The organism is Massilia frigida, assembly GCF_011682175.1.
Taxonomy (GTDB): Bacteria; Pseudomonadota; Gammaproteobacteria; order Burkholderiales; family Burkholderiaceae_D; genus Telluria_A; species Telluria_A frigida.
Window position 1 is genome coordinate 1 of the sequence record NZ_WHJG01000046.1, and the last position, 50,311, is coordinate 50,311.

General features: G+C 63.8%; 43 protein-coding genes, 1 rRNA gene and 1 pseudogene. 30 read left to right on the plus strand and 15 right to left on the minus strand.

The window, feature by feature from the left end; all coding sequences use genetic code 11:
• Positions 1-21 precede the first annotated feature (21 nt).
• Both rrf and F2P44_RS29155 read left to right on the plus strand, forming a co-directional pair.
• Positions 22-134: ribosomal RNA gene (rrf, locus tag F2P44_RS29145) — 5S ribosomal RNA — on the plus strand.
• 367 nt (positions 135-501) lie between these two features.
• The gene (locus F2P44_RS29155; RefSeq protein WP_167092579.1) at positions 502-747 is read left to right on the plus strand and encodes a hypothetical protein; all 246 of its coding nucleotides are present in this window, start codon (positions 502-504) and stop codon (positions 745-747) included.
• A 298-nt stretch (positions 748-1,045) separates the two neighbouring features.
• Here F2P44_RS29155 and F2P44_RS29160 read toward each other — a convergent pair whose 3' ends face one another.
• Positions 1,046-1,345, minus strand: a complete 300-nt coding sequence (locus F2P44_RS29160) for an antibiotic biosynthesis monooxygenase family protein (RefSeq protein ID WP_167092581.1) — start codon at positions 1,343-1,345, stop codon at positions 1,046-1,048.
• A gap of 99 nt (positions 1,346-1,444) precedes the next feature.
• Here F2P44_RS29160 and F2P44_RS29165 point away from each other — a divergent pair, with 99 nt between their 5' ends.
• The gene (locus F2P44_RS29165; protein ID WP_167092584.1) at positions 1,445-1,990 is read left to right on the plus strand and encodes an HD domain-containing protein; all 546 of its coding nucleotides are present in this window, start codon (positions 1,445-1,447) and stop codon (positions 1,988-1,990) included.
• Here F2P44_RS29165 and F2P44_RS29170 read toward each other — a convergent pair.
• The 4 genes from F2P44_RS29170 to tssK are packed head-to-tail and all read right to left on the minus strand — an operon-like array spanning position 1,978 to position 5,265.
• The gene (locus F2P44_RS29170) at positions 1,978-2,550 is read right to left on the minus strand and encodes a 3'-5' exonuclease family protein (protein WP_167092586.1); all 573 of its coding nucleotides are present in this window, start codon (positions 2,548-2,550) and stop codon (positions 1,978-1,980) included. The two genes, F2P44_RS29165 and F2P44_RS29170, sit on opposite strands and share 13 nt — an antisense overlap.
• 27 nt (positions 2,551-2,577) lie before the next feature.
• Positions 2,578-3,111, minus strand: coding sequence for a hypothetical protein (locus tag F2P44_RS29175; protein ID WP_229423815.1), 534 nt, complete (start codon positions 3,109-3,111; stop codon positions 2,578-2,580).
• A 28-nt stretch (positions 3,112-3,139) separates the two neighbouring features.
• On the minus strand, positions 3,140-3,907 hold the full coding sequence (gene icmH, locus F2P44_RS29180; RefSeq protein WP_167092589.1) for a type IVB secretion system protein IcmH/DotU: 768 nt from the start codon (positions 3,905-3,907) through the stop codon (positions 3,140-3,142).
• Positions 3,908-3,924: 17 nt separating this feature from the next.
• Entirely contained in the window at positions 3,925-5,265 is a 1,341-nt protein-coding gene (tssK, locus tag F2P44_RS29185; RefSeq protein ID WP_167092592.1) for a type VI secretion system baseplate subunit TssK, read from the minus strand.
• Positions 5,266-5,498: 233 nt separating this feature from the next.
• Here tssK and F2P44_RS35885 point away from each other — a divergent pair, with 233 nt between their 5' ends.
• The 9 genes from F2P44_RS35885 (at position 5,499) to F2P44_RS29230 (ending at position 15,412) form a co-directional block, all read left to right on the plus strand.
• Complete coding sequence (locus F2P44_RS35885; RefSeq protein ID WP_229423816.1) at positions 5,499-6,077, plus strand: tetratricopeptide repeat protein; 579 nt, start codon at positions 5,499-5,501, stop codon at positions 6,075-6,077.
• Positions 6,078-6,116: 39 nt separating this feature from the next.
• Positions 6,117-6,626, plus strand: coding sequence for a type VI secretion system contractile sheath small subunit (tssB, locus tag F2P44_RS29195; protein ID WP_099877643.1), 510 nt, complete (start codon positions 6,117-6,119; stop codon positions 6,624-6,626).
• 2 nt (positions 6,627-6,628) lie between these two features.
• Positions 6,629-8,116, plus strand: coding sequence for a type VI secretion system contractile sheath large subunit (tssC, locus tag F2P44_RS29200; protein ID WP_099877646.1), 1,488 nt, complete (start codon positions 6,629-6,631; stop codon positions 8,114-8,116).
• A gap of 37 nt (positions 8,117-8,153) precedes the next feature.
• The gene (locus F2P44_RS29205; protein ID WP_167092594.1) at positions 8,154-8,645 is read left to right on the plus strand and encodes an Hcp family type VI secretion system effector; all 492 of its coding nucleotides are present in this window, start codon (positions 8,154-8,156) and stop codon (positions 8,643-8,645) included.
• A gap of 24 nt (positions 8,646-8,669) precedes the next feature.
• On the plus strand, positions 8,670-9,161 hold the full coding sequence (gene tssE / locus F2P44_RS29210; RefSeq protein WP_167092597.1) for a type VI secretion system baseplate subunit TssE: 492 nt from the start codon (positions 8,670-8,672) through the stop codon (positions 9,159-9,161).
• A gap of 2 nt (positions 9,162-9,163) precedes the next feature.
• The gene (gene tssF / locus F2P44_RS29215) at positions 9,164-11,008 is read left to right on the plus strand and encodes a type VI secretion system baseplate subunit TssF (protein ID WP_167092600.1); all 1,845 of its coding nucleotides are present in this window, start codon (positions 9,164-9,166) and stop codon (positions 11,006-11,008) included.
• Entirely contained in the window at positions 10,972-12,057 is a 1,086-nt protein-coding gene (gene tssG, locus F2P44_RS29220) for a type VI secretion system baseplate subunit TssG (protein ID WP_167092602.1), read from the plus strand. The genes tssF and tssG overlap by 37 nt, the downstream gene beginning before the upstream one ends.
• A gap of 34 nt (positions 12,058-12,091) precedes the next feature.
• Positions 12,092-14,749 carry a type VI secretion system ATPase TssH gene (tssH, locus tag F2P44_RS29225; protein ID WP_167092605.1) on the plus strand — a complete coding sequence of 886 codons (2,658 nt, stop codon included), beginning with the start codon at positions 12,092-12,094 and terminating at the stop codon, positions 14,747-14,749.
• 141 nt (positions 14,750-14,890) lie between these two features.
• The gene (locus F2P44_RS29230) at positions 14,891-15,412 is read left to right on the plus strand and encodes a hypothetical protein (protein WP_167092608.1); all 522 of its coding nucleotides are present in this window, start codon (positions 14,891-14,893) and stop codon (positions 15,410-15,412) included.
• Between the two features lie 50 nt (positions 15,413-15,462).
• Here F2P44_RS29230 and tssA read toward each other — a convergent pair whose 3' ends face one another.
• The 5 genes from tssA to F2P44_RS29255 form a co-directional block, all read right to left on the minus strand.
• Positions 15,463-16,524: a type VI secretion system protein TssA gene (gene tssA / locus F2P44_RS29235; RefSeq protein ID WP_167092610.1), complete on the minus strand. Its 1,062-nt coding sequence runs from the start codon at positions 16,522-16,524 to the stop codon at positions 15,463-15,465.
• 24 nt (positions 16,525-16,548) lie between these two features.
• Positions 16,549-17,316 (minus strand): OmpA family protein, encoded by a 768-nt coding sequence (locus tag F2P44_RS29240; RefSeq protein WP_167092613.1) that lies wholly within the window; start codon positions 17,314-17,316, stop codon positions 16,549-16,551.
• A 2-nt stretch (positions 17,317-17,318) separates the two neighbouring features.
• Complete coding sequence (gene tagF, locus F2P44_RS29245) at positions 17,319-18,305, minus strand: type VI secretion system-associated protein TagF (RefSeq protein WP_167092616.1); 987 nt, start codon at positions 18,303-18,305, stop codon at positions 17,319-17,321.
• The gene (gene tssM, locus F2P44_RS29250; protein WP_167092675.1) at positions 18,302-22,162 is read right to left on the minus strand and encodes a type VI secretion system membrane subunit TssM; all 3,861 of its coding nucleotides are present in this window, start codon (positions 22,160-22,162) and stop codon (positions 18,302-18,304) included. Before tssM ends, tagF begins: the two co-directional genes overlap by 4 nt.
• A 146-nt stretch (positions 22,163-22,308) precedes the next feature.
• On the minus strand, positions 22,309-23,148 hold the full coding sequence (locus F2P44_RS29255; RefSeq protein ID WP_289310120.1) for a M15 family metallopeptidase: 840 nt from the start codon (positions 23,146-23,148) through the stop codon (positions 22,309-22,311).
• 201 nt (positions 23,149-23,349) lie between these two features.
• On the opposite strand from F2P44_RS29255, the gene F2P44_RS29260 reads away from it, so the two are divergent.
• The 6 genes from F2P44_RS29260 (at position 23,350) to F2P44_RS29285 (ending at position 32,105) form a co-directional block, all read left to right on the plus strand.
• Positions 23,350-24,249 (plus strand): hypothetical protein, encoded by a 900-nt coding sequence (locus F2P44_RS29260; protein WP_167092618.1) that lies wholly within the window; start codon positions 23,350-23,352, stop codon positions 24,247-24,249.
• A gap of 109 nt (positions 24,250-24,358) precedes the next feature.
• Positions 24,359-24,835, plus strand: a complete 477-nt coding sequence (locus F2P44_RS29265) for a hypothetical protein (RefSeq protein ID WP_167092621.1) — start codon at positions 24,359-24,361, stop codon at positions 24,833-24,835.
• A 2-nt stretch (positions 24,836-24,837) separates the two neighbouring features.
• Complete coding sequence (locus F2P44_RS29270) at positions 24,838-25,599, plus strand: SDR family oxidoreductase (RefSeq protein ID WP_187363470.1); 762 nt, start codon at positions 24,838-24,840, stop codon at positions 25,597-25,599.
• A gap of 408 nt (positions 25,600-26,007) precedes the next feature.
• Complete coding sequence (locus F2P44_RS29275) at positions 26,008-27,333, plus strand: cytochrome P460 family protein (RefSeq protein ID WP_167092626.1); 1,326 nt, start codon at positions 26,008-26,010, stop codon at positions 27,331-27,333.
• 443 nt (positions 27,334-27,776) lie between these two features.
• Complete coding sequence (locus tag F2P44_RS29280; RefSeq protein ID WP_167092629.1) at positions 27,777-30,422, plus strand: TonB-dependent receptor; 2,646 nt, start codon at positions 27,777-27,779, stop codon at positions 30,420-30,422.
• A 162-nt stretch (positions 30,423-30,584) separates the two neighbouring features.
• A complete protein-coding gene (locus F2P44_RS29285) occupies positions 30,585-32,105 on the plus strand; it encodes a tryptophan halogenase family protein (RefSeq protein WP_167092632.1) in 1,521 nt (506 codons plus the stop codon).
• 53 nt (positions 32,106-32,158) lie between these two features.
• Here the strand turns inward: F2P44_RS29285 and F2P44_RS29290 are convergent, their stop codons facing one another.
• Both F2P44_RS29290 and F2P44_RS29295 read right to left on the minus strand, forming a co-directional pair.
• Positions 32,159-32,740, minus strand: a complete 582-nt coding sequence (locus tag F2P44_RS29290) for an outer membrane beta-barrel protein (protein WP_167092635.1) — start codon at positions 32,738-32,740, stop codon at positions 32,159-32,161.
• A 144-nt stretch (positions 32,741-32,884) separates the two neighbouring features.
• Positions 32,885-33,577: a DUF6445 family protein gene (locus tag F2P44_RS29295; RefSeq protein WP_167092638.1), complete on the minus strand. Its 693-nt coding sequence runs from the start codon at positions 33,575-33,577 to the stop codon at positions 32,885-32,887.
• A gap of 169 nt (positions 33,578-33,746) precedes the next feature.
• Between F2P44_RS29295 and F2P44_RS29300 the strand changes: the two genes are divergently transcribed.
• The 5 genes from F2P44_RS29300 (at position 33,747) to F2P44_RS29320 (ending at position 38,824) form a co-directional block, all read left to right on the plus strand.
• Positions 33,747-34,982 (plus strand): ABC transporter substrate-binding protein, encoded by a 1,236-nt coding sequence (locus F2P44_RS29300; RefSeq protein WP_167092641.1) that lies wholly within the window; start codon positions 33,747-33,749, stop codon positions 34,980-34,982.
• A gap of 92 nt (positions 34,983-35,074) precedes the next feature.
• Entirely contained in the window at positions 35,075-36,088 is a 1,014-nt protein-coding gene (locus F2P44_RS29305; RefSeq protein WP_167092644.1) for a LacI family DNA-binding transcriptional regulator, read from the plus strand.
• A gap of 219 nt (positions 36,089-36,307) precedes the next feature.
• A complete protein-coding gene (locus F2P44_RS29310; protein ID WP_167092648.1) occupies positions 36,308-37,681 on the plus strand; it encodes a GH1 family beta-glucosidase in 1,374 nt (457 codons plus the stop codon).
• Between the two features lie 119 nt (positions 37,682-37,800).
• Positions 37,801-38,382, plus strand: a complete 582-nt coding sequence (locus F2P44_RS29315) for a hemerythrin domain-containing protein (protein WP_229423818.1) — start codon at positions 37,801-37,803, stop codon at positions 38,380-38,382.
• Between the two features lie 37 nt (positions 38,383-38,419).
• The gene (locus F2P44_RS29320; protein ID WP_167092651.1) at positions 38,420-38,824 is read left to right on the plus strand and encodes a DUF1801 domain-containing protein; all 405 of its coding nucleotides are present in this window, start codon (positions 38,420-38,422) and stop codon (positions 38,822-38,824) included.
• Between the two features lie 4 nt (positions 38,825-38,828).
• Here F2P44_RS29320 and F2P44_RS29325 read toward each other — a convergent pair whose 3' ends face one another.
• Positions 38,829-39,422, minus strand: a complete 594-nt coding sequence (locus F2P44_RS29325; protein WP_167092654.1) for a hypothetical protein — start codon at positions 39,420-39,422, stop codon at positions 38,829-38,831.
• A 488-nt stretch (positions 39,423-39,910) separates the two neighbouring features.
• Here F2P44_RS29325 and modA point away from each other — a divergent pair, with 488 nt between their 5' ends.
• The 6 genes from modA (at position 39,911) to F2P44_RS29355 (ending at position 46,104) form a co-directional block, all read left to right on the plus strand.
• On the plus strand, positions 39,911-40,654 hold the full coding sequence (modA, locus tag F2P44_RS29330) for a molybdate ABC transporter substrate-binding protein (protein ID WP_167092657.1): 744 nt from the start codon (positions 39,911-39,913) through the stop codon (positions 40,652-40,654).
• 6 nt (positions 40,655-40,660) lie between these two features.
• The gene (gene modB, locus F2P44_RS29335; RefSeq protein ID WP_167092660.1) at positions 40,661-41,335 is read left to right on the plus strand and encodes a molybdate ABC transporter permease subunit; all 675 of its coding nucleotides are present in this window, start codon (positions 40,661-40,663) and stop codon (positions 41,333-41,335) included.
• Between the two features lie 20 nt (positions 41,336-41,355).
• Positions 41,356-42,426 (plus strand): molybdenum ABC transporter ATP-binding protein, encoded by a 1,071-nt coding sequence (modC, locus tag F2P44_RS29340; RefSeq protein WP_167092684.1) that lies wholly within the window; start codon positions 41,356-41,358, stop codon positions 42,424-42,426.
• A gap of 3 nt (positions 42,427-42,429) precedes the next feature.
• Positions 42,430-42,831, plus strand: coding sequence for a winged helix-turn-helix domain-containing protein (locus F2P44_RS29345; protein WP_187363471.1), 402 nt, complete (start codon positions 42,430-42,432; stop codon positions 42,829-42,831).
• 344 nt (positions 42,832-43,175) lie between these two features.
• On the plus strand, positions 43,176-45,152 hold the full coding sequence (locus F2P44_RS29350; RefSeq protein ID WP_229423819.1) for a helicase-related protein: 1,977 nt from the start codon (positions 43,176-43,178) through the stop codon (positions 45,150-45,152).
• Positions 45,153-45,273: 121 nt separating this feature from the next.
• Positions 45,274-46,104, plus strand: a complete 831-nt coding sequence (locus tag F2P44_RS29355) for a PEP-CTERM/exosortase system-associated acyltransferase (protein ID WP_167092663.1) — start codon at positions 45,274-45,276, stop codon at positions 46,102-46,104.
• Between the two features lie 12 nt (positions 46,105-46,116).
• Here F2P44_RS29355 and F2P44_RS29360 read toward each other — a convergent pair whose 3' ends face one another.
• Complete coding sequence (locus tag F2P44_RS29360; RefSeq protein WP_167092666.1) at positions 46,117-46,947, minus strand: HesA/MoeB/ThiF family protein; 831 nt, start codon at positions 46,945-46,947, stop codon at positions 46,117-46,119.
• 458 nt (positions 46,948-47,405) lie between these two features.
• A pseudogene (locus tag F2P44_RS36690) lies at positions 47,406-47,513 on the minus strand (KGG domain-containing protein); the annotation flags it as partial.
• A gap of 595 nt (positions 47,514-48,108) precedes the next feature.
• On the opposite strand from F2P44_RS36690, the gene F2P44_RS29370 reads away from it, so the two are divergent.
• The gene (locus F2P44_RS29370; protein ID WP_229423820.1) at positions 48,109-50,175 is read left to right on the plus strand and encodes a carbohydrate-binding protein; all 2,067 of its coding nucleotides are present in this window, start codon (positions 48,109-48,111) and stop codon (positions 50,173-50,175) included.
• Positions 50,176-50,311 lie beyond the last annotated feature (136 nt).

The window sequence follows — 50,311 nt, forward strand, 5'->3', positions numbered from 1 at the left end:
CACCAAGCTGTACAAGTTATGCCTGATGACCATAGTAAATCGGTACCACCCCTTCCCATCCCGAACAGGACCGTGAAACGATTTTACGCCGATGATAGTGCTGCAACCAGTGTGAAAGTAGGTTATCATCAGGCTAGTTATAAGAGAAAGACCCCGGTAAGCCTAAGCGCGCTCAAGATCGCGCTTAGTGCAAACCGGGGTTTTTTTTCGTCCGCAAACACGCATTTGCGCGAAACCGGGTATTCACCTTCCTCCTTAACAGCTCGCATCAGGCCGTATCCGCTCGCTTCTGGCGCGTCAATCACTTCAACATGTGCTACGAACGTTAAACTTTTGATGAAAGTGAAATTTTCAGCGCGCATGTTTCGGCTTCCGCGCAAATGGATAAAACAGAAGGAAAAAAATGAGCGTTACACTTTCAATCGGAAATCCGATAAGTGAGTACGAAAAATGTTACGACCTTGCCGTTTCAACGGAGTCGGGGTTTCACTCCGTGATTGCGTGATTGAGCCTATCGCGGAAAAATACGGGTTAACGCTTATAGATTGGGGAACTTTTTCTGAGGTCACGAAAGAGAATTTGACCCTGTTTCTTGAAGAGGTAAATCTCATCCGTGATGCTATTTTGGTGTTGAGGGATGAGTCAATGGAGACCAAAATTCACTATCTGGGCCGGCTTGGCGAGTTGGCAAGTGAGTCGGAGCGTCTAATAAAAGAACGACCGGATATGAGGCTTATGATTGGGTGAATAAATACAGGCTAATTTGAGGCTGTATCTCGTTGTTAGTGGAAATGGACGTCCAGCGCAGTAAGAGGGGATTCCACTGCCGCAGCGGGTTGTATGAGATTTGGCGGCGGATTTTGCATGTATTTAGCCTGATCACTCTTCTGGAAACGATGTCAGGACTGACTTTCAGACACGGCATTTTCCGCAGAACGGTTACACGACCGGCGCTTCCACCGGCAGTGTTCATGCATTCGCAATCCGCGCGAGTGTTTCCGCAGAGGATACGGCAACCCAGCATCATGCGCGCCGGCGGGTCGGGTTAGAAGCCCTCGACCGCGCTGGTGGTATGGAAAACGCGCGGCGGTGCGCTGAAAAAGCCACCCACCAGCCGGCGCCATTCCAGGAAATCCTCGCTCTCCCGAAAATGCACCATGTGATCCTCGATGGTTTCCCATTCGACGAACAGCATGTAGCTGCCCGGTTCTTCGACCGAACGCTCCATGCGCATGCCATGACATCCTTTGGCGCGCTTGAACAGCGGTATGGCCTGCTGCACGCCTGCTTCAAACAGCTGCTCCGTTCCCGCAGCGACCTTCAGTTCCGCGACTTCCCTGAACATGTTTTCTCCTGTTGATACCGACGCTTGCCGGCGTGCCGATATTGTAGCCAGTCGCACGCATTTCTGCCGGCTGCGTTAAGATCGACCATCGGAGGAACAATGACACAGCAGATCGATTACGCAGACCAGGAAGCATGGCTCAAGGCCTGGCGCTTTGCCGCCGAAGCCCACGCCCAGCAAAAATTCCCGGGCACCGACATGCCCTATCTGGTCCATCTGGGAATGGTGGGCATGGAGCTTCTCGGCGCCCATGCGCAGGACCCGATCGACGGCATCGGCATTGCCATGCAATGCGCCATCCTGCACGACGCGATGGAGGATCAGGATGTCTCGCACGGCACGCTGGTCGCTGAATTCGGGCTGGCCGTGGCCGACGGCGTGGCCGCCTTGTCGAAGTCGCCCAGCCTCCCGAAGGCGGAAGCCATGGCCGACAGCTTGAAAAGAATCCTGCTGCAGCCAAAGGCCATATGGTGCGTCAAGCTGGCCGACCGTATCAGCAACCTGGAAGCGCCACCGCATTACTGGTCGCAGGAAAAAATCACTGCCTACGGCGAGGAGGGCAACGTCATCCTCGCCGCGCTAGGCGCGGCCAATGGCTACCTGGCGCGCCGCCTCGCCGCCAAGATCGCCGCCTATCCTTCCTGAGCGCCGCGTTTCAGGTTTTCGGCCAGCATATTGCAGAACAGCGCACCCTGTTCGATGGCGTCATCGAGCGCCACATGCGAATGGGGCAGGGGATCGAACCAGTGCTTGGGCATATTGCGCTTGGTGCTGTCGCGGTAACCGCGCTTCATCACGGCCATCGCGTACGATTTGATATCGAGCGCGGAATGGCTGAACGGGCTCTCCCCGGTAAAGCGGATCAGGTACCAGTACACGAACAGGAAATCGAAGCCGGCCGGGTAAGCCACGAACACCGGCTTGCCCGGCAGCGCCTTGACCCATGCCAGATAGCGCTGCATGGCCGCCAGTGGCGTTTCCAGGTCCGCGCGGCAGGCTGCCCACGCCTCGGGCTGGGTCAGCCACCACGCGGCGGTGGCAGGATGCGCGGCGGCGTCGGGCAGGCATTCCAGGTTCGCGCTGAAGGTCGCGACGCATGTCTTGTCGGCCAAGTAGGCTGCCGATCCGATGCTGAGCATCGAATGCGGTCCGGGAATCGGGCCGTCGGTTTCGACGTCGGTACTGATGTAGATTTCTTGCTTCATGTTTCCTCAAACCGGGTTACGGGTCACTCATGGCGGCGGCGCTTTCGCGGGATCGAACGCGATCGACGACAGGCAGTCCGGATTGCGCTCGGCGAAACCAAACGACAGCGTACCCCATGAGCGCTGGCTTGTGTGCGAGGTCGTCTCGTGGAAGGAGCGGCCGCGCGGATAGCCGGTAAGGCGCAGCGTGCCGTACTGGCGGCGCACGTCGGCAAGGGAGACGCAGCTGCCGCCGATGTCGAGCACCATGAACCCCGGATGGCTGCCTTCGCGCGCGATGCGCAGGTCGACATTGGCGATCACCACGCCGCCGGCGAGCGGCACGGGGGTGCTTTCGTAGAGATAAAACAGCTCGTTGCCGCCCCTGCCGGTCGCGCGCAGGGTGGCACCGAGTACGCGCTCCACGTGCGCCCTGGCGAATGGCACGCGTACGGCCAGCGCCACGACGGCTTCCCATAAGGTCAACTGCGGTGCTGCGATAACGGCCGCCCTGGCTGCTGCCGGCGCTGCCGGCGCGGCGGCCGCGAACAACGCGATCAGGCCGGCGCGGATGCGCCGCATGCCGATGCCGGCGCGGCGCGCATGCGGGTCAAGGCAGCGTGATGGTCAGGTTGGCGGCGCGCGGCGCCAGCTTGACCACATCGTTATAGCCGGCCATGCGTTCCTCGGTGGTCTTGCCGAGCGAAGCGCGCAGGCCGATATAGCCGAGGATGCAGATCAATCCGAACACCGAGCACAGAACCCACAGCGGAAGGTCGCTGCGCAGCTTGTGCACGATCTGGTCGGGCCGGTCGGCGTGCGGCGCGAAGCCCCCGCGCTTGCCCTTCATGTTGGCGATTTCATCGCCCAGGCGCGCGGTCAGGTAGTTCAGCTTTTCCGAACCTTCCAGGATATAGCGGCCCTGGAAGCCCAGCAGCAGGCACATATGGAACACTTCCAGCGCCTGCAAGTGCGTGCTGCCGCGCGTGCGCAGCGATTCGAGGCGGTGATAGAAATTCTCGCCGGCCAGCTGGTCGCCGAACAGCACCAGTTGCAGCGGGCGCCGTTCCCACTCGTCGCGGATCGAGAAGGTCGAGCGCAGGATGATTTCATCGACGGCCGCGCAGAAGGCATACTTGGCGGCGTCGATATCGTCGGCCGAGGCGCCCTGTTTCTTGGCGCCGCGCGTGAACTCTTCGAGAAACTGCGTGGTCTTGTGCTGGAAGTCGGCATTGTCTTGCGGGCCGTTGCCGTTCTTGAGCATGAACAGCGCGTAAAAACCGTCGTACATCAGGTCCAGCAGCGTTTGCGGGGTGGCTCCCGCAGCGGCGGCGGCAACCGGGCCGCCGGCCATCAGCGAGGGTGCAGTGGTAGTCATGTGGGTAAGTCCTTGGGTCAGGAGGTGACGGCGATCAGTTCCAGGGTCAGCTCGCGCAAGCCTTCAGGAACATAGATGGAAATCGATTGCGCCTGCATCATCCGTTCGTACATCTGGCCCTTGGCCTCGATCGTGAAGTAGATGGTGTCGGGGCGTACCGGCACGGCTGGCGGCACCTGCGGCGCGTGCTGCAGGCGCACGCCCGGCATGGCCGAGAGCACGAATTTTTCAACGTCGTCCGGCGCGCCGATCTTGAAGCGCAGCGGCACCACGTCCACCAGTTCGATGGCCGGCAAATTGGCCGACACGGCCAGGTAAAACGCGGTCTTGTCGTCGATCTTGCCCGACTCCAGCGAGCCCAGATAGTAGGAGGGCTTGATTAGATCGAGCGCAATGGCGAAGTACTTTGACGAGATTACAGTGTCCAGCAGGTCGCGGATGATCGTGTTCAATTTCGCGAACGCGGGCCCCGGATCGGCGTGCTGGTAGGGCGGCAGGTCGGCCAGGGTCCAGCTCCTGGAAAACGTCATCAGCGCCCCCGCCACGCCCAGCAGCGCTTCGTACAGGCGCTCCGGATGCAGGCCCGGATGGTGGAAGTAGTGCGTCAGCGAGGCATACGCGGTGCTGGCCGTGTGCAGCAGCCAGAACGAGGACATGTCGCCGGAACGGAATTCGATCACGTTCTTGCTCGGCTCGCGGTGGTGGCCGTACAGCGCGCTCACTTTCGCTTGCAGCGCATCGATCAGGCGGCGCAATTGCAGGAACAGGATCGGGGCGCTGCGCACCGACATGCTCGGCGGCACGAACGCCGGGTCCATCTCGAAGCCGCCGGTGGCCACGCGGCGCAGGCGCAGCAGCGGGAAGTGGGTGTAAGAATCGCGCGGCTCGAATTCGGAAATCAGGCGCACGCTCTTTTTCAGGTAGGTCAGCTGGGCTTGCGCGGCTTGGGTGTACAGGTCGGGCGTGTCCGCATTGGCCTGCACGAAGCGGGCCGCGTTGGCGGTCTGGCCGAGCGGCGCGAAGTTGCCGCCGAACGGCTTAAAGGCGGGCAGGGCGGCGTAAAAGGTGACGGTCTGCTGCGACTGCAGCAGCTGGCTCAGGTCCACCGTCTCGGGCAGGGCGTCGGCGCCTGGCGCGTCGACCAGTTCGCCGTCCTGGAAGCGCAGCGACAGTTCCAGCACGCGCAGCGCATTGTTGGCCAGCGCGTCGCGGTCGACCTGCAACTGGTTCACTCCCCACGCGTAGGGATGGACTGCCTTCACGCTTTCGTGCAGGCGGTGCTCGTGGTACTGATCCTGCTGCTGGAAGTGCTGGGGCCGGAGGAATAATCCTTCGCCCCAGAGGACTTTGCTAGACATGCTGTGGGCACCTTTGAAAAATTTTGTATTTATTTAAAAAACTAATTAGCGGAACAATAACATTTATGAGAAGATTTGTCTTCGACCTGATGAAACGTGCGCGCCTACTACAAAGTGAGAATGTGTGATTTTCAATTGAGCGATGTAAAATTTCAATCTCTGCTAACGTTGCCCGTGTAATAAGTGTTACAATATACACATTATTTTTTCGACAATGCTTTCAAGGATACCGCATGACCTCTTTTTCCGATCTGAAGCACCTGTTCGGCGTCATTGCCTGTGCCGCGGCCCTCTCTGCCTGTGGTACCACGGCGGTGGCGCCGAAGGGCCCGGCGCCGCTGGCCGATCTGCTCAACCAGGCGACCCAGGCCGCCGGTTCCGGCCAGAAGGAACAGGCCGTCTCCATGTGGAAGCAGGCCGCTGCCGCCTATCCGGCCGACAAGGCGCCGTGGGCCAGCATCGCCCAGACCCGCTACGACGCCGGCCAGTACGGCGAAGCGATCGTCAGCGCCCAGGAGGTGTTGTTGCGTGATCCCAACGACAAGGCGGCCAACAGCATCATCGCCATCGCCGGCCTGCGCCTGTCGACCCGCGCCCTGGGCGACCTGAACCGCCAGAACGGCATGACCCCGGCACTGCGCACCGAGTCCCAGGACCTGGCCAAGCTGTTGCGCGAAAACCTGGGTGAGAACCCGGTGGCGAGCACGGCGCGCCGCACCGAACCGGTCAAGCGCCGTGACAAGGCCGAGAAGACGTCCAAGACCGACAAGGACGATGGCAACAAATCCGACCCATTCGACTTGCTCAAGTAAGCCGGCGATTTACGCTCCAACCATGTAGAAGGAACTACCATGTCCAAGAAAGAAAGTGTCCAAAAGCGTCTGCAAAAAGTGCGTCCACCGCGCGTGCAGATGACCTATGACGTCGAAATCGGCGATGCGATCGAAAGCAAGGAGCTGCCGTTCGTGATGGGCGTCGTGGGCGATTTCGGCGGCAGTTCCGAAGTCGAGAAGAAGCGCCTGAAAGACCGCAATTTCGTCGGCATCGACCGCGACAATTTCGATGAAGTCATGAAGGGCGTCGAGCCGCGCGCCGCTTACCGCGTCAACAATACCCTGACCGGCGAGGGCGGCAAGTTCGCCGTCGACCTCAAGTTCAAGTCGATGGAAGATTTCCGTCCCGAGGCGGTGGTCCAGCAAGTCGAGCCGCTGCGCAAGCTGCTCGAAGCGCGTACCAAGCTGGCCGACCTGCGCAACAAGCTGGCCGGCAACGACAAACTCGAAGACATCCTCAACGATGTGCTCAGCAACACCGAGAAATTGGCCGAACTCGGCCAGCAAGCCAACGCCAAGAAAGACTGATCATGTCCGCTCAACTGACCCCTGCCTCCGGCGCCGCCGCGACGACCCATGAAACGGCCTTGCTCGACCAGATCGTCGAACAGAGCAAGGTGGCCAAATCGAGCGTCGAGCACGCCCGCGCCAAGGACTTGATTTCGGAACTGGTGCACCAGGTGATGGATGGCACGGTGATCGTGTCGGACAACCTGTCGGCCACCATCGATGCCCGCGTCGCCGAACTGGACCGCATGATTTCGGACCAGCTCTCGGCCGTGATGCACGCGCCCGAATTCCAGAAGCTCGAAAGCAGCTGGACCGGCCTGAACTACCTGGTGAAAAACACCTCGACCGGCACCAACCTCAAGATCAAGATGCTCAACGCCACCAAGCGCGAGCTGGTCAAGGACTTCCAGAGCGCGCTCGAGTTCGACCAGAGCACGATGTTCAAGAAGGTCTACGAGGAAGAATTCGGTACCTTCGGGGGCGCTCCGTTCGGTTCGCTCCTGGGCGACTTCGAAATCACCCGCCAGCCGGAAGACATGTATTTCGTCGAGCAGATGTCGCACATCGCCGCCGCCGCCCACGCGCCCTTCATCACCTCGGCCTCGCCCGAGCTGTTCGGCCTGGAAAGCTACAGCGAACTGGGCAAACCGCGCGACCTGGCCAAGATCTTCGACACGGTCGAATACGCCAAATGGAAATCGTTCCGCGAATCCGAAGATTCGCGCTACGTCGGCATCACCCTGCCGCGCTTCCTGGGGCGCCTGCCATTCCACCCGGCCGATGGCGCCACCACCGAAGGCTTTAACTTCGTGGAAGACGTGGACGGCACCGACCACCACAAATACCTGTGGTGCAACGCGGCCTACGCCTTCGCGACCAAGCTGACCGGCGCCTTCGACGACTTCGGCTGGTGCGCGGCGATCCGCGGCGTGGAAGGCGGCGGCCTGGTCGAAGACTTGCCGACCCACACCTTCAAGACCGATGAAGGCGAAGTCGCGCTCAAGTGCCCTGCCGAAATCGCGATCACCGACCGCCGCGAGAAAGAGCTGTCCGACCTGGGCTTCATCTCGCTGGTGCACTGCAAGAATACCGACTACGCGGCCTTCTTCGGCGCCCAGTCGGCCCAGAAAGCCAAGAAGTACAACACCGATTCGGCCAACGCCAACGCGGTCCTGTCGGCCCAGCTGCAATACATCTTCGCCGTCTCGCGGATTGCCCACTACATGAAGGCCATGATGCGCGACAAGATCGGCAGCTTTGCCGCCGCGTCGAACGTCGAAGACCACCTGAACCGCTGGCTGACCCAATATGTGCTGCTCGACGATAACGCAAGCCAGGAACAGAAAGCCCAGTTCCCGCTGCGCGAAGCGTCGGTGCAAGTATCGGAAGTGCCGGGCCGTCCGGGCGTGTACCGCGCCGTGTCGTTCCTGCGTCCGCACTTCCAGCTCGACGAGCTTTCCGTTTCACTCCGTCTGGTCGCGGAGCTACCACCATCGACCAAATCGTAGCACCCCGTAGTACCTATAAACCACTGAAAGGAACACAATGGCAATCGACGTCTACCTCCAAATCGACGGCATCAAAGGCGAGTCGACCGACTCCGCCCACAAAGACTGGATCGAATGCCAGTCCGTCAGCTGGGAAGTGCTGCAGCCTAAATCGGCTACCGCATCGACCGGCGGCGGCCATACCGCCGAGCGTACCGAGCACCGCGATATCGTTATCGCCAAACTGGCCGACCTGGCAACCCCTCTGCTGCTGCAGAACTGCTCGTCGGGCAAAACCCTGGCCAAGGCAAAGCTGGAATTCCTGCGCGCCGACGGTCAGGGCGAGCGTATCAAGTACTTCGAAATCGAACTGGAAAACGTGCTGATCTCCAGCGTGGCTCCAGCCGTTTCGGCAGGCGACATCCTGACCGAAAACCTGTCGCTCAAGTACTCGAAAGTCAAATGGAAATACACGCAGCAGAAAGTCGGCGGCGGTTCGGGCGGTAACACTTCCGGCGGCTGGGATCTGGCGACCAACAAAACCGCGTAACAGCAGTAACGCATCGGGGTACCAATGAAGGGTTTTACGCCAGGTTTGTTTGACCGGTTGATGGATGTGCCGGTCAATGGCTCCTCCAGCGGCACAGTCACCCGGATGTCGGTCGAGGATTTGAAGGACTCGGTCGCACGCGATCTCGAGGCGCTGCTCAACACGCGCACCGTGATACCGGAAGACTTGCTGAAACGGTACCCCGAATGCGGTCGCTCGATCGTGACGTTCGGCCTGAATGATTTTGCAGGCCGGTCGCTGTCGAGCACCGACGACCGGGCCTTTATCTGCCTGTGTCTCGAAAAAGCCATCGCACGCCACGAGCCGCGCCTGCGCAACGTCAAGGCGTCGCTGGAAATCCGCGAAGATTCGGTCAACCGTCTCAATTTCGCCATCACGGCGCTACTGGTCGTGAGCAGTTCCCAGGAGCCCGTCAATTTCGACGCCGTCTTGCAGCCATCGAGCCTGCATTACACCATCAGCAAAGCGCGCCGCCTTGCATCCGGGGGAGCCTGAGTTTGGAAGATCTGTTACCGTATTACGAACGCGAACTGGGATTCTTGCGCCGCTATTCGCGCGAATTTTCAGAGCGCTATCCCAAGATCGCCGGGCGTCTGCTGATCGCCGGCGAGGTGTGCGAAGACCCGCACATCGAACGCATGATCGAATCGTTTGCGCTGCTCAATTCGCGCATCGCCAAGCGGCTCGACGACGACTATCCCGAATTTACCGAAGCACTGTTCGAAGTGCTGTACCCGCACTACCTGCGCCCGTTTCCTTCGTGTTCGATCGCGCACATGGACTTTGCGGGCGTGGCGGCGCAGCTGACGGCCGCCACCGCGATCCCGCGCGGCACCCAGCTGACCACGCGCCCGGTGCGCGGCGCTTCCTGCACCTTCCGCACCGCCTATCCGGTGACGGTGGCGCCGCTGGCGCTCTCCGCCGCCTCGTTCGCGCCGATCATCGACACGCCCGAAGCGATCCGGCCCCCGGTCGGCGCCACCTCCAGCGTGAGCCTGACCATCAGCAGCCTGTCGGACCAGGTGTCGCTGGCCCAACTCGGCCTGGCCAAACTGCGCGTGTTCATCGACGGCGAGCCCTCGTTCTGCGCGGCGCTGCGCGATGCGCTGTTCATGCGCACCGTGGCCGCCTACGCCGAAGGCGATAGCAGCGGGCGCTGGATGGCGCTGCCGGCCATCCCGGTGCACGCGGCCGGCTTCGACGAAGACGAATCGCTGATCGACTTCGCGGCGCGCTCGCACACGGCGTACCGCCTGCTGACCGAGTATTTCTGCTTCCCCGAAAAATTCAATTTCTTCGATATCGACCTGGCCGCGCTGACGGCGGTGCTGCCGATGGGCTGCCGCACGATCACCCTGCACCTGGCGCTGTCGGGCATGCGCACCGACTCGAACGCGGCGCGCATGCTCGGCACGCTCTCCACCAACAACGTGCTGCTCGGCTGCACCCCGGTGGTGAACCTTTTCCGCCAGCGCGGCGAGCCGATTCGCCTGACCCACACCACCGCCAGCTACCCGGTGCTGGCCGATGCGCGCCGCGCCTTCGCCTACGAAGTGCAGTCGATCGATTCGGTGAAACTGGTGCGCCAGACGCCGCAGGGCGAATCGATCGTCGACTTCCGCCCGTTCTACTCGCTCAAGCACGGGCAGATGCCGGAAAAGAAGGGCCATTACTGGGTCATGCGGCGCGACGAAACCATCGCCGACAAGAGCCCCGGCTTCGAGACCGAGATTTCGATCGTCGACATCGACTTCGACCCGGCCGAAGTCGAAACCGACACCCTCAGCCTGGAGCTGACCTGTACCAACCGCGACTTGCCGGCCTCCTTGACCTATGGTTTGCGCGGCGGCGACCTGTTCCTGGAAGGCGGCTCCACCGTGCGCCAGATCAGCTTCCTGCGCAAGCCGACGGCCTCGCAGCGCTTCGAGCGTGGCCGCGGCGCCCACTGGCGCCTGATCTCGCACCTGTCGCTGAACCACCTGTCGCTGGCCGAAGGCGGCCTCGATGCCTTCCGCGAAATGCTCACCTTGTACGACTTGCCGCGCTCGCCGTCGACCCAGCGCCAGATCGGCGGCATCGCGGAGGTGGCCTACAAGGCGGCCAACACCTGGCTGCCGGGGAACCCGTTTGCCTGCCTGGTGCGCGGCATGGAAGTGCGCCTGACGATCGACGAGGAAGCCTTCGTCGGCAGCGGCATCCACGCCTTCGCCCACATCATCGACCGCTTCCTCGGCCTGTACGTGCACGCCAACAGCTTCACCCAACTGGTGATCGTATCGAATAAAAATGGAGAAGAGCTATTGAGATGCTTGCCACGAAGCGGCGATTTGAGCCTGCTGTAATCGAACGTCTGTTCGAGGAACCGTACCGCTTCCAGTTCTTCCAGGCGGTGCGGATGCTCGAGCTATGGCTCAAGCGCCACGGTTCGCCGCAGCAGGGCGCGATCGCCAACTTCCTGCGCTTCCAGAATTCGACCTCGCTCGCTTTTCCGCCCAGCCAGCTCGAAAACATCGAGACGGTGCCGCGCGACGTGCCGCGCCAGGCCAGGTCGCTGGGCGAGGCCCTGCAATCGAATACGCTCAAGTACATCCGCATCACGCCGGCCTTCATGGGCCTCTTGGGCGGGAACGGCGCGCTGCCGGCCCATTACACCGACCGCATCTCGGCCCACATCATCTACAACAAGGATGAAGGCCCGCGTGCGTTTCTCGACACCTTCTCGAACCGTTCGCTGGCGCTGTTCTTCGAAGCCTGGCGCAAGTACCGGCTCGAACTCAAATATGCGATCGACGGCAAGGACAGCTTCCTGCCGCTGCTGCTGTCGCTGGCCGGGGTGGGCAACGAGTCGCTGCGCCACCGCCTCAAGGACGAAGTCGGCGGCGGCGTGCTCGATGAATCGATCGGCTACTTCGCCTCGGCCATGCGCCACCGGCCGCCGTCGGCGGTGCAGATGTCGCGCGTGCTGTCGGAGTATTTCAACCAGCGTATCCGCGCCGAGCAGTTCATCGGCTGCTGGTACGCGGTGCCGGCCAGCCAGCAGACCATGCTGGGCGCGGCCAATTCGATGCTGGGCGGCGGCGCCATGGCCGGCGAGCGCGTATGGCAGCGCGACCTGCGCCTGCGCCTAGTGGTCGGCCCGCTCGACCACGACAGCTTCAACTCCTTCCTGCCGGGCGGGCTGGCGGCGCGCGCGCTCAAGAGCATGATCACCATGTTTACCGGCGTGACGCTCGAATACGAAGTGCAGCTGGTGCTGCGCGGATCCGACGTGCATGGCATGTGCATGGACGAACCGCGCACCGGCGGGCGCCTGGGCTGGGACAGTTTTCTGGTGACCGGCTCGCGTCAGGAAGACCGAAGCGACGTCCGGTACGATATCCACGCGCTGTGATTGACAACACGACACAACAAAAAAAGGAACCTGCATGAGCATCAACCTGAAAACGCTGATCGGCAAACTCAATGAGACCAGCCGCACCGCCGCCACCCGCGCGGCCAGCATTTGCGTGTCACTGGGCCAGTACGAAGTCGACATCGAGCACCTGTTCCTGGCCCTGCTGGAGCAGCCCAAGAGCGACTTTGCGCTGATCGCGCGCCAGTGCGGCATCAGTGCCGGCATGCTCGAAGCGGACTTGCAGGCCGAAGTGGGCCGCCTCAAGACCGGCAATTCGCGCACGCCGGTGTTTTCGGTGCGCTTGCCCAAGCTGTTCGAAAACGCCTGGCTGATCGCCTCGCTCGACATTCAAGCCGGACGCACGGCCGAAATCCGCAGCGGCCATTTGCTGCAAGCCTTGCTGACCGATCCGGAACTGGCGCAGCTGGCCTTCCGCGGCTCCAAATTGTTCGGCAAGTTCGACGTCGAGCAGATCAAGCATAACCTCGACAAACTTGCTGCCGGTTCGCAGGAAGCCGTAGCGACGCAAGCGGTCGGCAGCGCCGACGATGGCGAGGGCAATGATCCGGTCGGCGACATGGCCGCCAAGGCCGCGTCCAGGACGCCGTCGCTCGACCAGTTCACCACCAACCTGACCGAGCGCGCGCGCGCCGGCAAGGTCGACCCGGTGATCGGGCGCGATACTGAAATCCGCCAGGCCATCGACATCCTGATGCGGCGCCGCCAGAACAACCCGATCCTGACCGGCGAAGCGGGCGTCGGCAAGACCGCCGTGGTCGAAGGCCTAGCGCTGCGCATCGCCAGCAACGACGTGCCCGACGTGCTCAAGGGCGTCGAGATCCACACGCTCGACATTGGCCTGCTGCAAGCCGGCGCCAGCGTCAAGGGCGAGTTCGAGAACCGCCTGAAAAACGTGATCGACGAAGTCAAAAAAAGCCCGCACGCGATCATCCTCTTCATCGACGAAGCGCACACCATGATCGGCGCGGGCGGCACCGCCGGCCAGAACGACGCGGCCAACTTGCTCAAGCCGGCGCTGGCGCGCGGCGAACTGCGCACCATCGCCGCCACCACCTGGAGCGAGTACAAGAAGTACTTCGAGAAGGATGCCGCCCTGGCGCGCCGCTTCCAGGTGATCAAGGTCGAGGAGCCGAGCGAAGAACTGGCCTGCGCCATGTTGCGCGGCATGGCGCCGCTGATGGAAAAGCACTTCGGCGTGCGTGTCTACGACGAAGCGATCACCGAGGCGGTGCGCCTGTCGCACCGCTACATCATGGGCCGCCAGCTGCCGGACAAGGCCATCAGCGTGCTCGATACGGCGTGCGCCAAGGTCGCCCTGGGCCAGAACGCCACCCCGGCGCTGATCGAAAACCTGGCGCGCAAGCTGGAACGGATCGACATCGAAGCCGGTGCGCTGACGCGCGAACAGAGTTCGGGCGGCTCGCACGCGGCGCGCCTGAAGGAACTGGGCGAGCAGCGCAAGGCGGCCGCCGAGCAGCACGCGCTGCTGGCGGCGCGCTGGGAGCAGGAAAAGCAGCTGTCCGAAAAAATCATGGATGGCCGCCGCAGCCTGGAAGACGCCGAACAGAAAGACGCCAGCAAGGGCAAGGATATCCAGGCCATGGTGGCCGAACTGCGCACCCTGCAGGGCGAAACGCCGATGGTGCCGGTGCAGGTGGACGGCCACGTGGTGGCGGAGATTGTCGCCGGCTGGACCGGCATCCCGCTCGGCAAAATGGTCAAGGATGAAATCAAGACGGTCCTGAAACTGAAGGACTTGCTGGAAGAGCGCGTGCTGGGCCAGTCGTATGCGATCGAAGCGGTGGCGCAGCGCGTGCGCACCTCGCGCGCCAACCTGGACGACCCGAACAAGCCGAAAGGGGTGTTCCTGTTCGTCGGCCCGTCCGGCATCGGCAAGACCGAAACCGCACTGGCGCTGGCCGATGTGCTGTACGGCGGCGAGCGCAAGATGATCACGATTAACATGAGCGAATACCAGGAAGCGCACAGCGTCTCGGGCCTGAAAGGCTCGCCGCCCGGCTACGTGGGTTACGGCGAAGGCGGGGTGCTGACCGAAGCGGTACGCCGCAATCCGTACAGTGTGGTGCTGCTCGATGAAGTCGAGAAGGCCCACCCGGACGTGATGGAGCTGTTCTTCCAGGTCTTCGACAAGGGCGTGATGGACGACGCCGAAGGGCGCGAGATCGACTTCAAGAACACCATCATCATCCTGACCTCGAACGTGGCGTCGAGCGCGATGATGCAGGCGTGCCTGAACAAGACGCCGGAAGAGATGCCGACCCCGGACATGCTGGAAGAGATGATCCGTCCGCACCTGATGAAGCAGTTCAAGCCCGCCTTTCTGGGCCGCCTGAAGGTGATTCCCTACTACCCGCTGGGCGACGACGCGCTGGTCAAGATCATCGAACTGAAGATGCGCAAGATCGCCCAGCGCATCGCCACCAACCACAAGGCCGAGTTTTCGTACGACGAAGCGCTGGTCGAAGCGGTGCTGGCACGCTGCACCGAAGTCGATTCGGGCGCGCGCAATGTCGACAATATCCTCAACGGCACGGTGCTGCCCGAAATCGCCGAATCGGTGCTGGCCAAGATGGCCGAAGGCGCCGCCATCGCCAAGATCAAGGTCAGCGCCGACAAGAAGGGGCAGTTCAAGTACACCATCAAGTAAGCGCCGTGTGCGGCACGCAAACCTTTATTTTTTGATATTGCAATATAATTAAGTGCGGCAGGCCCCGATGGGCCTGTCGCGTCCCGTCACGCGGTGCTGCGAGCACCGCGTTCATCGAGAATACCTGAGGAGGAAGTGGGAATGGCAACGAGAACATGGACGTGTGGCAAGGACGGACCGAAGACGGTAGCGGAATTGCGCAAGAAAATGGTGGCGCTGGTGAAGAACAAGACCAGTTCGCAACTGATCGACTCCAAATTTACACGCGATCACATCTACGCCGGGCACAGCGGCGACGTCCTGAAGCTGGCGCAGATGCTGGCAAAGCAGCGCGACCTGCCCTTGAGCACCTTGCTGATCACGTCGATGCAAGCCACGGCCAAGGCTGAAGTACTGAACTGGATCGCGCACATTCCCGATGCGATGCTGACCTATCAGCGTGGTGTGTGGACGGTCAATACCCAAGGCAGCACCGTTCCGGCGGTCTGCAGCTACAAGTGGGTGACGGTCAATCTGGACGAGTTGAAGAGGATGATGATCAAGCAACCCGGCGACATCGTCAAGAAGAGCCGCGAGTGGATGAAGGAGTCGCAAAAGTCGCCGGCCATCGCTTGCCAGTTCTCCGGCGACGGCACCCCGGTCATCTATCACCTCGACTATTAAGCTGCGGCGTGCGCGCCCCGGCCCTTATCCGGGCCGGGGCGGCGCGCGCATCAATCGTCCTGCGGCGGTTTCACGCCCAGCAGTTCTTCGATGTGGGCCATGGCGCCCGAATCCTTGACCACGGAACGCAGCCAGACATGCAGGTCGGTGTTGGCGGCGTCGGCCGCCTTGTCGGCGAAATACGAGGCCGGGCTGTGCGGTTCGGTGCGGCGGAAGAATTCAGCCACGTTGCGCAACTGGGTCACGGCTTGCTCGCGGGTGCGGATCACGCCCGGCGGGCCGGCCGGCTGGGGTGCGCTTGGCGGACCCTGGTCGTTTTCCGGCTCGGCGTAATAAAAATCCCCTGGCGCGGCCACCGCCTCGGCCGGCGCGGCGCTCGGCGCCGGCATCAGGGTCACCATGTCCTGCACCGCTTCGCGCGCGTTCGAGAAGCCCGGGCTGTCGTGCCCCAGGCGCGCATCGGCCGCCTGTTCGAACTGGCGCAGCGCATCCAGGCAGTATTGGGCGTCGGCGGTGAAGGTTTCGCGGAACTTGGCCGAGTTGGCGCTGCGCGCCTTTTCCAGGTCGGGCAGCTTCAGCCCGGCCGGCGCGCCCGCATTGTTGTAGCTGCCGCCGCCGCTGGCGTTGGCCAGCTTGCGCGCCACTTCAAAATCGACCAGCGTATAGCCGCGCGTGCCTTCGGTGATGCGCATTTCGCGCAGCAGGGCAGGGGTGCGGCCCAGGATCCAGGACAGGTTGCCGATGCGCTGATCGTGGTCGTCGTCTTCGGCTTCCGGAAACAGGCCGCGGTCCCAATACTGCTCGATCAGGCCGGCCAGCACGCGGAAGCTCTCGCCCAGGCCGCGCAGCTGGTGCTTCTTGGCGGCCGCCTCGGCCAGCCACACGCCCAGGCGCAAGTCCTTGCTCTTTTTTTCGAGCAGGATGGCGCAGCGGGTCACCACGAAATCCCAGTCGGCTTCCTTGATGTCGGTGACCCACTCGCCCTGGTCGAGCGAGGGGTCGTCGAATTTGCGCGCCAGCGTGATGGCGTCGAGTTCAGGCGAAAAGGCCAGGTCCTCGCCGGCCGGCTGGTCGTCGCTGATCGGGGTTAAGAGCGGTTCTGCTGCAAACATGGTGTCCTCGTAGTGGGGAGGCGCTTATTGCGCCATCCGGAATTCGATGCGGCGGTTGCGCGCGCGTCCGTCCGCGCTGTCGTTGCTGGCGACCGGGCGGTCGGCGCCCTGGCCGGAAGCGCTGAGCAGTTCAGCCTTGATGCCGGAGCTGGTCAGGTACGTCTTGACCGCTTCGGCGCGCGCCTGGCTCAGGTTCTGGTTGGTGGCCTTGTTGCCCTGGCTATCGGTGTGGCCGATGATGTCGACCTTGCGGTCCTTGAGCTTCATCATGGCCGCCGCCATTTCGTCGAGAATCGCGCGTCCGGTGGGGGTCAGGGTGGCTTTGCCGCTTTCGAATTCGACGATGCGGTTGGCCAGGGTGGTATCGAGCACGCTCTGGTCGGCGGCCGAGACGCGCAGGCTGTTGTTGACCGTGTAGGTCGGGTTCAGGCTGGCCGTGACGTTGCCGGCGATTTTCTGGCGCGTCGCTTCGCTGGCCACTTCGCCCTTGATGCTGACGGTGCTGCCATCGATTTTCAGCTGCCCGCGCGAGATCGACTTGAGGTCCGGCGTGATCAGTTTTTGCACGTAGCCGTTCCAGTTGGCCGGCGTGGCGACCTGGCCGACGGTGATCTGGTCGACTACCAGGTCGGCGCCGTACACCTCGCGCAGGCGCGCCAGCACGGCGGCCTTGCTCGCTTCATCGGGCACGGTGCCGGAGACCAGCACCTGGCCCGGCTGGGGGGCGGCGGTTTGTGCGCCGGCATTGACTGCGCCGGCAAGCAGGATTAACAGGGCGACAAGGTGGCGCATGATCAGCTTCCGATAAACGCCGCGCGCAACGATTCCAGCGCGGATTTGAGTGACAAATTGGCTTGCGCCAGATAGGTGGACAGTTTCTGGACCGCGTAGTCCGTGTCGGTCTGGGCGTCGACCCAGTCGAGCTGGTCGAACGTGATGTGGCGCTCCTGCGCCGCACCGGGGTCCATGATCGCCTGCAGCGTTTGCGGGGAGGCGCCGGAAAAACCCACCACCAGCGCCGGACGGGCGTTGATGCGGGCCACGAACAGGGCCAGCTCGAAATCGGCACGCGCCAGGAACGGGGTAATCAGGTGCATCCAGAACGCCGCCACCAGGTTGCGGTAGATCGGGTCGACCGGCAGCGGCAGCACCAGGCTCTTTTCGAGACGGCTGGAACTGCTGGCCATCACCGGCTGCATCAGCATGCCGAGCGCCAGCAGCACCTGGCGCGCCGAGCAGGCGTAGCCGGCCTGGCTCAAGAGGCCATCGAGCGCGCCCACGGTCTGCATGTCGAGGAAGTCCTCGAACGCCGCTTCATAGGCCGCCACGCGCAGGTCGACGTCGATGGTGTGGCTGGCGGCCGCCTGCAGCGGGGCGGCGGCATCGGCCGCGCCGATCACGCCGGCGCTGAGCGTCTCGAGCCGGTTCCACAGGCGCGAGAGCACCAGCGGCGCGTCCGCCACGAAGGTGGCCGGGTCGGCCACTTCCATCGCGCTCATCATCAGGAACGGGAAGCGCCGGTTCGACTGGTCGCTGCTGGCCACGATATGGCCGGCGATGGCATTCCTGCGGCGCGGGCCGATGAAGGCGAAGTGCAGCGGCGTGACCGCGTCATAGTTCAGTTTCCAGCGCGCGTCGGCACTCATCAGGTCCATGGCCTGGGCCAGCCAGTCGTCCAGCACCTTGATCAGGGCCGGGTTGTCGCTGCCCTTGACGAAGTCGCCCCGGCTGGGGATCTTGCCGAAATAGCCGACCGGGATCGGCGTGACGGCGCGGTTCATGGACGTGCTCCCGCGCCTGGCGCCGGTGCGGCCGCTGCCGCAGGCGCAGGTGCCGCCGCAGGGGCGGGCGCCGGCACGGCCGCTGGCACGGTCGAACTGATGATCGTGTCGGGCAGGCGCATGCGCTTGAAGCCGCTGCCCGCTTGCGGGGCCGACGCCGCCGCCGGCTTGGCGCCGGCTGGAATGATCTTCAGGTTGGAGGTGACCTTGACGCCGGCATTTTCCCAGCTCAGCTCGAATACGCCGCCATCCTTGCGCTTGCGCTGGGCCGATTCGACCATCTTGCGCAGGCCGAAGTGGCCCGGTTCGTTGAGCAGCACCACCGTCTGGCCTTGCGGCGTGATGGCGGTGATGCGCGAGCCCGGCGTACCCTGCGGGTTCGGCCAGACCATGTGCACCCACGGCTGCGGCTGGCCTTTCCAGCGCAGCGACTGGCCATCGATCTCGATGGTGAACTCGGTGGCGCCGGTCGCGCCCAGCGCTTGCAGGTCGAACTGGGTCTGGGCTTCGCCGCTCGGGCTGCTGGCTGCGGCGGCGGCTACGCCGCCGGCCGACAGCGGCGCGATCCAGCCGGGGAAGCTCGACACCGCCGACGGCGACAGGCCGATGCCCATATTGGCCCAGGTGCGGGCCGCCACCACGTCACCGCGGCGCACCACCAGCGGGCCGATGGTGGTGTCGAAGAACTTGGCGATCGCGCCCGACGGCCCGAACACCTGGGCGATTTCATCGTTGGTCGCTTCCGAGCGCGAGTCGGCCGCGAACGGATACTTGGTGGCCAGGTTCTGGCGGAACGGTTGCAGCACCTGCGCCGCCCAGACCTTGTCGATTTCGGCCTCGGTCGGACGCACGATCACCGAGAAGGTCTGCATCAGCGGACGCACCAGGATCGGACGGATGGCTTGCTTCTGGATGTCGCTCATCCCGGTCAGCATCTGTTCATCGACATACTTGAGCGCTTCGGCCAGTTCGGAACCGCTGCCATCCAAGGTTTGCTGCATCAGCTGCTTGGCGCCCGGACCCGGGTCGCCCTGGTTCTTGATGGTGTTGAAGCGGCTGCGCAGTTTCGACAGGTGCTCCATGTAGCCGCGCATGAGCGAGGCATCCTTGTCCTTGGCGACCACCAGGCGCGCCACGCCGGAAAATTCGCGGCCGACCGGGCCCAGCGGCAGCGGCGCGACACTGCTGCCGGTCTGGGTTGGCGGCAGGTCGACGGTGACGTGCGACGGTTTGCGGCGCAGGATCACTTCGCGGAACCAGCCCATCATGTCGCGCTTGGCGCTGGCCATGCCCTTGTCCACCAGGGACGGGTTGTCCCACGAGGTTTGTTCGTAGACGGTGGTGATCAGCTTCTGGATGGGCGAGGTTTGCGGGTCGCCCAGGCGGTTCATGGCCGCCGCCGCCGCTTCGAAGCCATTCAGGTCGCGGATGGTCACGCCCTGCACGAACTTTTGCCATTCCCTGGCGTAGTCGTTCTTGTACATCTCGACCAGCGCCTTCTGGATCTGTTCCGGGCTGCCTTCGAGCGTCAGGTCGTCCTTGGAGGCGGTCTTGAGCACCCAGTCGGCGCTTTGCAGTTCCTTGTTGGCGGCATCCTTGAAGGCGCCCTGCACGAAGCCTTCCCAGGCTTCGCGCGTGAAGCTGCCCGGCACGGCGTAGCTGCCCAGCACCAGTTCCTTGTCCTGGTCGCCGACGATGCGGCCCACCGTCATCGACGGGAAGCGGGTGGCGGCGCGCGCCTTGACGTCGGCGTACACGCGTTCGCGCGCCGGCATGCCGCGCACCACCAGGCGCAGGGTGTCGCGGGTCTGGTCGACCAGGGCCAGCTTGCTGTCGATCTGCGGCCAGGACACGTCTTCCACCTGCGCCAGGTAGAACGAGATGGTGCGCTCGGCGCTGCGGATCATTTGTTCGCGCGGCATGGCGCCCCGGTTGGCGTCGAGCCAGACGCGCCAGAAGCGGGTCAGCTGGTCGTTCAGGTGGCCGCCCTCGAAGCGCGCCTTGTCGCCCAGCATCAGGTAGGTTTTCAGGGCGTTGTAGGCGTCTTCGGTGCTCGTTGGCGAGGCATCCTTGAACTGGGTGGCGGCCGGCGCGGCGGGTGCGGCTGCGGCTGCCACGGCGGGCGCGGCGGTGCCGGCCGGTGCGTCGGCGGCGGCCGGCTTGACGCCGCCCTGCAGCGCGCTGGCATTGCTGTTGACTTCGGTAAGGAAGGTTTCCAGCGAACCGGCCACCGGTTTCAACATGATTTCGCGCACGCCGTTGAAGTATTCCTCGCGCAGCTTGCGTTCGAGCAGTTCGCCCTGGTACAGGCCCAGCGAGAGCGAGAGCGGGCGGCTGTCGCGGTATTTTTCCAGCTGTTCGATGCGGTCCTGCAAGATTTGCAGCGCTTCAAAGCGCGATTGCAGGTCGATCTTGTTGGTCTGGATCTTCACCACCTGGTCGAGGTCGGCCTGGACGTTTTCGACCAGCTTGCGGTTGCTCATGTACGACCAGCTCCAGCCGCCCAGGGTCAGGCCGACCATGGCGGTGGCCAGGAAGAAGGCGGCGTAGCGCATGCGCGTCTTGCTCGGGCTGGCGTACTGCGCGACCAGGTCCTTGTCGGCGAAAATCACGTTGCGGAACAGGTTGAGCAGGAAGAAACCGCTCTGGTTCTGGGTTTCGGCGTGGTGCTGCGGCTGCAGCTTGATGTCGAAGCGCTGCGCCACTTTCTGCGACGAGGCCGAGATCGATTCGCCTTCCTGCAGCGCGCTGGTGAAGTAAAAGCCGCGGAACACCGGCTTGAACTGGAACGGGTTTTCCTCGAACAGGGTGGCGATGAAGGTGCGCAGCGGCGCCTTGATGGTCGAAAATTCGAGCGGGAAGGTGAAAATGCCCGGCGGCATGCGCTCGCGCCATTGCAGCGCCATATTGGCCGCGCTCATGTCTTTCAGGCCGTCGTACAGCTCGTCGAAGCGGGCGTCGAACTGGGTCAGCACCTGTTCGCTGCCGGCCGCATGGCTGTAGGGCAGGGTGGCGCCCCAGACACGGTCGCGTTCGGCGCGTTCGGTGTCCTGGAAGAATTCGTTAAAGCCGGCGATCAGGTCGGCCTTGGTAAACACCACGTACACCGGCGCATGCACTTCCAGGCGCTCGGTCAGTTCCTGCACGCGCTGGCGCAGGTTTTTGGCCAGGTTGATGGCGAACTCGGGACGGTTGCCGGTCAGTTCGGCCACGCTGACGGCGATGATGATGCCGTTGATCGGCGCCTTCTTGCGGTATTTTTTCAGCAGCGACAGGAAACCGAACCACTCGGTGCGGTCTTCGTCGACCACCGAATAGCGCCCGGCGGTGTCGAGCAGGATGCCGTCGGTGGTGAAGAACCAGTCGCAATTGCGGGTGCCGCCCACGCCCTGGACGATCTTGCTGTCGGCAAAAGGAAACTGCAGGCCGGAGCTGGCGATCGCCGTGCTCTTGCCGGCCGCCGGATTGCCGATGATCATGTACCACGGCAATTCGTACAGGGCCGCGTCACCGGACAACTGGCCCAGCTTGGAGCCCTTGATGGTGGCGATCGCATCGAGCATGCGTTTCTTGATGGTTTCGTGTTCCTGGCGCTGGGCGGGGTCGGCACGCACCGGCGTGTGGTTGACCTGCTGTTCCAGCATCTCGCCGAGATTGCTGGCGGCGCGCTGGCGCTTGTGGCGGCGCCATAGCCAGACCAGCAAGCCGAAGAACAGCGCCACCCCGAGCACGGCGAACGCGTACTCGGCCGGGAGGTCCAGCACTGCCGCCCCGATCAGCAAGACGGCGGCAAACGCCAGCCACCCGACGACGATCAGGGTGCGACGGCTTGTCAGAAACTGCCAGATTGATTGCATCATTATCAGAAACTCAGTTTATAAAAACATTTACAACAGGACCGTCGCTGGCCGGATCAGGGCGCAGCGACGGAAGGGGTCTTCCTTGTTCAGGCAAAGCACGGGGGACATGCAGGTTCGCTGCCGCTGACCGCGCCTGGTGCCGCTTAGCGGCGCTTCATCACACCGGCCAGGCGCAGCTCGGTATGTCCGAAGTCCATCATTTTCCAGCGTCCGCCCCAGGTCAGCCCCAGCGATTCGGCAACTTCACCGTACAGCTCGTAACCGCGCATGGCCCAGGGATCTTTTTCCGAAATTACAATTTTACCGTTACGTATGAAAGCGCAGTCGGCCGCCAGTCCGTACTGGTGCCAGCTCTGGAACGCCGCCGCATTGGTCACCGACGAGCCCATCGCGGCCAGCTTGTTCTGGCGTTCCGGACTGCGATAGCCTTCCAGGATAGCCATATCGTAACCATGCCGTTCTTTCATTATTTTAAACGCTTGCAGCAAGCGCTGGGTGTACGCCGGATTCATCAGTGACCAATCGCGGCTGGCCGAGACGATCATCGGGCGTTCCTGCTCGACTTCGACGGTGGCGAACAGCATCGGCGGCAGGGGCGCGGGCGGCACCAGGTTCTCGCCTTCGAGCAGGCCGGCGACCTGGGTATCCATTTCGCGGGTCGACTCCTCGAAGCCGCCAAGCACCGTGCCGCCGCTGAACAGGGCCACCAGCGGCGGCACCGACACCAGCACCAGCCCGCCGATCACGAGCAGGTAATGGCGGCGAAAAAACTGGCTGGCGTCGCGTGCCGATGTGCTGCCGGTTTGTCGTATCGCCGCAACACTTTGTCCCCTGACGCGTGCCGCCTGTCCGAACCAGCCTCGCAGGCGCAGGCCGGCGCGCGCCAGCATGCTCAGCACAAACGCGCGGCCGGCCGGAAACAGCACCAGAAAACTGATTACGCACGCCAGCAAAAAGTACAGGGCTACTGCAAGAAACAGCACGGAGACCTCATCAAGACATTCAAAACGAAAAGTGCGATACTGACATAAAGGATTGCTTGGAAGTATATCTTACTGTTATAGCAATCCGACAGGTGATTCCACACTCTTTTGTGAGGGGTTCCTGACGGTTGACATGGTAAAAAAGCTTCACGTTTTTTTTGAATAGCGTAAAGTTATGTAGAAATCAACAAGGAGCACCCTTTGCAACATGACGATCAGTCGCCGCCAGCCTACAGGCGGCCCAGTTTACTTTCTACCGAGCAACAACAAGAGGCGGCGCGCGCGAGCGCCGACGCACGCCAGTCGACCCAAGCGGCCGACAAGTCCCCCCTCGATGCGGGCAAGGCCAAACGCGGCAAGGCCGCCTGGCTGGCCGGCGGCGCCGTGCTGGTGGCCGCGTGCGCCGGCGCCGCGGTGTGGCTGGCGCTGGACGCCGACACCATGCCTGCCGTGGTCGCGTCCGGCCCGGCCGCACCGGTGCTGGCCGATCCGGTGACGCCGGCGCCGGTGGCCAAGCCGGCCGAGGCCGACGTAGCGGCCGCCACCACCAAGCCGGCCGGGGCCGACGCATCGGCAGCCAGCACCAAGCCGGCCGAGGCGGACGTATCGGCGGCCGCCATCCTGGAGCAGGGCGCCCCCGCGCCGGCCGCCGCCGCGAACGATCCCTCGCTCAAGGACATGCTCAACGCGCCGGCCGCGCCCAAGCCCAAATCACCCGGGGAAGAATTGAGCAAGCTGCTTGCCAGCTCGCCGGCCGCACCTAAAAAGGCTGCCGCGAAGGCGGCCGACACACCGGCCAAAGCGGCGCAGCTGGCCAAAGCGGGCGACAAAAAGCCGGCGCCGCCGCTCAAGGGCGCGCCCAAGGCGGCCGCCAAGCCGACCGACGACGCCAGCCTGCTGGCGGCCCTGGAGGCCCACTCGAAGGAGCAGCAGGGCGAGCAGCGCCCGGCCGCGAATGCCGCCGCGCCCACCTCGCTCAAGCAATGCAAGCAGCTCAATGCGGCCCAGGCCGAGCAATGCCTGTTGCGCCTGTGCGCAGGCAGCGCCAAGGACGATCCGCAGTGCAAGTCGCGGCGCGTTCCCAACCCGGCCGCCGACTGAGCGTGCGCTGCGCCCTGGACGGTAGCCAAACGGGACTGGGTGCAACAAACCTCGTCGGCGGCATGATTTTCCTTCACAATAACGGCTTCACCTTTTGCAGGAGCATCACATGCTGAACAAGATCGTTTCCCGCCGCACGCTGCTGGCAGGCGCCGCCCTGTGGCTGCTGGGAACATCCGCCGCGATGGCACAGACCGACAAGGTGCTCGATGTCGTGGTCTTCAATTATTCCAGCCGCGCCCTGCTCGACGTGACCGTCGGCGGGGTGCGCGTGGGCGGCGCCGGACCCTATCCGTTCAGCGGGCGCCGCGGCAAGATCGGCGCGCGCTTTTCCAACGGCCCGCAAACCGTCACCTGGCGTGTCGGCGTGGCCGAGGGCGAGGAAAAGGGCGAGGTCGTGCGTTCGTCCAACACCCCCACCATGGGCGAGATTCCATCGGATGCGCGCTATGTGTCGGTGCACATCTATCCGGACGCCGCGGTCGAGTTCATGTTCTCGCGCCGGGTGCCGGTGCTGAGCAAGCGCGGCGAAGCGATCGACGCCGATTACCGCCGCCGCAAGGCTGCCCAGCAATCGGAATCATGAGCATGAGCGCCATCGTCAGCGGCCACACCCAGGGCCTGGGTGCGGCGCTGGCGGCCGAACTGATGATGCGCGGGATTGCCGTGCTGGGACTGGCGCGCGGCACGGCGCCGCAGCTGGCGGCGCGCTTCGGTCCGCTGCTGCGCGAGCACCAGGCCGACCTGTCCGACAGCGCGGCGCTGGCCGCCTGGCTGGCCACGCCCGCCTTGCGCGACTTTGTCGGCGCCAGCACCCAGGTTTTGTTGATCAATAACGCCGGCACGGTAGAGCCGGTCGGCGCGCTGCATGACCAGGACCCGCTGGCGGTGGCGCAAGCGGTGGCGCTGAACGTGGCCGCGCCGATGATGCTGGCCGCCGCCGTGGCGACAGCCGCCCGCCAGGCTGACTGCCGCATCCTGCACGTGTCGAGCGGCGCCGCGTGCAATGCCTACACCGGCTGGAGCGTGTACGGAGGCACCAAGGCCGCGCTCGACCAGCATGCGCGCGCCGTGGCGCTCGACTATCCGCTGGCGCCGCAGGCAGGCGATGGCGCCGCCGGCGTGCGCATCTGCAGCCTGGCGCCCGGCGTCATCGATACCGCCATGCAGGCGCGCATCCGGGCCACGCCCGAGAGCCGCTTTCCCCAACGCGAGCGCTTCCTGGCCTTGCAGCGCGATGGCGCCCTCAGCTCGCCCGAGCAGTGTGCGGCCGGCGTGGTCGATTACTTGCTGGCGACAGGGTTCGGCCGCGACGCGGTGGACGACCTGCGCGCCACCGGCCGCCGGTAGACCAGGCGCAAACCGGCCTTCCGGCGACGAGCCGGACTGAAACACGGTCGCCTGTGGTGTCCTTTATCGCCTATCGCGATGGTGGCGTAACGCGCTGGCATATCTCATCCAGAACCTGCACCCGACCCAAACCTCGTTCCCGCGCGGCACCGCAGCCGCCGCATGAATTGCCTGCTCGCTATCAAGTAAATGTTTCTGTACCAGATTAACGGGTAGAAAAAATATACTGACACGGGCATTTAATCAATATGTGAAACCCGAACCATCGATGATGTGTGCGGGTGAGCGCATGTATCAATCCTCGCCTGCACGTGCGGAGATACAGTATTGCTGATCGCCGAGGACGCTCATTGGCGTATCCGAAATAGGTGACGCTGTGCACTTTAACTCGCTGCGGAGGGATGAATCATGTGTGCTTGCAATAATAGGGAATGCAACAGTCCGCTGATCTCGGGATCAATAAAGAAAATCGCTACAAGATATGCCGGCATACTGGCCGCGCTAGTTGCCGGTATTTATCAACAAAATGTTATGGCGCAAAATTTCCCATCATCCAACGATAAAATTCCCGCCGGCTGGACAGGTCCCGTATTTAAGCTCAGCCAGGATTATCCAGCGACGCTCCCGCAAGACCCGCTTCCCTGGCAAGCTATCGATCCCACGCGGGAGCCGGAGCGGTACGCCCGGACGGTGTACAACTACGTTTTAGAAGGCAATATTCAGGCGGACTGGGATGTGCGGAACAACAAGGTCCGCAGGTGGTATCACGCGCCCTGGATGCACTATGGAGATACCGGCCGGGAATTTATTCGCGGACTGACAAGGGAAAGGACCAGCCCGGCCCCTGGCTCAGCCGGAAAGGGTGAGCTGGGTCCGGCCCAGACCAGGTGTTTTCAGAATTGGGCCGTCGGATTCTATAATCCCCCCGGCGGATATCAGGTCGGCAAAGTCTGGGCAAAACCTGACAATCCGGATGCGGTATTGTCTCAATTCCCCAATGGTACTGTGATTGCCAAGTTACTATTTACAACAGCGCCGGATGACGAGCTTCCCTATCTCAAGAATGCTGTCGAATGGCAGGCAAACGTGCACGTATTTTCTGGTGTCACCTGTCCCAGCGGCGCGCTGGTGCGCCGGCCGCAAACCGTGCGGCTGCTGCAAGTCGATATCGCCATCAAGGATGCGCGCGCAGCCGAGACAGGATGGGTATTTGCCACCCTCTCGTACAACGGCAATGCTGCCGGTGCCACGCCATGGGAAAGAATGCAATTGGTGGGCGTAATGTGGGGTAACGATATTGCCAAAAACCAGCAATGGATCAACAAGATGAATGGCACGCCGCAGCATCTGGGCGCCGGCGGAAGGCTCAACGGCCCGGTGGACAATCCGCGCTCTTCCTGCATTTCTTGCCATGCGACGGCGCAAACCCCATCGCGTTCGCCCATGATCGCCCCCTCGCAAGCCGACGCGCCGCGCTGGTTTGCCAATTATCCGGGGAACCGGGCATTCGATGCGGGGGCCACCGCCACCGACTATTCCCTGCAAATCGCCATGGGAATCCAAAACCTGAACCGCTCGAAAACGCCGGTGCGCAGCACCAGCAGCAAGGACCCCGGGCCAGCCCTGATCCCGGCGGAAGACATCAAGCTCATGAACCGTGCATTCGATTCCGGCAGGGATATACCGCTGCCGATCATCATTAACAAGGCCCTGGAATATCCCGTCGGCCGTTGATCGATGGCGTGCATGCGCCAGCGGGCGGCCTGCGCGGGTCGAGCACGTCGCCGACCTTGCGCTTGAGCAGGGGATGGCGCAGGCCGGCGGGAGAGGGCGGGAGAGGGCGGCGTCGGGAGAGCGCAGCGTCGGGAGAGCGCAGCGTCGGGAGAGCGCAGCTCGGGTGCTGCCCGCTCCCCGCCTTGGCAGCCTGTTTCCGGGCGCGCCGCGCTTCCCCGGCTGTTGCTTTTTTAACTCCGTACAAAGTATCGTTGACATTGAAAAACATTGAGTGATATATTTTGCTCATCGATTGGGAGCGTTTCCAATTAGCGCGGAAGTGCCGGAACAGCCGATCATGCAGGTGTTGCCGAGGCGGCAGCAGGGTGTTGTGGAGTGAAGACGCGGCGCCGTCCCGGCTGCGGGCTAGCAACGATAATCATAAAAATCAATGAGGAGACGCAATGTTGTATCCGAAGACAAGAAGGACCCTGGTCAGCCTGGCCGTCGCCAGCGCGTGCGGGCTGATCGGCATGTCCGCCCATGCCCAGGCACCCGCACCGGCCAGCGAAAGCGATAAAGAAGTCATTCCCGAAGTCAGGGTCACCGCCACCCGCTACTCGACCTCGCTGCTGAAAACCCCGCTGGCGGTCACCGCCTACAGCCAGGATAACCTGAACCGCATGGGCATCACCAGCGCCAAGGACCTGGCCAACGAAATTCCCAACGTCACCTTCCAGGCCACCGGCGACTCGGCGGTGCAGATCACCATCCGCGGCATCACTTCCTCGAACACCACTGAAATCGGCGACCCCGCCGTCGGCTTTCACATCGACGGCCTGTACTCGCCGCGTCCGCAGGGCGCCCAGGCGCTCATGTTCGACGTCGACCAGGTCGAAGTGCTGCGCGGCCCGCAGGGTACCCTGTTCGGGCGCAACTCGACCGGCGGCAGCGTCAACGTCATTTCCGCCAAGCCCGACTTCTCCGGCACCTACGGCAAGGCCGAAGTCGATATCGGCAACTACCGCAAGAAACAGGTCAACCTGATCCAGAACATCGCCGTCAACGACAAGCTGGCGCTGCGCGGCTCGTTTACCAAGGTCACCCGCAACGGCTGGGCCAACCAGATGTCGGACACGCGCGAAGCGAACGTGCCATCCAAGGGCTGGATTCCGGATGGCATTGCCGACGTCGACCAGCGCTACAACCACCCAGTCGGCGCCAAGGATTTCTACACCAACCAGGACGAGTACGCGGCGCGCCTGGCGGCCAAGTTCAAGATCACCCCCGACCTGACCCTGAACGCCGCCTACGAGCTGTTCCAGGACAATGGCGCCGGCAACACCAGCTTTCGCGACTGCGACCAGGCTGCGGGCACGCGCTACGCCTGCAGCGGCGGCCAGTGGGACCTCTTGATCAACGTGCCCGGCAAGACCGACATGACGATCAAGTCCCTGCGCGCCGGCCTGAGCTGGAACGTCAACCAGAACACCAGCATCGACTACAGCTTCATGCTGGCCAACCAGCAGCGTTCCCAGCTGTACGATGCGGACAAGGGCTTGACGGCCGCGCTGCCGTTCCAGGTGACGGCCGACTACCCGAACCGTCCGGACGCGGCCAACTGGAGCACCTGGCCGCTGGACGACCGCTACCAGGCCACCTGGGACTCGACATACAAGTCCTCGGTGCAGGAACTCCAGCTCAAGCAGCAGTTCGACACCCTGCAATACGTGGCCGGCCTGTTCTGGATGCACGAGAAAAACCAGATCAACTACGAAGTCGTCGATTTCTTCCGCAAGCCGCACGGCATCGCGTCCGGCGCGTTTTACTCGCAGCCGGACCGCCAGGTCGACGCCAAGGCCGTGTTCGCGCAAGCCGACTGGAAATTCATCCCGACCTGGACCGCCACCGCCGGCGCGCGCTATAGCGTCGACTCCAAGGAAGACAAGAATGGCTTGAACCTGGGCGGCTGGGCCGGCGAGACGGCGTTCTACCGCGGCCAGTACAACGGTGGCACCCCGAACACGCCCGGCTACCGCTTCCCGCAGTCGACCGACCTGAAACCGGGCATGGGCGGCAGCGTCGAGGCGTATTCCGGCTATGGCCGGCCATCGCCGAACGACCACAAGGATGAATGGAAGAAAGTCACCTGGCGCCTCGGCCTGCAAAAACAGGTCACCGACAACCAGATGGCGTACACCGCGCTGTCGACCGGCTACAAGGCGGGCGGCTTCGGCGACAAGGTTGACAGTTGCGGCGGCCACACCTGCGTCGATGGCAAGAAGGGCGTGGAAACCTTCCTGCCGTACCGGCCGGAACTGGTCACCAATCTGGAATTGGGCTACAAGGGCAAGTTCCTGGAAAACCGCCTGAGCGTGTCGGCCGTCGCCTTCATGATGCGCTACAAGGACCAGCAGCTGACCAACACCTATTTCGTCTCGAAATACCGGCCCGACGATGGCAAGCCGTGCGCCAGCGACCAGCCCAAGTGCGACGTGTACGAAACCTGGCGCACCATTAACGTCGGCAACACCCGCATCTCGGGGATCGAAGTCGAGTGGGATTACAAGCCCTGGAAGGGCGCCAAGGTCGGCGGCGCGTTCTCGAACCTGAACACCTCGATCCGCGATTACGGCGCCTACAGCGACGACTATCTGTGCGACGAGCGCGCCGAGTTCAAGCAGGAACGCTGCCCGCTGCCCTACGCCGGTGCCGGTGCCGACAACGGCAAGCGCCTGTACGACGTGACCAACAACCGCCTGCCGAACGCGCCGAAGTACACCTTCATGCTGCACGCTTCGCAAGCGTTCGTGCTCGACGGCGGCTACAAGCTGACCCCGTACTTCAAGGTCAACTGGCGCGACAAGGTCTACTTCGACGTGCGCAACGACGAGTTCGAGCACATCGGCCGCTTCCAGAAAGCCAACCTGACCGGCGACGCCTCGTTCCGGGTCGACGCGCCGAACGGCAACTGGCATGCGGAACTGTATGTGCGCAATGTGTCGGACAAGCGCGTGAAAACATCCGGCAACAGCGGTATGGGCGGGCAGATGATCGCCAGCTATATCGAGCCGCGCATGTTCGGCGTGCGCGCCGGATTTAATTACTGATGAGCGACTGACATCCACCGTTTGGCGAGCCCCGCGTGCCGTAAGGCGCGCGGTGGACCGGTGTGACCTGTTCCCCAGGCCACGCCGGTTTTTTTTGCTTGTGTAGGCACGTCGTCGCACCTTTAGTCACACCTTTAGTTACAGCATCGACCGGAGAACCAGATGACAGACCAGCGCATCAAGCAGATCGTGATCGTCGGTGGCGGCACCGCCGGCTGGATGAGCGCCGCCGCGCTCTCGCAGCTGCTGCCCGTGGGCCACCACTACCGCCTGATCGAATCCGACCAGATTTCCACCATCGGGGTGGGCGAGGCGACCATCCCCAGCATCCGCAATTTCAACCTGCACCTGGGCATCGATGAGAACGATTTCATCCGCGCCACCCAGGGTAGCTTCAAGCTCGGCATCGAATTTATCGACTGGGGCCAGAAAGGCAGCAATTACATCCACGGTTTCGGCTCGGTCGGACGCGACCTGCCGACCGCCAATTTCTTCCACTACTGGCTGAAAATGCACCAGGCCGGGCAGGCCGACAGCCTGGAACCGTACTCGATCAACACCATGGCCGCGCGCCTGGGCAAGTTCAGCCGGGGCCGTCCGGACTTGCCCAATTCGCCGCTGGCGGACCTGTCCTACGCCTTCCATTTCGACGCCGGCCTGTACGCGCGCTACCTGCGCAGCTACAGCGAGGCGCGCGGCGTGCAGCGCACCGAGGGGCGCATCGTCGAGACCGTGCTGCATCCGGACGGATCGATCGCCGCACTGCTGATGGAAAACGGCGAACGCATCGGCGGCGACTTTTTCATCGATTGCTCCGGCATGGTGGGCTTGCTGATCGAGCAAGCCTTGCATACCGGCTACGAGGACTGGAGCCACTGGCTGCCGTGCGACCGCGCCATTGCCGTGCCCTGCGAGTCGCACGGTCCGATGGCGGCGCTGACGCGCTCGACCGCGCACACGGCAGGCTGGCAGTGGCGCATCCCCTTGCAGCACCGCACCGGCAACGGCCACGTCTTTTCGAGCAAGTTCATGAGCGCCGACGAAGCCCAGGCCATCCTCATGAACAATCTCGACGGCCAGCCGCTGGCCGAACCGCGCCTGCTCAAGTTCACCACCGGCAAGCGCAAGCGCGCCTGGAACAAGAACTGCGTGGCGATCGGCTTGTCGGGTGGGTTCATGGAACCGCTGGAGTCGACCAGCATCCACATGGTCAAGACGGCGCTGATGCGCCTGATCAGCTTTTTCCCCGACCGTGGCTTCGACCAGGTCGACATCGATACCTTCAACCGCCTGTGCGACAAGGAATACGAGCAGATCCGCGACTTCCTGATCCTGCACTATAAAGTGAGCACGCGCGACGATTCGGCCTTCTGGCGCTATTGCCGCGACATGGAGGTGCCGGCCGGCCTGCGGCGCAAGCTCGACCTGTACGCCAGCCACGGGCGCATCCTGCGCGAGAACGAGGAGCTGTTTCCCGAGGATAGCTGGCTACAGGTGATGCACGGGCAGGGCTTGCGCGCGCGCGGCTACAACCCGGTGGTCGACCAGCGTGCCCCGCAGGAGATCGCCGACTTCCTGCAGGGCACCCAGGCGGTGATCCGCAAGTGCGTCGATGCCATGGGCAGCCACGAGCAATTCATCAAGGCCAACTGCCAGGCGGCGCCGTTGCGGCGCGCGGCCTGACGAGGGACGAAAAAAAACCGGCACGCAGCCGGTTTTTTTGTGGAACCGACTGCTTAGAACGAGAAACGCATGCCAGTCGACAGAACCGTGGCTTTCAGCGAACCATTATTGCCTTTTGCGACGGTGCCGTAGTTTTCGTATTCGACAAACGCGGCGATGGTCTTGGTCACAGCGAAGGTTGCGCCAACGCCCAGCAGCGCATCGGTCTTTTTCTGCTTGTCGTCACCATCGCCAACCACCAGCTGCATGGTGCGGTTCTTGGCGATACCGAGTTTGCCGGTCAGCGCCCACTTCTCGCCCAGCGGCAGGGTGACGGTGCCGGCGGCGTAGAACGAACGCGCACGCGAACCGCTGAGCTTGCCGCCGGTTTCGGCCTTGCCGAAGTGGGTGAAGCCGGCTTCGACGCCGAAGTTCTTGTCGAAATTGAAACCGGTGAACAGTTTGACGCCAGCGGCGGTATCCTTGTAGGTACCTGTTTTGATGCTAAGAACTTGCTCTGCAGCACCGACGCCGGCACCGACGTAGGTGCTTTCGGCATGCGCTGCCATAGGAGCGGCGGCAGCGGCCAACATAGCAATAGCGAGTGTGTTTTTCACGTGAAATCCTGTAAATGGTTTGTAAAAATATGTCGCCAAATGTCGTCATTCGGCAAAATCTGCCGAAATTATATATCGACCAACCTTACGCTGATGCTTTTGAGTATCGGTTTGGCGGCAAATTTGGCTGGGATTTGCTGTAAAACAACGCCGCACCTGAACCGTAAGCACACGCAAGTGGGCTCAGGCGCTGCGCTTGCGGAAGCGAAAGAAGCCATTCATGGTCAGCCTGCCGCGCTCGGGGTCGGGGTGGAGCAGGGCGGGCGCCTCGATCTGGGCGGCGTGGAAAATCTCGCCATCGTAGAAAATTGCCCGGTTGAAACGCGCGGGAATGGTGCAGATTTGCTCGAAGTGGGCGTTCGAGGCGGTCAGGTAAGCGGAACCGTCCGTGTCCCGTGGCTTGCCGGCGTGGGCCTCGCGCAGCAGGCGCGCGGTGTGTTCGGGCCCCTGGGTGGAGCGATAAAAGCTGGTGCCGCCCATGCGCGCATCCTCGAACAGGTACACCACGGCCGCCGCCGCGCCCACGCCCGGCGCCAGGTCGGCGCAGTCGCGGTGGCACAGGCGCTGCAAGGGATGGAGGGCGGCCGCGGGCAGGGTGGCCAGCGCCAGGCGCGCGGCCACGCTGATGGTGCGCTGGGCGCCCAGCGCGCGCCGCACGTGCTGGATGAAGAAGTCGTCGAGCCGAAACGCCATCTCCTGGCCCAGGTCCAGTTCCGGACCGGGATAGTAATTGGCCGGATCGACGGCAAAGCGCTCCTGCGCGGCGACGGCGTGCGCGACCATGGCGCGCGGATCGAGCAGGACATCGTCGATGACGACGCACGGCGCCTGCCCGGCGATGGCAATATAGCGGACTTGCGGACGCGGATTGAACACGGCGGCTCCATGCGACGAGGAATGAAAATAAGAGGATGAAAACGATATCACGGGACGCCGCGATCGCCTTGCGCGTTGACACTGAAATTCGTTGAATGATATAGTCAATCGACAAGATTGGAAAGCCTTCCAATCCAAGGCGGACGCAGACCCGCTTTCACAGGAGACCATGTTGAAACAACGAATTCTGGCCGCCGCGCTGGCGCTGGCAAGCGCCGGCGCCGCCTTTGGCGCCGACCCCAAACCGGAAGTGATCCACTGGTGGACTTCCAGCAGCGAAGCGGCCGCGGTGCGCACCATCGCCGACGCCTACCGCGCCGCCGGCGGCGTCTGGACCGATACCGCGATCGCCGGCGCCGACCAGGCGCGCGCGGTGGCGATCAACCGCATCGTGGGCGGCAATGCGCCGATGGCGGCCCAGTTCAACACAACCAAGCAGTTCACCGACCTGGTGGAGCAGGGCATGCTCAATAACGTCGACGACGTCGCCCTCAAGGAAGGCTGGGACAAATTCCTGCCCGAGCCGGTCTTGAGCGTCATCCGCGTCAAGGGCCATTACTACGCGGTCCCGGTCAACATCCACATGCAGGCATGGATCTGGTATTCCAAGGCGGCCTTCCAGAAGGCTGGCATTGCGAAAGAGCCGGCCAGCGTCGACGAACTGTTCGCCGCGCTCGACAAGCTCAAGGCGGCCGGACTGATTCCGCTCGCCCACGGCGGCCAGCCATGGCAGGAAAACATCCTGTTCCTGTCGATGCTGGCCCACATGGGCGGTACCGACCTGTATCTGAAGGTGCTGCGCGAGCGCGACCCGGCGGCCATCAATTCCGAGGCCTTCCGCCGCGTCCTGCTCAATTTCAAGCGCCTGCAATCGTACGTGGACGCCGGCGCGCCGGGGCGCAACTGGAACGACGCCACCGCGCTGGTCATCTCCGGCAAGGCCGGCATCCAGGTGATGGGCGACTGGGCCAAGGGCGAATTCGGCGCGGCGCGCCAGAGCGCCGGCAAGGAATACGGCTGCATCGCCGGCTTCGGCCCGCGCTCGCCCTATCTGATCCAGGGCGACGCCTTCGTCTTCCCCAAGACCGCCAATGCGCAGCAAGTCAAGTACCAGAAGCTGCTGGCCAGCGTGATCGTCGCGCCGCGCACCCAGGTCGACTTCAACAAGCTCAAAGGCTCGATTCCGATCCGGGGCGACGTCGATGCGTCGGCCATGGACCCGTGCGCGAAGGCCGGCATGGCGATCATGAAGGACCGCACGCGCCACGTCGGCATCGGCGAGGTGTATCTCACGCCCGACCAGAATGGCGCGATGCAGGATGTACTGACATCGTTCTGGAATACCAAGATGCCGGCCGAGAAGGCGCAAAAACTGATCGCCGCCGCCCTCAGGAACGAGCAGTGACCGGCTTGGGGCGGCGCGCGCTTGTGAGAGGGCGCCAGAATGCAGTATGCTGCGATTTTTGCAGTCCCCCTTTTTGAACGGAAGATGCGCGCGTGGCAACTCTCAAAGACGTAGCACTGCGGGCCGGCGTCGGCCTCGGAACGGCATCGCGTGTGGTCAGCGGCAAGGGCGCGGTGTCGCCCAAGACGCTGGCGCGGGTACAGAAGGCGATCGAGGAACTCGAATTCCATCCCTCGTACGCGGCCCGCTCGCTGATGCTGGGCAGCTCGCAGATGATCGGCGTGTACATTCCCTACCTGAGCGGCACCTTCTACACGCCGATTCTCAAGCTGATTTACTCGGAATTGCGGGCGGCGGGGCTGAACATGGTGGTCGGTTTCGGCATCGGCAGCGATGACGAGCGCACCCAGGCCGTGCAGGGGATCGATTTTCTCAAGGAGCGCGGCTGCGACGGCGTGCTGGTGATGAGTAACGTGCTGCGCGACGAAGACATCGAGGCGCTCGGGCCGCGCAAGTCGCGCCTGGTGCTGCTCAATCACAGCCTGCCCTCGATCGCCGCCCAGAGCTTCACCATCGACCATCTGTACGGCGGGCGCCTGGCGGCGCAGGCGCTGCTGCGCGAGGGGCACCGCGATATCGCCGTCATCGCCGGGCCGCGCGGCGCGCCCGACAACGTCGAGCGCATCGATGGCTTTTTGAGCGAGCTGGCGCAGGCCGGCATCGATATCGGCGGCATGTGGGTGGCCGAAAGCGATTTCGCGCCGCAGGGCGGCTGGGAAGCGGCAAAGGAACTGGCTGAATCGGGCTATCCGTTTACCGCCGTGTTTTGTGCCAATGACGATATGGCGGTGGGGGCGCTGTCGTATTTCCAGCAGGCCGGCGTGGCGGTGCCGGAGCAGGTGTCGGTGCTCGGCTACGACGACACCAACAGCGCCGAATACACGGCGCCGCGCCTGACCACGGTGCACATGCCGTGGACCGAGATGACCTTGAATGGCTTGAACTGCCTGCTCAATCGCTGCTATGGGATGGAGCGGCCGGTCACGCACGCGTATCCGGTGACGATCGCGATGCGGGCGTCGCTGGGGAAGGCGAAGGACATTTAGCGCTGTAGGCCGGGAGCGCCGCGGGTAGCCTTGCACCCGCTGAACCGTCGTTCCCGCGCAGGCGGCAACGACGGCTCAGCGGTCAGTGCCCACTGCTCGAAACAGCTTGTTTCAACCATCAAATAAAACCCCATCGCCCTTGCCGGCGCTTTTTTTTGTGGTAAAGTGGAAGCGATTCCAATTTTTCATCGAGCAACTTTAACACTGACCGATCTCCCTATGACCAACCAGAAAAACGACCCGCACCAGCCCCTCGCACGCGCCAGTTTCGGCGACGACTTCCTGTGGGGCTGTTCGACCTCGGCCTTCCAGATCGAAGGGGCGGGCAGCGCCGACGCTCGGGTGGCGTCGATCTGGGATACCTTCTGCGCCACCCCCGGCAAGATCCGCGACGGTTCCAACGGCGCCGTGGCCTGCGACCATTACCACCGCTGGCCGGAAGACTTCGACATCGGCCAGTCGCTCGGCCTGAACGCCTACCGCTTCTCGATCGCGTGGCCGCGCATCGCCGGCGGTCCCGGGGCCGCCCCCAATGGCGCGGGTCTCGACTTCTACGAGCGCCTGGTCGACGGCATGCTCGAACGCGGCCTGCAACCGTGGGCCACCCTGTACCACTGGGACTTGCCGCAATACCTGCAGGACCAGGGCGGCTGGGCCAGGCGCGACACCGTGGCCGCCTTTGTCGACTATGCGGACGTGGTCACGCGCCGCCTGGGCGACCGCGTGCGCCACTGGATCACCCACAACGAACCATGGTGCACCGCCATGCACGGCAATCTCGATGGCATGCACGCACCCGGCCTGCGCGACGCGCCGACCGCGCTGCAGGTATGCCACCACGTACTGCTCTCGCACGGCCTGGCCACCCCGGTGATCCGTGCCAATGTGCCGGATGCGCAGGTCGGCATCGCGCTCAGCCTGCACCCGATCCGCGCCGCCTCCGCCAGCGCAGCGGACCAGCAAGCCTTGCTGCGCCACGACGGTTTCCGCAACCGCTGGTTCCTCGACCCGCTGTACGGGCGCGGCTACCCGCAAGAGACGCTGGCGCTGCTGGGCGAGGCGGCGCCGCTGGTGCTGGAGGGCGACATGCAAGCCATCGCGGCGCCGACCGATTTCGTCGGCCTGAACTACTATTTCCCCGAGATCGTGCGCGACGCGCCCGCCGCCGGCTTCCTGCGCACCGAGGTGGTCTTGCCGCAAGACCGCGAGCGCACCGATTTCGGCTGGGAAGTCGCGCCCGATGGCCTGACCGAGCTGTTGCTGCGCATCGCCCGCGAATACCGGCCGGCCGAGGTGTACGTCACCGAAAACGGTTCCTCCTACGACGACCTGGTGCAGGCGGACGGCAGCGTCGACGACGAGGCGCGCCGCCACTACCTGGTGCGCCACCTGGCCGCCCTGCGCGCCGCCCAGGAGCAGGGCGTGCCGGTGAAGGGCTATTTCGCCTGGAGCTTGCTGGATAACTTCGAATGGTCGGAAGGCTACCTGCGCCGCTTCGGCATTGTCCACGTCGACTTCGGGACCCAGGCGCGCACCCTGAAAAGCAGCGGACGCTGGTACCGCGAGTTCCTGCACGGACGCAACGAACGCTGAGCATGCCTGAGTGCATGGTTTTTCGTGCAGTAGGCCGACACGAAAATGCGGCGGCGTCCTACGCGCGCGGGCGGCGGGCATCGTTAAGATAAGGGCACGACTTGTCAGGAGAAACCGTCATGTTTTCTTTGAATAAATTGAGCCCTTCCGTGACCGACATGATCCGCTTCGATCACTCGCACGTGCTGGTCAGCTTCCACCAGTACACTAGCGCCGCGCGCGCGGGCGTCAAGAAGGCGCTGGCCGAAACCATTTGCGACGCGCTGGAAATTCATGCGACACTGGAAGAGGAAGTGTTCTATCCGGTGCTGCGCCGCCTGGATGGGGCCGAGCCGGTGATCCAGAAGAGCGAGCCGGAACATGATGAGATGCGCCGCCTGATCGCGGAGCTGCGCGCCACCGGCCCGACCGACCGGCGCCACGACCAGCTGCTGCACGAACTGATGCGCAACGTGATGCACCACGTGGCCGATGAAGAAACGGTGCTGCTGCCCGAAGCCGAGCGCATGCTGGACAAGGACCGCTTGAACGAGCTGGGCGCGCAAATGACGCGGCGCCGGCTCGAATTGCTCAAGCCTAAAGTCGGCAAGATCGCCGCCAACACGGCGCTGGGGTTTTCCGGCAGCACCACGGCGCTCGTGGTCGGACTGGCCAGTGCGCTGGTCGCGGCGCGATTTGTAGCGAAAAAGGCGACGGCCTGAGGGAATGGTCCCGGCGTCGTCGTCAACCGGGGAACGCATGACGCCATTTGCCAACGCTGCCGTGCAGCGCACGTTCGACACCTATCCCGTCCCGGTGCGGGGCAAGCTGATGGCGTTGCGCGAACTGATCTTTGCGACGGCGGCCTCGACCGGCGGCGTCGGCCCGCTCGAAGAAACGCTCAAATGGGGCGAGCCGGCCTATCTCACCAGCCAGAGCAAGAGCGGCAGCACCATCCGCATCGCCTGGAAAAAAGCGGCGCCGTCGCGCTACGCCATGTACTTCAACTGCCAGACGACCCTGGTCGACACCTTCCGCAGCCTGTTTCCGCACGACTTTGTGTTTGAGGGCAAGCGCGCGCTGGTGTTCGACACAGCGGCCAGCGTGCCGGCCGATGCGCTGGCGTTCTGCATCGCCAGCGCGCTCACCTATCACCGCGCTTAGGCGCTCACGGCAGCAGCCGGTGCTTGCGCACGATGGCGCCGATCTGTTCGCGGTCGCGGGCCACGATCTGGTACAGTTTTTTGTAATGATCATTGCTCCAGTAAGCGAGCAGGCGGTCGTGTTCCGCCTTTCCCAGCACCCGTTCCACGCCGTCGAGCTCCAGGTAAATTACCAGCAAATGCTCCTGCGACGCGGCCAGGCTGTCGGCGCCGTCGGGATAGCCGACCGGCAGCGCAGGGTAGCGCTGCCTGATTTCCCGCAGCGCCTGGCGGGCCTGGCTGCGATGCCTGGATAGCTGCCAGTGCATCTGTTCGTGGATGAAGGTCGAGACCAGCGCGCCATCATCGTCGTAGTGGCGGGCGTGCAGGGTGAGTACCGGATGGCTGTGTGGAATCGTTTTTTCATCGATGATGATCCGCCCGGTGTGGATCCACGGGCGCAAATCGTAGGTGGCCGTGAGGCGGTCGAGCTGTGCCTTCGCGTCCTGCTCGTGTGCGCTGCCATGTTTGAGGGAAATATTCAGCCCGGCGGCGGCGGGCAGGGCCAGCGCGGCGACGCTCAGGAAGGCGAGAAGGCTGCGTACGGATGAAGTCGGCATAATGCTCCGCAAAAGTGGCTCCGGCCGCGTACCGGCAGGAAGACGCGCGACGGCGCGCCCTCGCATCCTGCCATACGCTTGTAAATTTGCAAAGCTTTTCTGCCGCTAGAACGCTTCCCGGGGATCGTCGCCAGCGCAGGCTGGCGCGGTCTGCCGGGCCGGGGCGCGCCGCACCGCCGGCAGCGCCTTGCGCGGCGGCGCCGGACGCACCGGTGGCGGCGGGGCCGGGCTGCGCACAACCGGGGCGGGTGATGCCGGCCTGGTCCACCAGGCGCGTGCCCAGCTCGACTTTTTCCACCGGGGTATTGATCAAGACCTTGAATTCCATGGCCGCGCCGGCCGGGCGCTGGGCCAGCTTGCGCACCGCGGACGCCACCGCCGCCGCAGGACCCGCGTGGCTCGCTTTGTCCGAGCTCATCTTGTGCGTCGTATATAATCGGATATAGCGCGATGTACGGCGCCCTTGATTCCCCGACCGGAGTTCTTGCATGAAACGATTAGCCAGCGCATGGCTCGCTTTGATGGTGACAGGCATGGTCCGCGCCGGGGACGTGCACGTGGCCGTGGCCGCCAATTTCAGCGCCCCGATGAAAGAGATCGGCGCCCGCTTCGAGCGTGAAACCGGGCACAAGGTGCTCGCCACCGCCGGCGCGACCGGCAAGTTCTACGCCCAGATCAAGAATGGCGCGCCGTTCGAGGTACTGCTCGCGGCCGATGACGAGACCCCGGCACGGCTGGGCAAGGAGGGCAGCGCGGTGGCCGATACCCGCTTCACCTATGCCATCGGCAAACTGGTGCTGTGGAGTGCGCAAGCCGGCCTGGTCGACCCGCAGGGACAGGTGCTCACCCAAGGCCGCTTCGCCCATCTGGCCATCGCCAACCCCACGTTGGCGCCGTACGGCGCGGCCGCGATGCAAACCCTGGACAAGCTCGGCTTGCGCGAACGCCTGGCGCCGCGCCTGGTGCAGGGCGACAGCATTGCCCAGGCCCATCAATTCCTCGTCTCCGGCGCCGCCACGCTCGGCTTTGTCGCCATGTCGCAAGTATTTAGCGGCGGCAAACTGCAGTCCGGCTCGGCCTGGGTTGTGCCGGCCGACATGTACGCGCCGCTGCGGCAAGATGCGGTGCTGCTGGAGCGGGGCAAGGGCAAGCCGGCCGCGCTCGCCTTCCTGCGCTATCTCAAGAGCGCACCGGCGCGCGAAGTGATCCGTTCTTATGGCTACGCGCTGTAGCGCCGCATGCTGAGCGCGGACGACTGGGGCGCGGTCTGGCTGACCCTGAAACTGGCCAGCACCGTGACCGTGCTGCTGCTGTTGCTGGGCACGCCAGTCGCCTGGTGGCTGGCGCGCACGCACTCGCGTGCCAGGAGCGTGATTGGCGCCATCGTTGCGCTGCCGCTGGTGCTGCCGCCGTCCGTGCTTGGCTTTTATCTGCTGGTCGCGATGGGGCCGAACGGCCCGCTCGGGCAACTGACCCAATGGCTCGGCCTGGGCTTGCTGCCGTTCACCTTTCCCGGACTCGTGATCGGCTCCCTGCTGTACTCGATGCCTTTCGTCATCCAGCCGCTGCAAAACGCCTTCGAAGCGATCGGTCCGCGTCCGCTGGAAGTGGCCGCCACCTTGCGCGCCAGCCCGCTCGACACCTTTTTTTCGGTGGTGCTGCCGCTGGCCCGGCCCGGCTTCATCACCGCCGCCACGCTCGGTTTCGCGCACACGGTCGGCGAATTCGGCGTCGTCATGATGATCGGCGGGAACATCCCACAGCAAACGCGGGTGGTATCGGTGCAAATTTACGGTCATGTGGAAGCGATTGCATATGCGCAGGCGCACTGGTTGTCCGGCGGCATGCTGGTGATCAGCTTTATCGCCTTGCTCTTGCTGTACCGCTTCAATCCATCGAGGAGGGCGCTGTGACGGCCGCCGCGGCGATCCGGATGCGCTTCGACATCCGCCGCAGCGGTTTCGCCATGCAGGTCCAGCTCGTGCTGCCGGGGCGTGGCGTGAGCGCGCTGTTCGGGCATTCCGGCTCCGGCAAGACCACCTTGCTGCGCGCGATTGCCGGGCTGGAGCGGCATGCGGGCGGCTACCTCGACGTCAACGGCCAGCTGTGGCAGGATGACGCGGCCGGCGTGTTCGTGCCCACGCACCAGCGCGCCATCGGCTACGTATTCCAGGAAGCGAGCTTGTTCGCCCATTTGTCGGTCCAGGGCAATCTTGATTTTGCCCGCCAGCGCGCGCGCGCCGCCGGCGGCGACCAAGTGATGGCGCACGCGGTGGCGCTGCTGGGCATCGGCCATTTGCTGGGGCGGCGTCCGGATGGCCTGTCCGGCGGCGAGCGCCAGCGCGTGGCGATCGCGCGCGCCATGCTCAGCGCCCCGCAACTGCTGCTGATGGATGAACCGCTGGCCTCGCTCGATGGGCGGCGCAAGGAGGAAGTGCTGCCCTACCTGGAGCGGGTGCAGGCCGAGCTGGCCATCCCCATGCTGTACGTGAGCCACTCGACCCGGGAAGTGGCGCGCCTGGCCGAGCACATCGTGCTGCTCGACGGCGGCCGGGTGGTCGCCAGCGGACCGGCCGCCGACACCCTGGTGCGGCCCGAGGTCGCGCGCGCCATGCTGGACGAGGCCGGAGCGCTGGTCGATGCCGTGGTCGAGACGGTTGACGCCGCCTACGGCCTGCTATGCCTGACAGCGGCGGGCGGCGCCATGCTCATCGCCCACGCCGCGCTGGCGCCCGGCACGCGGCTGCGGCTGCGGGTGTTGGCGCGCGACGTCAGCCTGACGCTGCAGGCGCAGGCGGGCAGTTCGATCCTCAACCAGCTGCGCGCGACGGTCGCCGAAATGACTCCAGGCAACGATCCAGCCCATGTTGTGGTGCGGCTCGACGCGGGCGGTACGCCACTGCTGGCGCGCATCACGCGGCGCTCGCGCGACCAGTTGGGGCTGGAAGTGGGCATGCCGGTGTGGGCCCAGGTCAAGGCGGTCGCGCTGCTGTCGGGCGCTTGAGGCATGAAGAACGACAAGAGCAGCGACAAGAACGGCGACAAGGCGGGGCGGGTGGAGGCGGGCATCGACGTCAAGCTGCGTCTGTCGCGTGGCGGCGAGATCGCCATGGGGCCGGGCAAGGCCGACCTGCTCGACGCGATCATGCGGACTGGCTCGATCAGTGCGGCGGCGCGGGCGATGGGCATGTCGTACCGGCGCGCGTGGCTGCTGGTGGACGTCATGAACCGCAGTTTTGGTGCAGCGCTGGTGCGCAGCGCGGCCGGCGGCAGCCAGGGCGGCGGCGCCAGCGTGACCGAGACCGGCATGCAAGTGCTGGCCCACTACCGCGCCATGCAAGCGGCCGCCAGCGCCGCCGCCGCCCCGCACGCCACCGCCCTCAGCAAACTCCTGCGCCCCAACGACTAATCCCACAACCGGGGTCTGACCTCTAATCCCACAACCGGGGTCTGACCTCTGATTAGAAATATTTCGAGCCAGACGTCTGACTCCGCTTGCGCCGCCACATGTCAGCTGGCAATTCACGCAGGCTCCCCCTATGGTGCCGGCGCTTCTTGTACCGTCCATCCACGTTGATGAAGTCACATTGTTGCGTGATTGCACGCAATTCCGCCCTTACATGCATAAATGTTTCGAATCAGAGGTCAGACCCCGGTTGTGCGGTGGTGCACGGTGGGTGGCTTCGGGACCACGTTTCGGCCGCAGACGCGATATAGTTGGCATTCATAGAATAAACAATACGACCGGTACCAATGACAGCATCTTTAACTCAGCAATTGCCTCCTTCCACCAGCGATGACCAGGATGACGATGCCCTCATCGCCGAACTGGGCTTCGATCATCAACAGGTGCGCCTGGTGAAGATGGAAGGCCGGGTGTTCCTGCAATTTTCCGGCGAGGTCGATGAAGGCGGCTTGAACGTGCCTTACCACCTGGTCCCGGCCCAGGGCGTGCTGGCCAAACCCGGCAAGTGGCGCAAGATGGACCAGGATGCCAGGCGCACCCTGCTGCGCGAGCGGGTCACCCCACGCGCCATCGATGAGCTGCACCAGAGCGTGCGCGTGTTCGTGCGCGATACCTCCGGCGAGTGCGAGGACCATAATCTCGATGCGGCCACCTTCCTCGGCCCGCTGTTCGAGGTCGATACCCCGGAGCCGGCCAGCTATCTGTTCGAGCGCATCGGGCAGCGCGTCGCCCACGCCGTCGAGCGCGCCCAGGAGGAGCGCCACGCCGAGCGTACCCGCGCCAGCATCAACCTGGCCGAGTATCCCGATTCCTTCGAGGTGGCGCGCCGCCTGCCGCGCAAGTTCATCGCCTTGCTCGGCCCGACCAATTCCGGCAAGACCCACCGCGCGATGGAAGCGCTGGCCAAGGCCAAAAGCGGGGTGTACCTGGCGCCGCTGCGCCTCTTGGCGCTGGAAAACTTCGAGCGCCTGCAAAGCGCGCGCCCGCACGGCAAGCCGCTGGCGGTCAGCCTGGTCACGGGCGAGGAGCGCCGCATCGCGGACGATGCCACCCACGTGGCCAGCACGGTCGAAATGCTCGATACCCGCACGCCGGTGGAGGTTGCCGTCATCGATGAAATCCAGATGCTGGCCGACCGCGACCGCGGCGCGGCCTGGACCGCGGCGGTGTGCGGCGCGCCAGCCTCGGTGGTCTACCTGGTCGGCGCACCGGAAGCGCGGCGCGCGATCGAAGCCCTGGCCGAACGCCTCGAATGCCCGCTGGAAGTACACCTGCTCAAGCGCATGGCGCCGCTGTCGATGGAGCCCAGCGCCGTGCGCAAGTTGCGCAACCTTAAACGCGGCGACGCGGTGATCTGCTTTTCGCGGCGCGAGGTGCTGATGTGGCGCGACATGATCACGGAAATGGGCTTGTCGGTAGCCACCGTGTACGGCAACCTGGCGCCCGAGGTGCGGCGCGCCCAGGCCGAGCGCTTCCGCGAGGGCAAGGCCGATATCGTGGTCGGCACCGATGCGCTGGCGATGGGCTTGAACATGCCGATCGAACGCATCGTGATGACCACCTCTGTCAAGTACAACGGTGTGGAAGAAGAGGAAATTTCTGCGTCGCTGGCGCGCCAGATCGCCGGCCGCGCCGGCCGCTACGGCGTGCACGAGGAGGGCAAGGTGGCCGGCTACGATGACGACACGCACGAGGTCATGCGCGCGCTGCTCAAGGAAAAGCTGGCGCCGCTCAACGCCACCGGCTTTTCGGTCGCGCCCTCGGTCGAGCATCTGCACCGCATCGCGGCGGTGACCGGCGAAACCTCGCTGGTGCGCCTGCTCAGGCGCTTCGTCCACAATATCGATGTGCCGGATGGTTTTTTCTATCCGCGCATTACCGAGGAGCAGTCCGAGCGCGCCGTCTGGCTCGATACCTTGCCGCTGTCGGTGGCCGAGAAATTCATGCTCTCGCTGGTGCCGGTGTCGACCAAGGTGCCGTCGCTGCAGCGCGCGTGGGAACTGTGGGCGCAGTCGCTGTCGAAGAAGAAAATCTGCAAGCTGCACGAGGACAGCGGCCAGCAAGCCTGGCAAAACCTGCAAGAGGTGGAAGATAGTTGCCGCCTGTATTCGGCGTATGCCTGGCTGGCTTACCGCGCCCCGGACTTCTTTCCCAGCGTTGCGCTGGCGCAGGAATTGGCGCGCAGCGCCTCGGAGCGGGTCGATGCGATCTTGCAATCGCAAAACGCGGCGGCCCGCAAGCGGCATGACAAAAAGTTCCGTTAGCAACAGATCAATATTTTTATTGAGCAAAGATTATCGGAATAGGGTATCGTTGCGTTATTGACACTTTTTCATATGGGAAACTTTGCCATGTTGTTAGGCTTTCCAGTATGTAACGACCCTCATGCTGCTTTTATTTCAACGCCTGTTCGGCAAGCGCGATCTGCTGATCCCGTATGTCGACTTCACCACCATTCCACCGAACCCGCATGCCAGCCCATTACTGTCGCGGATTTACCGCCTGCGCTACCAGGTGTATTGCCTGGAATGCCGTTTCCTCGATGCCGCCGCCTATCCGGACGGCATCGAATCGGATACCTGGGATGCCGATTCGGCCCATGTGGCCGCCAATTCGCTCGATGGGGACCTGATCGGCACCGTCCGGCTGGTACGCCCGCAGCCGGGCCAGGCGTTTCCGTTTGAAGCCCAATGCCCGGTGTACGAGGACGTGGTGCTGCCGCCGCGCGGGGAATCGGCCGAAGTGTCGCGTCTGATCGTGGAAAAAGCCTTCCGCCGCCGCAGTGGCGATGCGATGGAGGGCGTGTCGTCCGATGTCGTGAAGAACCGCCACAGCAGCGGGCGGCGCCGCTTTTCGCGGGGCAAGAGCGATCGCCGCAACAGTCCCTTGCTGCTGCTGGGAATGTACCGTGCGATGTACCGCTACAGCGTCGCCAACGGCATCCGCTACTGGTATGCCGCCATGGAGAGTTCGCTGGCGCGCTCGCTCGACCGGATGGGCATGCCGCTGTTGCCGATCGGCCCGGAGGGCGACTATTACGGGCCGGTCACGGTGCACATGGTCGACCTGCGCGACCTGGAGCAGCGCGTCGGCGCGGAAAATCCTTTCTTGCTGGCCTGGTTCAAGGGCGAGCCGATTCCGTTCCGGATGATGGCCAAAACCGTCGCCGGCGCCGCCTTGCGCGGCTTCCAGCCGCGCAAGTTAAGCCTCAAATGAGACAGTGCCCGGCTACTTGCTGATGTCGATCAGCTTGGTGACGTGGTTGCGGAAGCTGTGCACCACCATCCGCGGCGAGGCCGGCACGTCCATCCCGGCCAGCATGTCGTGCATCATCGACACGGCCAGGGCGGCCACGGTGAAGCTGCCGACCGCGATCTGCGAGGCCGGGCAGGGGCGGCCGTCTTCCATCACCGTCAGCGCCTTGCCCACCTGTTCCACGACTTGCGGGTCGAGGTGGGCGCCGATGCGGCCGATGATCTTGCCGAACACCGCCGCATAGCTGGCGTCGCCTTCGCCCTGGGCGCTTTGCACATCGTGCGCGATGATGGCCGGCAGCGAGTCCGGCGAGCCTGGCGGGAAGTACAGTACGCCGGCGCCAAAGCCGATCGACAGCGCCGTAAACACGGGCTTGGCACGCGCTTGCGCCGTGCTGTGCAGGCTGAGAATGGCTTCCAGGTCGAGAAAATCGATGGTGTCGAACACAATGTCGGCCTGGTCCACCAGGTCGAGCACATTGTGCTGGTCGAGATTGGCATGCACGGCGTCGACCCGGGCTTGCGGATTGATGCGCAGGATCTGCTTTTTCAAGGCCAGAACCTTGGCCACGCCGATATCGTCAACGTCGTAGAACTGGCGGTTCAGGTTATGCGCGTCGACCGTATCGCCGTCCACCAGCACGAAGGAGCAAAAACCCATGCGCGCGGCGGCGATGGCGGTGGAGGCGCCCAGCCCGCAACCGGCGATCAGCAGGCGGCTGCTGCGGATTTTTTCCTGGGTATCGCTGCCGACATAGCCAGCGTTGCGCGTTACAAATGTTTCGTAATCAAAGCCGACCGTCATGCTTACCTCGCTATGGGAATGGATTCGCAAGCATGGTAGTGCATCCTGACATGATTGTCATGTTCGCAATGATGGTGTAATGAACATCGTCTGCACGCGGCAGACGATGTTCAGGTCGAGTCCAGCGCCACCGCCACCGGGCGGGGCGCGGTCGACTGGCGCGGCCGCATCAGGCGGCTCCGCGTGCGAGTCGCTTAGTTGGAGCCGCGGCTGCCGGAACCGGAGCCGGAGCCCGATTTGGCGCCGCCCGATTTGCCGCCCGAGGACGAATCGTCGTCCGAGGAGCCGCTTTGCTTGTTGCCGCCGCGCGAGGTGCCGCTATCGGAATCGCTCTTGTTGCTGGCCGACGACCCACGCGAAGAACCGCTATCGGCATCGCTCTTGTTGCTGGCCGACGAGCCGCGCGACGAGCCGCTGTCCGAGTCGCTTTGCTTGTTGCCGCCGCCGCTATGGCTCAGCTTGCCTGCTTCGCGGGCTTCCTCGGACGTGAACTCATGGGCATTGCCGGAAGCATGGGCTGCGCGGCCGCCTTCGGCAGCGATTTCGCGCTGCTGCTCAGGATCCATCGAGGCAAAGCCACGGTTGCTGGTGTCGCTCTGGTTGTTGCCCTGGCCGCCCTTGCTGCCGCTTTGCGAGCCGCTGTCCGACTGGTTGTTACCTTTGCTGCTACCTTGATCGTTGCCGCCTTGCTTGTTGTTCGATGCCATGGTGATTTCTCCTAATGTTTTAATAAAGGAACTGCAAGAACTACCTTGTTTCCGCCGCCGGACTGGTGTGTTCGTCAGCGAGTAGAGACATCTTAGGTCAGCCTCCCTAGCCTTGGAGTAGGAGCACTCGCAACTGTCGTGTAGGACAAAAGTAAGCAGAGCCCGCCAGATTGGGCTGACCAAATTTGTCGTCGGAAAGCCCTCTGTACTCATGCAAACTTTGCCGCGAGCGCAGCGTGGCCGGTTCCACGTCAAGCTTCGTTTCCCTATAGCTTTTTATATTTACGTTGACGCCGCAAGGCGAAGTCAATACCATCGGTAGCACGGTGTGGGAACGTTTCCATGCCGAGTGATCCATCCTTTGTCTTTCCCCGGCAGCGCGGCATGGAACCGGGCCGCTTCTTATAACAACAGGAGACTTTCCATGGAATCTACCCTTCACAGGGACGTGAGAATGGCTTTACCGACACTGGCTGGCGCCCTAGCTGGTGCCTTGTTCAGTGCGGCGTGCGCTGCCCAGACAGCCTTGCCCGGCAAGCTCGAAGCGGAGAGCTACGCATCGATGCAGGGCGTGGCGACCGAGGCGACGTCGGACGCGGGCGGCGGCACCAACGTGGGCTGGATCGAGACCAACGACTGGATGAATTATTCCGTCAATCCGGCCACCAGCGGCTGGTACACGGTGCAGTACCGGGTGGCCTCGGCCGGCAGCAGCGGCCGGCTGGTACTCAGCCAGAACGCGAAGGACATCAGCGACACGGTGGGCGTGCCCAACACCGGCGGCTGGCAGACCTGGTCCACCATCAGTTCGCGCGTGTTCCTCAATGCCGGACCGCAGAACCTGGCCGTGTTCGCCAAGGGTGGTGGATTCAACCTGAACTGGATCAACTTCACTGCCGAGCACCCCTCCGTGGGCTTGCCGGCGATCCGCCAGAACGGACGCTACTGGGTCGACAGCAGCGGCAAGCGCGTCAACCTGCGCGGCGTGAACCTGGGTAACTGGCTGCAGATGGAATTCTGGATGCTCAACGACAGGATGGTCACCAACAGCGGGCCGGTCAACGACCAGTGCACGCTCGAAGGCACCCTGGCGGGCCGTTTCGGCAACCTTGAGAAGGAACGCCTGATGGACGCGTTCCGCGACAGCTGGATCACCACCCGCGACTTCGACCTGATGAAGGGCATGGGCATGAACGTGATCCGCGTGCCATTCTACTTCGGCGTGGTGGAGAACGAATACAGCCCCTACAACCTGCGCCCGAACGCCTGGAAGTATCTGGACTTCGCCATCAACGAAGCGGAAAAACGCGGCATGTATGTGATCCTCGACCTGCACGGCACTGTCGGCGGCCAGGCTGGGGAGAAGGAGCAGCACGATGGCTGCGTCGGCCCGGCGCAGCTATGGTCGAACGCCGGCTACCGCGACCGCACCAAGTGGCTGTGGGACAAGATCGCCGAGCGCTACAGGGGCCGCAATGCCGTGGCCGCGTACGACTTGCTGAACGAGCCGTGGGGAACGGATGCGGCCACCCTGGCCAATTACGCCTACGAACTGTTCAACGTGGTGCGGGCAAAAGACCCGCATCACATGATCCTGCTGCCCGGTCACAACAGCGGTATCGATGCCTATGGCAATCCGAACACGCGCGGCCTCAGCAATGTTGCGCTCGGCATGCATTTTTATCCTGGCTTGTGGGGCTGGAACGACGCGCCGGGCGCCGCCAACCAGGCCAATGTGCACGCCGCCTGGCTGCACTGCAATCTCAACGGCACGGGTGAGAGTTGCGACTGGAATGCCAAGCTGACCGGGCTGAACACGCCATTCCTGATTGGCGAATTCCAGCCCTGGACCATGCTGGGCAGCTACGGCGGACAAGTCACCCGCAGGACGTACGATGCCTACAATATGTACGGCTGGGCGGCGACCAACTGGGCCTACAAGACCGTGTCCACTGGCGGCTCGAATGGCGATACCAGTTGGTGGGGTTGGGGCATGGTGACCAACAGCAGCAATGGCGGCGGGCTGGGAAGCCTGAACGTCAGCACCGCATCGGCCGGCCAGATCGAAAACTACTTTCGCGGTTTTGCCACGCAGCCGCTGGTACGCAATGAAAGCATCGCGTACTGGATGAACTGGAAACCGGTGGTGGGTGAGCGCATCGAAGCGGAAATGTTCACCACGCACAGCGGCATGCGCATGGAAACGACGAGCGATACGGGCGGCGGATTCAATGTGAGCAATATCGATAACAACGACTGGATGAGCTATCCGGTCAATGTGCCCAGGGCTGGGTGGTACAAGCTGCAATTCCGGCTTGCCAGCATCTATAACGGTGGGCAATTTGTGTTGAGCAAGAACGCCAGCGACCTGGCGACGCTGACCGTGCCCAACACGGGTGGATGGCAGAACTGGCAGACGGTGACGGGGAGGGTGTATCTGGAAGCGGGGCAGCAGGACCTGACCATTTTCGCGCGCGTAGGCGGGTGGAACATGAACTGGTGGCAGCTGAACGCGGAGTAGGGTGGGGCGCGGGCCCCGCCCCCCCGGCGGCCCGCGGGGGGTGGGCCCCCCCCCCCCCCCCGGGGGCGGCCGGGGGGGGACCCCCCGGGCGGCGGGGCCCCCCCCCCCGGGCGGGGGGGGGGGGGGCCCCCCGGGG

What these genes read in the sequence shown, in the direction of transcription:
- F2P44_RS29325 (WP_167092654.1), bottom strand. Translation starts at nt 39,422, where the DNA reads ATGCCGACTTCATCCGTACGCAGCCTTCTCGCCTTCCTGAGCGTCGCC.
- F2P44_RS29315 (WP_229423818.1), top strand. Translation starts at nt 37,801, where the DNA reads ATGTTTTCTTTGAATAAATTGAGCCCTTCCGTGACCGACATGATCCGC.
- modC (WP_167092684.1), top strand. Translation starts at nt 41,356, where the DNA reads ATGCGCTTCGACATCCGCCGCAGCGGTTTCGCCATGCAGGTCCAGCTC.
- F2P44_RS29285 (WP_167092632.1), top strand. Translation starts at nt 30,585, where the DNA reads ATGACAGACCAGCGCATCAAGCAGATCGTGATCGTCGGTGGCGGCACC.
- F2P44_RS29320 (WP_167092651.1), top strand. Translation starts at nt 38,420, where the DNA reads ATGACGCCATTTGCCAACGCTGCCGTGCAGCGCACGTTCGACACCTAT.
- icmH (WP_167092589.1), bottom strand. Translation starts at nt 3,907, where the DNA reads ATGACTACCACTGCACCCTCGCTGATGGCCGGCGGCCCGGTTGCCGCC.
- F2P44_RS29230 (WP_167092608.1), top strand. Translation starts at nt 14,891, where the DNA reads ATGGCAACGAGAACATGGACGTGTGGCAAGGACGGACCGAAGACGGTA.
- F2P44_RS29175 (WP_229423815.1), bottom strand. Translation starts at nt 3,111, where the DNA reads ATGCGGCGCATCCGCGCCGGCCTGATCGCGTTGTTCGCGGCCGCCGCG.
- F2P44_RS35885 (WP_229423816.1), top strand. Translation starts at nt 5,499, where the DNA reads ATGACCTCTTTTTCCGATCTGAAGCACCTGTTCGGCGTCATTGCCTGT.
- tssK (WP_167092592.1), bottom strand. Translation starts at nt 5,265, where the DNA reads ATGTCTAGCAAAGTCCTCTGGGGCGAAGGATTATTCCTCCGGCCCCAG.
- F2P44_RS29270 (WP_187363470.1), top strand. Translation starts at nt 24,838, where the DNA reads ATGAGCGCCATCGTCAGCGGCCACACCCAGGGCCTGGGTGCGGCGCTG.
- F2P44_RS29370 (WP_229423820.1), top strand. Translation starts at nt 48,109, where the DNA reads ATGGCTTTACCGACACTGGCTGGCGCCCTAGCTGGTGCCTTGTTCAGT.
- tssH (WP_167092605.1), top strand. Translation starts at nt 12,092, where the DNA reads ATGAGCATCAACCTGAAAACGCTGATCGGCAAACTCAATGAGACCAGC.
- F2P44_RS29310 (WP_167092648.1), top strand. Translation starts at nt 36,308, where the DNA reads ATGACCAACCAGAAAAACGACCCGCACCAGCCCCTCGCACGCGCCAGT.
- F2P44_RS29350 (WP_229423819.1), top strand. Translation starts at nt 43,176, where the DNA reads ATGACAGCATCTTTAACTCAGCAATTGCCTCCTTCCACCAGCGATGAC.
- tssA (WP_167092610.1), bottom strand. Translation starts at nt 16,524, where the DNA reads ATGTTTGCAGCAGAACCGCTCTTAACCCCGATCAGCGACGACCAGCCG.
- F2P44_RS29205 (WP_167092594.1), top strand. Translation starts at nt 8,154, where the DNA reads ATGGCAATCGACGTCTACCTCCAAATCGACGGCATCAAAGGCGAGTCG.
- F2P44_RS29240 (WP_167092613.1), bottom strand. Translation starts at nt 17,316, where the DNA reads ATGCGCCACCTTGTCGCCCTGTTAATCCTGCTTGCCGGCGCAGTCAAT.
- F2P44_RS29275 (WP_167092626.1), top strand. Translation starts at nt 26,008, where the DNA reads ATGTGTGCTTGCAATAATAGGGAATGCAACAGTCCGCTGATCTCGGGA.
- F2P44_RS29160 (WP_167092581.1), bottom strand. Translation starts at nt 1,345, where the DNA reads ATGTTCAGGGAAGTCGCGGAACTGAAGGTCGCTGCGGGAACGGAGCAG.
- F2P44_RS29165 (WP_167092584.1), top strand. Translation starts at nt 1,445, where the DNA reads ATGACACAGCAGATCGATTACGCAGACCAGGAAGCATGGCTCAAGGCC.
- F2P44_RS29170 (WP_167092586.1), bottom strand. Translation starts at nt 2,550, where the DNA reads ATGAAGCAAGAAATCTACATCAGTACCGACGTCGAAACCGACGGCCCG.
- modB (WP_167092660.1), top strand. Translation starts at nt 40,661, where the DNA reads ATGCTGAGCGCGGACGACTGGGGCGCGGTCTGGCTGACCCTGAAACTG.
- modA (WP_167092657.1), top strand. Translation starts at nt 39,911, where the DNA reads ATGAAACGATTAGCCAGCGCATGGCTCGCTTTGATGGTGACAGGCATG.
- F2P44_RS29360 (WP_167092666.1), bottom strand. Translation starts at nt 46,947, where the DNA reads ATGACGGTCGGCTTTGATTACGAAACATTTGTAACGCGCAACGCTGGC.
- tssB (WP_099877643.1), top strand. Translation starts at nt 6,117, where the DNA reads ATGTCCAAGAAAGAAAGTGTCCAAAAGCGTCTGCAAAAAGTGCGTCCA.
- tagF (WP_167092616.1), bottom strand. Translation starts at nt 18,305, where the DNA reads ATGAACCGCGCCGTCACGCCGATCCCGGTCGGCTATTTCGGCAAGATC.
- F2P44_RS29355 (WP_167092663.1), top strand. Translation starts at nt 45,274, where the DNA reads ATGCTGCTTTTATTTCAACGCCTGTTCGGCAAGCGCGATCTGCTGATC.
- tssC (WP_099877646.1), top strand. Translation starts at nt 6,629, where the DNA reads ATGTCCGCTCAACTGACCCCTGCCTCCGGCGCCGCCGCGACGACCCAT.
- F2P44_RS29345 (WP_187363471.1), top strand. Translation starts at nt 42,430, where the DNA reads ATGAAGAACGACAAGAGCAGCGACAAGAACGGCGACAAGGCGGGGCGG.
- F2P44_RS29300 (WP_167092641.1), top strand. Translation starts at nt 33,747, where the DNA reads ATGTTGAAACAACGAATTCTGGCCGCCGCGCTGGCGCTGGCAAGCGCC.
- F2P44_RS29265 (WP_167092621.1), top strand. Translation starts at nt 24,359, where the DNA reads ATGCTGAACAAGATCGTTTCCCGCCGCACGCTGCTGGCAGGCGCCGCC.
- F2P44_RS29280 (WP_167092629.1), top strand. Translation starts at nt 27,777, where the DNA reads ATGTTGTATCCGAAGACAAGAAGGACCCTGGTCAGCCTGGCCGTCGCC.
- tssG (WP_167092602.1), top strand. Translation starts at nt 10,972, where the DNA reads ATGCTTGCCACGAAGCGGCGATTTGAGCCTGCTGTAATCGAACGTCTG.
- tssE (WP_167092597.1), top strand. Translation starts at nt 8,670, where the DNA reads ATGAAGGGTTTTACGCCAGGTTTGTTTGACCGGTTGATGGATGTGCCG.
- tssM (WP_167092675.1), bottom strand. Translation starts at nt 22,162, where the DNA reads ATGCAATCAATCTGGCAGTTTCTGACAAGCCGTCGCACCCTGATCGTC.